Source organism: Marinomonas rhizomae (genome assembly GCF_024397855.1).
Lineage (GTDB): Bacteria > Pseudomonadota > Gammaproteobacteria > Pseudomonadales > Marinomonadaceae > Marinomonas > Marinomonas rhizomae_A.
The window spans coordinates 173,015-230,685 of sequence record NZ_CP073343.1 but is presented as its reverse complement, the minus strand read 5'-3'; the positions used below and the strand labels follow the sequence as shown (position 1 = coordinate 230,685).

At 44.1% G+C, this 57,671-nt stretch carries 49 protein-coding genes and 1 riboswitch (1 of these 50 cut by a window edge); of the genes, 27 read left to right on the top strand and 22 right to left on the bottom strand.

Annotated elements, in window-relative coordinates; all coding sequences use genetic code 11:
* The first annotated feature begins 101 nt into the window (after positions 1 to 101).
* The 3 genes from KDW99_RS00975 (at position 102) to KDW99_RS00965 (ending at position 4,650) form a co-directional block, all read left to right on the top strand.
* A complete protein-coding gene (locus KDW99_RS00975; protein WP_255827476.1) occupies positions 102 to 743 on the top strand; it encodes a TetR/AcrR family transcriptional regulator in 642 nt (213 codons plus the stop codon).
* 14 nt (positions 744 to 757) lie between these two features.
* Positions 758 to 3,163, top strand: a complete 2,406-nt coding sequence (locus KDW99_RS00970) for a glycoside hydrolase family 3 C-terminal domain-containing protein (RefSeq protein ID WP_255827475.1) — start codon at positions 758 to 760, stop codon at positions 3,161 to 3,163.
* 101 nt (positions 3,164 to 3,264) lie between these two features.
* Positions 3,265 to 4,650: an MFS transporter gene (locus KDW99_RS00965; protein WP_255827474.1), complete on the top strand. Its 1,386-nt coding sequence runs from the start codon at positions 3,265 to 3,267 to the stop codon at positions 4,648 to 4,650.
* 235 nt (positions 4,651 to 4,885) lie between these two features.
* On the opposite strand, the gene KDW99_RS00960 is transcribed toward KDW99_RS00965, so the two are convergent.
* Both KDW99_RS00960 and KDW99_RS00955 read right to left on the bottom strand, forming a co-directional pair.
* Complete coding sequence (locus KDW99_RS00960) at positions 4,886 to 5,857, bottom strand: carbohydrate porin (protein WP_255827473.1); 972 nt, start codon at positions 5,855 to 5,857, stop codon at positions 4,886 to 4,888.
* Positions 5,858 to 6,273: 416 nt separating this feature from the next.
* Positions 6,274 to 7,944 carry a GGDEF domain-containing protein gene (locus KDW99_RS00955; RefSeq protein WP_255827472.1) on the bottom strand — a complete coding sequence of 557 codons (1,671 nt, stop codon included), beginning with the start codon at positions 7,942 to 7,944 and terminating at the stop codon, positions 6,274 to 6,276.
* A 301-nt stretch (positions 7,945 to 8,245) separates the two neighbouring features.
* Here KDW99_RS00955 and KDW99_RS00950 point away from each other — a divergent pair, with 301 nt between their 5' ends.
* The 4 genes from KDW99_RS00950 (at position 8,246) to KDW99_RS00935 (ending at position 13,149) form a co-directional block, all read left to right on the top strand.
* Positions 8,246 to 9,499 carry a DEAD/DEAH box helicase gene (locus tag KDW99_RS00950; protein WP_255827471.1) on the top strand — a complete coding sequence of 418 codons (1,254 nt, stop codon included), beginning with the start codon at positions 8,246 to 8,248 and terminating at the stop codon, positions 9,497 to 9,499.
* 90 nt (positions 9,500 to 9,589) lie between these two features.
* Positions 9,590 to 10,663: a GGDEF domain-containing protein gene (locus tag KDW99_RS00945; protein WP_255827470.1), complete on the top strand. Its 1,074-nt coding sequence runs from the start codon at positions 9,590 to 9,592 to the stop codon at positions 10,661 to 10,663.
* 614 nt (positions 10,664 to 11,277) lie between these two features.
* Positions 11,278 to 12,186 carry a hypothetical protein gene (locus tag KDW99_RS00940; protein ID WP_255827469.1) on the top strand — a complete coding sequence of 303 codons (909 nt, stop codon included), beginning with the start codon at positions 11,278 to 11,280 and terminating at the stop codon, positions 12,184 to 12,186.
* 105 nt (positions 12,187 to 12,291) lie between these two features.
* Positions 12,292 to 13,149: a PA4780 family RIO1-like protein kinase gene (locus tag KDW99_RS00935; protein ID WP_255827468.1), complete on the top strand. Its 858-nt coding sequence runs from the start codon at positions 12,292 to 12,294 to the stop codon at positions 13,147 to 13,149.
* A gap of 24 nt (positions 13,150 to 13,173) precedes the next feature.
* Here the strand turns inward: KDW99_RS00935 and KDW99_RS00930 are convergent, their stop codons facing one another.
* Complete coding sequence (locus KDW99_RS00930; RefSeq protein ID WP_255827467.1) at positions 13,174 to 13,728, bottom strand: TetR/AcrR family transcriptional regulator; 555 nt, start codon at positions 13,726 to 13,728, stop codon at positions 13,174 to 13,176.
* Between the two features lie 114 nt (positions 13,729 to 13,842).
* On the opposite strand from KDW99_RS00930, the gene KDW99_RS00925 reads away from it, so the two are divergent.
* Complete coding sequence (locus KDW99_RS00925) at positions 13,843 to 14,340, top strand: HPP family protein (protein ID WP_255827466.1); 498 nt, start codon at positions 13,843 to 13,845, stop codon at positions 14,338 to 14,340.
* A gap of 192 nt (positions 14,341 to 14,532) precedes the next feature.
* Positions 14,533 to 15,198, top strand: a complete 666-nt coding sequence (locus KDW99_RS00920) for a 7-cyano-7-deazaguanine/7-aminomethyl-7-deazaguanine transporter (RefSeq protein WP_255827465.1) — start codon at positions 14,533 to 14,535, stop codon at positions 15,196 to 15,198.
* Positions 15,199 to 15,271: 73 nt separating this feature from the next.
* Here the strand turns inward: KDW99_RS00920 and KDW99_RS00915 are convergent, their stop codons facing one another.
* From KDW99_RS00915 to KDW99_RS00900, 4 genes are all read right to left on the bottom strand, one after another.
* A complete protein-coding gene (locus KDW99_RS00915; RefSeq protein WP_255827464.1) occupies positions 15,272 to 15,787 on the bottom strand; it encodes a YgjP-like metallopeptidase domain-containing protein in 516 nt (171 codons plus the stop codon).
* Between the two features lie 63 nt (positions 15,788 to 15,850).
* Positions 15,851 to 16,621, bottom strand: a complete 771-nt coding sequence (locus tag KDW99_RS00910) for an inositol monophosphatase family protein (protein ID WP_255827463.1) — start codon at positions 16,619 to 16,621, stop codon at positions 15,851 to 15,853.
* Positions 16,611 to 17,672 carry a LacI family DNA-binding transcriptional regulator gene (locus KDW99_RS00905; protein ID WP_255827462.1) on the bottom strand — a complete coding sequence of 354 codons (1,062 nt, stop codon included), beginning with the start codon at positions 17,670 to 17,672 and terminating at the stop codon, positions 16,611 to 16,613. The genes KDW99_RS00910 and KDW99_RS00905 overlap by 11 nt, the downstream gene beginning before the upstream one ends.
* A complete protein-coding gene (locus KDW99_RS00900; RefSeq protein ID WP_255827461.1) occupies positions 17,669 to 18,466 on the bottom strand; it encodes an MBL fold metallo-hydrolase in 798 nt (265 codons plus the stop codon). The genes KDW99_RS00905 and KDW99_RS00900 overlap by 4 nt, the downstream gene beginning before the upstream one ends.
* 185 nt (positions 18,467 to 18,651) lie before the next feature.
* On the opposite strand from KDW99_RS00900, the gene KDW99_RS00895 reads away from it, so the two are divergent.
* The 4 genes from KDW99_RS00895 to KDW99_RS00880 all read left to right on the top strand — a co-directional run bounded on the left by KDW99_RS00895 (position 18,652) and on the right by KDW99_RS00880 (position 22,705).
* A complete protein-coding gene (locus tag KDW99_RS00895; protein WP_255827460.1) occupies positions 18,652 to 19,725 on the top strand; it encodes an ABC transporter ATP-binding protein in 1,074 nt (357 codons plus the stop codon).
* Positions 19,726 to 19,741: 16 nt separating this feature from the next.
* On the top strand, positions 19,742 to 20,890 hold the full coding sequence (locus KDW99_RS00890; protein ID WP_255827459.1) for an ABC transporter substrate-binding protein: 1,149 nt from the start codon (positions 19,742 to 19,744) through the stop codon (positions 20,888 to 20,890).
* A gap of 115 nt (positions 20,891 to 21,005) precedes the next feature.
* Entirely contained in the window at positions 21,006 to 21,854 is an 849-nt protein-coding gene (locus tag KDW99_RS00885; protein WP_255827458.1) for an ABC transporter permease, read from the top strand.
* On the top strand, positions 21,854 to 22,705 hold the full coding sequence (locus tag KDW99_RS00880) for an ABC transporter permease (RefSeq protein ID WP_205113132.1): 852 nt from the start codon (positions 21,854 to 21,856) through the stop codon (positions 22,703 to 22,705). Before KDW99_RS00885 ends, KDW99_RS00880 begins: the two co-directional genes overlap by 1 nt.
* Before the next feature lie 2 nt (positions 22,706 to 22,707).
* Here the strand turns inward: KDW99_RS00880 and KDW99_RS00875 are convergent, their stop codons facing one another.
* Complete coding sequence (locus KDW99_RS00875; RefSeq protein ID WP_255827457.1) at positions 22,708 to 23,433, bottom strand: sulfite exporter TauE/SafE family protein; 726 nt, start codon at positions 23,431 to 23,433, stop codon at positions 22,708 to 22,710.
* A 129-nt stretch (positions 23,434 to 23,562) separates the two neighbouring features.
* On the opposite strand from KDW99_RS00875, the gene KDW99_RS00870 reads away from it, so the two are divergent.
* Entirely contained in the window at positions 23,563 to 24,471 is a 909-nt protein-coding gene (locus KDW99_RS00870; protein WP_255827456.1) for a LysR family transcriptional regulator, read from the top strand.
* On the opposite strand, the gene KDW99_RS00865 is transcribed toward KDW99_RS00870, so the two are convergent.
* The 4 genes from KDW99_RS00865 to KDW99_RS00850 form a co-directional block, all read right to left on the bottom strand.
* Complete coding sequence (locus KDW99_RS00865) at positions 24,466 to 25,284, bottom strand: DUF547 domain-containing protein (protein WP_255827455.1); 819 nt, start codon at positions 25,282 to 25,284, stop codon at positions 24,466 to 24,468. The two genes, KDW99_RS00870 and KDW99_RS00865, sit on opposite strands and share 6 nt — an antisense overlap.
* A 4-nt stretch (positions 25,285 to 25,288) precedes the next feature.
* Entirely contained in the window at positions 25,289 to 27,439 is a 2,151-nt protein-coding gene (locus KDW99_RS00860) for an FAD-dependent oxidoreductase (protein ID WP_255827454.1), read from the bottom strand.
* A 188-nt stretch (positions 27,440 to 27,627) separates the two neighbouring features.
* On the bottom strand, positions 27,628 to 28,839 hold the full coding sequence (locus KDW99_RS00855) for an MFS transporter (protein WP_255827453.1): 1,212 nt from the start codon (positions 28,837 to 28,839) through the stop codon (positions 27,628 to 27,630).
* A gap of 242 nt (positions 28,840 to 29,081) precedes the next feature.
* The gene (locus KDW99_RS00850) at positions 29,082 to 30,428 is read right to left on the bottom strand and encodes a sigma-54 interaction domain-containing protein (RefSeq protein ID WP_255827452.1); all 1,347 of its coding nucleotides are present in this window, start codon (positions 30,426 to 30,428) and stop codon (positions 29,082 to 29,084) included.
* 330 nt (positions 30,429 to 30,758) lie between these two features.
* On the opposite strand from KDW99_RS00850, the gene KDW99_RS00845 reads away from it, so the two are divergent.
* From KDW99_RS00845 to KDW99_RS00835, 3 genes are all read left to right on the top strand, one after another.
* Positions 30,759 to 32,198: an NAD-dependent succinate-semialdehyde dehydrogenase gene (locus KDW99_RS00845; protein WP_304941375.1), complete on the top strand. Its 1,440-nt coding sequence runs from the start codon at positions 30,759 to 30,761 to the stop codon at positions 32,196 to 32,198.
* A 39-nt stretch (positions 32,199 to 32,237) separates the two neighbouring features.
* On the top strand, positions 32,238 to 33,392 hold the full coding sequence (locus KDW99_RS00840) for an iron-containing alcohol dehydrogenase (protein ID WP_370646892.1): 1,155 nt from the start codon (positions 32,238 to 32,240) through the stop codon (positions 33,390 to 33,392).
* A gap of 223 nt (positions 33,393 to 33,615) precedes the next feature.
* Entirely contained in the window at positions 33,616 to 34,425 is an 810-nt protein-coding gene (locus KDW99_RS00835; protein ID WP_255827450.1) for an N-acyl homoserine lactonase family protein, read from the top strand.
* A 249-nt stretch (positions 34,426 to 34,674) separates the two neighbouring features.
* Here the strand turns inward: KDW99_RS00835 and KDW99_RS00830 are convergent, their stop codons facing one another.
* The 3 genes from KDW99_RS00830 to KDW99_RS00820 form a co-directional block, all read right to left on the bottom strand.
* Positions 34,675 to 35,655 (bottom strand): GlxA family transcriptional regulator, encoded by a 981-nt coding sequence (locus tag KDW99_RS00830; RefSeq protein WP_255827449.1) that lies wholly within the window; start codon positions 35,653 to 35,655, stop codon positions 34,675 to 34,677.
* Between the two features lies 1 nt (position 35,656).
* Positions 35,657 to 36,559: an EamA family transporter gene (locus KDW99_RS00825; RefSeq protein ID WP_255827448.1), complete on the bottom strand. Its 903-nt coding sequence runs from the start codon at positions 36,557 to 36,559 to the stop codon at positions 35,657 to 35,659.
* Positions 36,560 to 36,709: 150 nt separating this feature from the next.
* On the bottom strand, positions 36,710 to 37,639 hold the full coding sequence (locus KDW99_RS00820; protein WP_255827447.1) for a DMT family transporter: 930 nt from the start codon (positions 37,637 to 37,639) through the stop codon (positions 36,710 to 36,712).
* A gap of 115 nt (positions 37,640 to 37,754) precedes the next feature.
* A riboswitch (FMN riboswitch) is annotated at positions 37,755 to 37,917 on the bottom strand.
* A gap of 171 nt (positions 37,918 to 38,088) precedes the next feature.
* On the opposite strand from KDW99_RS00820, the gene rarD reads away from it, so the two are divergent.
* From rarD to KDW99_RS00795, 5 genes are all read left to right on the top strand, one after another.
* Positions 38,089 to 39,003: an EamA family transporter RarD gene (rarD, locus tag KDW99_RS00815; protein ID WP_255827446.1), complete on the top strand. Its 915-nt coding sequence runs from the start codon at positions 38,089 to 38,091 to the stop codon at positions 39,001 to 39,003.
* Positions 39,004 to 39,119: 116 nt separating this feature from the next.
* Positions 39,120 to 41,081: a phosphatase PAP2 family protein gene (locus tag KDW99_RS00810; RefSeq protein ID WP_255827445.1), complete on the top strand. Its 1,962-nt coding sequence runs from the start codon at positions 39,120 to 39,122 to the stop codon at positions 41,079 to 41,081.
* 222 nt (positions 41,082 to 41,303) lie between these two features.
* Entirely contained in the window at positions 41,304 to 41,741 is a 438-nt protein-coding gene (locus tag KDW99_RS00805) for a hypothetical protein (RefSeq protein WP_255827444.1), read from the top strand.
* Positions 41,742 to 41,856: 115 nt separating this feature from the next.
* Positions 41,857 to 42,663 carry an ATP-grasp domain-containing protein gene (locus KDW99_RS00800; protein ID WP_255827443.1) on the top strand — a complete coding sequence of 269 codons (807 nt, stop codon included), beginning with the start codon at positions 41,857 to 41,859 and terminating at the stop codon, positions 42,661 to 42,663.
* A gap of 161 nt (positions 42,664 to 42,824) precedes the next feature.
* The gene (locus KDW99_RS00795) at positions 42,825 to 44,207 is read left to right on the top strand and encodes a histidine-type phosphatase (protein ID WP_255827442.1); all 1,383 of its coding nucleotides are present in this window, start codon (positions 42,825 to 42,827) and stop codon (positions 44,205 to 44,207) included.
* A 76-nt stretch (positions 44,208 to 44,283) separates the two neighbouring features.
* Here the strand turns inward: KDW99_RS00795 and KDW99_RS00790 are convergent, their stop codons facing one another.
* From KDW99_RS00790 to KDW99_RS00780, 3 genes are all read right to left on the bottom strand, one after another.
* The gene (locus KDW99_RS00790) at positions 44,284 to 44,754 is read right to left on the bottom strand and encodes a hypothetical protein (RefSeq protein WP_255827441.1); all 471 of its coding nucleotides are present in this window, start codon (positions 44,752 to 44,754) and stop codon (positions 44,284 to 44,286) included.
* Positions 44,755 to 44,899: 145 nt separating this feature from the next.
* Positions 44,900 to 45,142, bottom strand: coding sequence for a DUF1272 domain-containing protein (locus KDW99_RS00785; protein WP_255827440.1), 243 nt, complete (start codon positions 45,140 to 45,142; stop codon positions 44,900 to 44,902).
* 103 nt (positions 45,143 to 45,245) lie between these two features.
* On the bottom strand, positions 45,246 to 47,231 hold the full coding sequence (locus KDW99_RS00780; RefSeq protein WP_255827439.1) for a HAMP domain-containing methyl-accepting chemotaxis protein: 1,986 nt from the start codon (positions 47,229 to 47,231) through the stop codon (positions 45,246 to 45,248).
* A gap of 305 nt (positions 47,232 to 47,536) precedes the next feature.
* On the opposite strand from KDW99_RS00780, the gene KDW99_RS00775 reads away from it, so the two are divergent.
* The 5 genes from KDW99_RS00775 to KDW99_RS00755 all read left to right on the top strand — a co-directional run bounded on the left by KDW99_RS00775 (position 47,537) and on the right by KDW99_RS00755 (position 53,994).
* The gene (locus KDW99_RS00775; RefSeq protein WP_255827438.1) at positions 47,537 to 48,562 is read left to right on the top strand and encodes a LacI family DNA-binding transcriptional regulator; all 1,026 of its coding nucleotides are present in this window, start codon (positions 47,537 to 47,539) and stop codon (positions 48,560 to 48,562) included.
* A gap of 184 nt (positions 48,563 to 48,746) precedes the next feature.
* Complete coding sequence (locus tag KDW99_RS00770; RefSeq protein ID WP_255827437.1) at positions 48,747 to 49,778, top strand: ABC transporter substrate-binding protein; 1,032 nt, start codon at positions 48,747 to 48,749, stop codon at positions 49,776 to 49,778.
* 84 nt (positions 49,779 to 49,862) lie between these two features.
* Positions 49,863 to 52,097 carry an ABC transporter permease gene (locus KDW99_RS00765; RefSeq protein WP_255827436.1) on the top strand — a complete coding sequence of 745 codons (2,235 nt, stop codon included), beginning with the start codon at positions 49,863 to 49,865 and terminating at the stop codon, positions 52,095 to 52,097.
* Entirely contained in the window at positions 52,094 to 53,167 is a 1,074-nt protein-coding gene (locus tag KDW99_RS00760; RefSeq protein ID WP_255827435.1) for an ABC transporter ATP-binding protein, read from the top strand. The genes KDW99_RS00765 and KDW99_RS00760 overlap by 4 nt, the downstream gene beginning before the upstream one ends.
* Positions 53,168 to 53,184: 17 nt before the next feature.
* Positions 53,185 to 53,994, top strand: coding sequence for an inositol monophosphatase family protein (locus tag KDW99_RS00755; protein WP_255827434.1), 810 nt, complete (start codon positions 53,185 to 53,187; stop codon positions 53,992 to 53,994).
* Between the two features lie 84 nt (positions 53,995 to 54,078).
* Here KDW99_RS00755 and KDW99_RS00750 read toward each other — a convergent pair whose 3' ends face one another.
* The 4 genes in view from KDW99_RS00750 to KDW99_RS00735 are tightly spaced (at most 51 nt apart) and all read right to left on the bottom strand, a layout consistent with a single transcriptional unit that may run on beyond the window.
* Complete coding sequence (locus tag KDW99_RS00750) at positions 54,079 to 54,348, bottom strand: amphi-Trp domain-containing protein (RefSeq protein ID WP_255827433.1); 270 nt, start codon at positions 54,346 to 54,348, stop codon at positions 54,079 to 54,081.
* A 5-nt stretch (positions 54,349 to 54,353) separates the two neighbouring features.
* On the bottom strand, positions 54,354 to 55,679 hold the full coding sequence (locus KDW99_RS00745; RefSeq protein WP_255827432.1) for a metallophosphoesterase: 1,326 nt from the start codon (positions 55,677 to 55,679) through the stop codon (positions 54,354 to 54,356).
* Positions 55,680 to 55,730: 51 nt separating this feature from the next.
* Positions 55,731 to 56,816, bottom strand: coding sequence for an HprK-related kinase B (locus KDW99_RS00740; protein WP_255827431.1), 1,086 nt, complete (start codon positions 56,814 to 56,816; stop codon positions 55,731 to 55,733).
* Positions 56,813 to 57,671 carry the 3' portion of a GAK system ATP-grasp enzyme gene (locus tag KDW99_RS00735; protein ID WP_255827430.1) on the bottom strand. Its footprint extends 68 nt past the window's final position, so only the last 859 of its 927 coding nucleotides appear in the window; its start codon lies off the right edge, out of view; the stop codon is at positions 56,813 to 56,815. The genes KDW99_RS00740 and KDW99_RS00735 overlap by 4 nt, the downstream gene beginning before the upstream one ends.

Genomic DNA, 57,671 nt, shown 5'->3' with positions numbered 1-57,671 from the left:
AGCAAAGGCTTTTTTTTGGTAACTAATGATTGACTAAAAACCCACCACCTCTTAGATTAATAAAAAATATAACACGTGTAACATTTATTATGACGACGAGAATGGTTCACCAAACCGAGGCCACTCGGAACAAAATTATCACTATTGCCGAAGCTCTTTTTATCGAAAATGGCTTTGCCGATACTCAAATGAAAGACATTGCGGCGGCCACTGGCATAAGCCGTAATACTTTATACCGCTATTACCAAGACAAATACGATTTGGGCTTTTCTATTCTAGTGGTGGTTCTTACCCGCAAAATCGGTGTATATGAAGGCATCATAGACAAAATTAAAGCGCGTCATTTTTCCAGTGTTCTCGAAGGGCTTGGTGTCCTAATGCAAGCGTATTCTGATGTTCAATATGCAGACGATGACCGCTTCATCGCGGAATTTGATGGTTACTACGCTGGATCACGTATCCCCACCGAGTTTCGCGATAAACTGACCCAACTATTACCCGATACAGTCAGCAAATCTCTCACAGACATTGTCTCCCTAGGACAAGCAGAAGGCAGCATTCGCGCTGACGTCCCCGCGGCCTATTTGGCGGTCACACTATTTAACAGCGTCCCAACTTTTTTCCGCCGTATGCTGCTACGCCGAGACGCCCTGATGGAAATTGAACAAGAGGCCATTCCGAAACTTACCCCTGTGTTAATCCAGCTACTACTCGATGGTCTGAAGCCATCGCCACAAATCTAAAAAAGGATGAAACGATGAGTGATACAAAAATAAAACAACTCTTAGCCGAACTAACCCTAGAAGAAAAAGCCATGCTCTGTACCGGCAAGGATTTTTGGAACCTACATGGAATTGAACGCTTAAACCTGCCCTCCATCATGGTGACAGATGGCCCACATGGCCTGCGTAAACAATCCGGGGAAGGTGATCATGTCGGTCTAAATGCAGCGGTAAAAGCCACCTGTTTCCCAACCGCGTCGGGGCTTGCTGCATCTTGGAATACCAAGCTGATTGAAGAAATGGGCGTCGCGCTAGGCAAAGAATGTCGCGCTGAAGAGGTGTCTGTATTGCTTGGCCCTGGCACCAATATTAAACGTAACCCATTGGGCGGGCGCAACTTCGAATACTTTTCTGAAGACCCATTACTGGCTGGCAACATGTCTGCCGCTTGGATCAAAGGCGTACAAAGCCAAGGCGTAGGTACCAGCCTGAAACATTACGCAGTGAACAATCATGAACATTGTCGCATGACAGTCGATGCCATTGTCGACCAAAGAACCTTACGTGAAATCTATCTGCCTGCTTTTGAGAAAGCCGTTAAGCAAACACAACCTTGGACGGTTATGTGCTCTTACAACAAAATAAACGGCACCTACGCCGCCGAGCACAAACAATTACTCGACGATATTCTAGTCAAAGAATGGGGCTTTGAAGGCATTATTGTTACTGACTGGGGCGCAAATAACGACCGCGTAGAAGGCGTCAAAAATGGCCAGCATTTAGAAATGCCAAGCTCTGGCGATATGAATACCCAAAAGATTATTGCCGCCATTGAAAACGGTCAACTGACGATGGAAGCCTTAGATAAATCTGTTGCTCGTGTAGTGGAACTGATTCTGAAATCACAAGCGTCTTTAGAAAGCGATAAGGTAAAAGCCGACCTAAGTGCTCATCATGAACTCGCTGCGCGAATCGCGGAAGAGACCTGCGTGCTGCTAAAAAATGATGATTTATTGCCGGTTGCCGCAGGAAAAAAAATCGCCGTGATTGGCGCATTAGCCAACAACACTCGCTACCAAGGTGCAGGCAGCTCCAAAATTAATCCATTCAAGTTAGAGCAACCTCTCGACGAAATCAAAAAACAGTTTGGTGCCGACAATGTCAGTTACACCGCTGGCTACCATCTCAATGATAAAGAAGACACGGCGGAAATCGCCAAGGCCATTGAATTAGCAAAACAAGCAGACGTGGTGTTTTTATTTGCAGGACTGACGCCAAAATACGAATCTGAAGGCTTTGATCGTCAGCACTTAAACCTGCCACAGGTGCAACTAGACCTAATCGCCGAGCTTGACGAACAGCTCAGCAAAACCGTTGTTGTGCTGCAAAATGGCGCACCTGTCATTCTACCATTTGTCGACAAGGTACCCGCCATACTGGAAGCTTACCTAGGCGGACAAGCTGGTGCTTCAGCGGTGGCTAAAGTGCTTTCTGGCGAGGTAAACCCCAGTGGTAAATTAGCAGAAACCTTCCCAGCAAACCTGGACGACACGCCGAGCCAAACTTACTTTCCCGGCACCACCAAGCAAGTGCAATACCGCGAGGCAATTTGGGTTGGCTATCGCTATTTTGACACCACCAGCACGAAAGCACTTTTCCCTTTCGGTCACGGTTTGTCTTACACAAGCTTCACTTATTACCATTTAACCTTGCTAAGTGGCGATCACTCACCATTTAAAGAAAATGACGCTATTAAGCTCCAAATCACTGTCACCAATACGGGCGATAAAGCTGGCGCGGAAGTTGTACAGTGTTACGTGGGACAGAAATCCCCTTCTCAACCTCGCCCAGCCAAAGAACTAAAAGCATTCGAGAAGGTTTTCTTAGAGCCAGGTGAAAGTAAAGAAATCGAGTTTGAGCTGGATTATCGAGCCTTTGCCTACTGGCATAAAGAAAAGGCTACTTGGGTTACCGAAAGCGGAGACTACCAGATTCACATTGGCTCCTCTGTTAATGACATCCGAGACACCGCCATAATCACCTTAGAAACCGACATCGCAGCTGAGCAACCTAACCCCGCTTTGGCTACGTATTTTGATCCTGCGAAACGCGACTTCAACGACGCAGCTTTTAGAGCCTTATTAGGTTACGACATCCCAACACCCACACCGATTACGCCTTACACGGTGAATTCAACCTTGGGAGACATTGCCAACGAACCATTAGGTAAACCTCTATTTGAAGGCATGCTTGCTGTATTTACCCAAATGATGGGCGGCGATCAGAATGACTCTGCAGCGGAAGCCGATCGTCTGATGGCGGAATCCATGGTGGCGGATATGCCATTACGTAATTTACCTGTGTTCAATAGTCAGCAATATTCTGAAGGTCAGATTTTGCAGCTTATTGCCTCACTAAATGAAAAGGAAACAAGCGTCTAAAAAGCCATTTTAGACGCTGTTAACCATACCGTCATTACTTCCATCATCGGATCGTAATGGCGGTTGCATGCTTGATAAACAATAAAAATAAAGAGGCAAAGATGTCCAACACAAACTATGAAACCAGTCGTCGTGAACGGCTTAGCTATTACACATTTTTCACCGGTCAAAACATTATTTTTATGTTTGTGACTATATTTATCAGCGTTTATTACACCTCTGTACTGGGTTTATCCGCAGGGACAGTGGGTATCATCTTTCTGTTAGCCCGAGTATGGGATGCGGTTAATGACCCGATACTCTCCATTATGGTAGAAAGAAGCCGTTTTAAAGGCGGTAAATTCAAGCCTTGGGTAAACGCCATCGCTTGGGCGGTTCCGCTTGCTACCGTTTTGATATTTGCTTTTGGCGATTATATTGCAGAACAACCAATGTGGCTTCGTGTTACATACGCCTTCGTAACCTACGTAGGCTGGGGGATGCTGTATACCGTATCGGATGCGCCCGCTTACGCCATCGGTTCAGTGATGACACAAAATAAAGATGAGCGAAATGTCATTTATTCTTTTGTGCGTTTTGGTGGTTTTGTCGGCATGGTCATCGCCATGCTTAGCGCACCTTGGCTGGTCGAAAAACTGGGTGGAAAATGGACTTTAGCGGCGGTCATTATGTGCGTAACAGCCATGATTTTGATGTTAACCATACGCAAAGTGGAAGAACGTCATGTAGTAGAGCAAGAAGTCCCTACCCTTAAACAAATATTAGGTACGGTCACTGGCAATAAGTACTTGCTGATGTTTATCCTTGCCTTTGTTTTTATTGGCGGATCTAACGTTGCTTTCACCTTAATGCCTTACATTGCACGGGATGTCTTTAATGACCCGTCTCTTTCCGGTTTGTTCCTTTTCGCTATGATTGGCCCGGCCATGCTGGCTTCTCCGTTAGTGCCCATTGGCATTCGTAAGGTTGGCAAAATCGCCACATTTGCTTGGGCCTCTGCTGCTCTTGCGATATTGTCAGTGATTACTTGGATGATAGGTTACGAACATATTGAAGCCTTCATTGTCCTAACCATGATTAAAGCCATTGCGCTTGGCGTCACGCTGATTATGCCAAGTATTTTCATTGCCGATTGTATTGAGTATGGCTATATACGCTCAGGCAAACGCCTTGAAGCCGTCTCCTTTGCTACTCAAACCTTCGCTAATAAAGCGACAACGGCTGTTGGTGGCGCTATTGCAATGGGGTATCTCGCTATGGTCGGATTTGTTGAATCCACTGGCGGTGTGGTCGTTCAGCAATCGCCACAAGTCATTCAAGGCATGTGGGATGCACTCAACCTAGGTAATGCAATTGGTGCGACCATTGGTCTAGTTATCTTTTTATACAGCTATAAGTTAACCGATAAAGTGCTCGCTGATTTAAAACATGATGACCTAAACGCAGAAGAGAGCCAGCAAGCAAACCTATTTGAAACGGCTAAGTAACTCATCCTCTTCTCACTCAGGCGCTTTGGCTCATTTTTTTAACCATGGTGTCAGAGTGGGAATGTTTCATAACGTAAAGATGCATGAGACGCCGATTATTCGATGAAAGGCGTCTACATTGGAATTAGGTAAATCGTATTAAAAGAAAAACCAAGCAGAAAAGAAACCACGATGAAGAGCAATATCACCAGAAAAGGGAGTAACCAACAATATTGCCCTTACCTTTAACTAAACGCTAGAAGCCATAGTTAAATCGAACTCGTGCAGCGGTCACTTTGTCATTCGCCGTACCAACATCTTTAGCCGAAGAATAAGAACCCGCCAAGGTCACTGTCGCATTTTCAATATCCAAGACTGGCATTGTGTAGGCAACGTAAGTTGTTAACAATGATGGATCATTCGCGCCATCATCAACAGAAGACGAAATCACACCCAAACCAAAGTTACCATATGTCATGTTTGCCATTATTGAGGTAACTTTTTCATCGGTTTCATGATCTTTACCGAACGTTGCGGCAAGGTTAACATTCGCAGCGGCTACATCAAAGTTAGCAGCGACGGCATAACCGGATTGTTTGACCTCACCACCTGCAGTTAGATCATACTTAAGGCTTTCATAACCCGCGGTAATAGTGGCATCACCTGCGGCAAAGGTTACAGAAGGTCGAACACCGGAGATAGCTGTCGTATTATCAACAGTGCTGGTATCATCGTCGATATTTGGATCGCCATAAATCGTGGCAAGTTCAAATTTAACGCTATCATTGGCATTAAAGTGTAGGGCAAACTGACCAGCCTCATCACCTTCGCGACCTCGAACAAGGTTCGCCTCATAAACATCTACCGCTCCCACGTGTTCAATGAGGGTATCTTTGCCTTTTGGGAACAGGTTCACGGCCTCAAAACGACCCGCCTGGAGATCCCAAGTGCTATTACCAAATTGGATGTAAGCATCATCAACAACGGCGTCGCCCGTTGTTTTAATAAGAAGAGATCCTCTACCTGCGAAGAAGTTATCACCCATTGTGTGTCTGCCTGTCACGTTTAGCTCAAGGCGACCATCTTGCTTGTATGTAGAATCACCTTCCGCTTTAGAAATAGCGTCAGTGTTCAACTCGAAATTTCCGTCAAAGGAAGGAGCGGCATGAGCGGCGCTAACGGATAGAATGCTGCTAACTATAGCAGTAGCTAAGATAGATTTTTTCATAATTTTCAGACCCAAATGTTATTTTTATATTTAAATTAGAGCTTCATAAAAACGTGTGTTTTCGCAATTAATAATACATTTAGGTAACTTTATTACAACAATGCAACAACGATAATAATTCTTATTTTTTACTTAATTTTTTAAAATTTTAAAGCGCAAAATTAACTAGTTGTTTTTTATAGCTTTTAAATACAACCGATATCGACAGCTATTTTTAAACTTAAATCATTAAGAAATAAATGTGTACTGATGGAAGGTTGCGCTTTCTTTATGAATTTAAATTACTTGATTATGTAATTTTGTAAAAATCAAAAAAATAGACATCTGGACAAGACAAAGCTGTGATTAATCACTCTCTAATAAGCAAAAAAAATCCCAGCATATAGCTGGGATTTGTGCTTGAAATACTGCCTCTATTACTGACGATTAAACTTCACCGCATACATAGCATTATCAGCTCGGTGTAATAGGCTTTCTAATGTATCACCCTCTTCAACCAATGCACTGCCGACGCTAAATCGAATCGTAATATTTTGCTCATTAACCTTGATAACAAGCGATTCTCGACCGTTTTGCAGTTGCTCAGATATCGCGGCTAGGTCCTCATAATCATCTTGTTTGGCCAGTATCAAAAACTCATCCCCACCCCAACGGGCCACCTCACCTTTGTCGCCTACAATGTTGGTTAAGTAAATCGCAGTTTTTTGCAGCACCAAATCACCAGCAGCATGCCCATACAGGTCATTCACTGATTTAAACTGGTTAACATCCACATTGATAAGACCAAATGCGTGGTTATCTTGCTGCCAACACTGCATATATTCCGTCAAATGCAACTCAAAGCCTCGGCGATTGTAGAGCTCCGTCAAAGGATCAAGCCTAGCAATACGGCTCAACTCTTTAGTTCGTTCAGCCACTTTTTCTTCTAATTCTTGCTGATACTCCAAAAGAGAGGTCGATATTTTGTGATAGTGAAACACCAATTTCTTAATCTCCAAGCCTGCAAAGCGGCTTAGTTTCGGAGTTTGATAATAGTTTTTCCCTAAAGCTCGAATGGATAGATCTAGCTCGGCTAATGGCTTAATAACGATCAAGTTGAGCAATACATAAAACACAATCAAGGCACAAACTAGACTAATAAACAGCACAATTAGAAGACCTGAAAACTCGGTCATAGGAAGAAAGCCATTGATATCAATAAAGTTTACTTGAAACCAATCAATTTCAGGAATGTAAACAACACTGGCGAGCTGACGGACACCATCCTTATATACAGGAGCCGTATTGACTCGATTGGGAGACTCTTTCGCTAACGCCAAACTGTGTTTTAACTGTGTACGAGATTGCGAATCATCTAACAGCTGAAAAACCAAACTTTTCTTTTGAGCTTGTTTTGTTAAAGAGGAGTAGTCAATTAACTCTTCTTGCTGATAAAGCTGGATAGAGCCTTCTTCATTGGTAAAGACAATGGCCGAATAAATATCCTGTTTTTCAATCATTTGATGCAAAAAAGCGGAAAGATCCAACCCCGTTCCCACCACACCTAAAACATCTTCGCCATCTCGGATTAAAACATCACTCCACAACTTTATCAGCCCTAACTCAACATCTGGATTTACATTCAAATGCAAGTTAAGCTTTTTCTCCATGATTTGATAGAACCATGCATCGTCAGGGTTATATTGGTGAAGCGTGTAACGATATAGTTCAGAATTCGATGTTTGCTTGCCATCACTATAGTAGTAATGCTCATTTCCTTTTAAAGCGATAAAGTAAGATTTATCTGAAAAGCGATGTCGAAATGCTTCCGTATCTTGAAGCGTTTGCTTCTTTAGAACTTCATTAAAAGGCTGTTTAGCCCATGCTTTTAGTGAATCAAGCTCGGCAAATTCTTTGGATAAGGCCACCTCTTGGATGAGAGGCAATAAAGTTCGCACTTTATCATATTGAACCTGTTTCTCTGCATAGCGTCCAACCCAGCTCACAATAATATCTTCTGCCAGTACGCGCATTGAAAGCCAAGAAAAAAAACCTGTAAGCACCAAAATGACAGTTGTCGATATCAAAAAGCGCGACTTAATAGCCATGTCTACAATATTCCATTTAATAAAAGCAAAGACTGACAAAACACTCATTTCATTAGCAAAAAATGAGCCACTGCATACCAGCCTGATAATGGAACACTTATTAGCCATCAAAAATAGACCTATTTTGTAAAAATAAGTCACTATAAAAGCCTCTTCTTTTACAACCCTACACAAGAAACGTTTGCTTTTCTAATTTGGTAATAATTCCACCAACCAGAGAATCAAAAAACCAACTCCGACACGAGCTCAAAGTGCTACAATAACGCCCTTAATTTGCACTTCAAAAATAAGCGAGACCTCCATGAGCTTTGCGTCTTTAAAACTTCATCACGACATCACTCAGCAAGTCACAAAATTGGGTTATACAAATCCAACTCCCATTCAACTTGCTGCGATTCCAGCCGTTCTCGCTGGAAAAGACCTCATGGCTGGCGCTCAAACAGGAACAGGAAAAACAGCGGCTTTTGCTTTACCGCTTCTACACCACATTCTGCAAACGCAAAACTCAAATAATGCCCAAGGTATTCAAGTATTGGTGCTCACACCGACTCGCGAGTTGGCACAACAGGTTCATGCCAGCTTCGTGAAATACAGCGCAAACTTATCAATTCAATCAGTTGTCGCCTATGGTGGTGCCAGCATAAACGTTCAGCTTGACGCACTTAAACAAGGCTGTGATGTATTAGTTGCTACTCCTGGTCGGTTGCTTGAACTGATCATGAAAAACCTCCTTGACTTAAGCTACCTACAAACTTTAGTCCTAGATGAAGCCGATCGAATGCTCGACATGGGATTTATCATTGATATTCAAAGAATATTGAAGAAATTACCAGAGTCACGCCAAACCTTATTTTTCTCAGCCACTTTCAATGACGACATTTTTGCGCTTAGCAAAACATTACTCAAGGACCCAGAATTAATTGAAGTGGACAGCCGAAATACCACTGCCACTAAAGTAGAGCAGACTATTTACGCAGTTGATCAAGACAGAAAAAGCGCTCTACTGTCGTTCCTCATAGGATCCAAAAACTGGCAACAAGTACTAATCTTTACTCGAACCAAGCAAGGCGCAGACGAGTTAGCCAAAGAAATGCAAAAGGACGGTATTACCACTCAATCCATTCATGGAGATAAATCCCAAGGGGCACGTGATCGCGTCTTAGCCGATTTTAAAAATGGCAAAGTTCGTGCTCTTGTAGCCACGGATGTTGCTGCAAGAGGCATTGATATCGAACAGCTGCAATACGTTATCAATCACGAATTGCCATACAATGCCGAAGATTACATTCATCGTATAGGTCGAACGGGGCGCGCAGGTGCAGCAGGTCTTGCTGTAACACTCGTATCAGAAAAAGAGCGCTACTTACTAACCGACGTGGAAAAGCTGGTTGATGAACAATTCATTGTCCAGTGGGTGCCCGGGTTTGAACCTGACCTTAACAAAGCCGCCAACTCACAAAAGAAACGCGAGCCATCTAAAAAAGCGTTACGAGCAAAAGCACTGGGCCTTTCGCCCTCAAGAGATAAAAAGCCAAAGACACGCCGTCGCCGTTAACCCTATATTGATATTCTCTGCTATAGTTCTGCAAAAGCCGTTACCAAGGGAAATGGTACTTCCCATACAACTTATTTTAGAAACCCAATAATGACCATTAAACCCCACACAAATACTGACCAACCGTTGAGCACGGCTCAAATTTCTCCTCCCTTATTTCGTCAGTTGTTGATTGTTGGTATTTTAGGATTTAGCGCAATCTGGGCAATTGATGCTTACAGCGGTATTATCGCAGTATTTGACGCCTTCTCTTATCCAATATGTATAACCGCATTTATTCTGATTTACCTAATTAGCTTTTCACGCCCCAATCAGCAGAGCTTACATTATCTTGCCTATCTCGTTGTTGCAGGTTACTTAATAAGCTGCAGTATTTGGCACCATTTACCCGGTAATGGCCAATTTTCTAACTCGGCGCAGTGGCTCGGACTAAATTACGTCATCGTCTATCTTTTTCTTGACGTCAAAAAGGCCGCTCCAGCAACCGCTATTGTTTTTGTTGCAACCATTACAGGCCATTACTTTGCTCTGATACAAAACCATACTACCGGCGAAGCGCTTGTTGTCACATTAAACATGGCTATAGCTCACGCTATCTACATTTTCTTGTTGTGGACGGTTATCAAGTTAAGAGTTAAAACAGACCAAGTTATCGCTCGCGCAGACATGCTTGAAGACTTTGCATATATAGATGTACTCACCCGAGCACTAAATCGACGCGGAATTGAGAAGGTGTTTAATGAGCTTAACCTTGATTCAGCGGAACAAAAGAAGAATTACGCAATCATCATCATCGACATTGATCATTTTAAACAGGTCAACGACCTTAATGGCCACCTTATTGGCGACAAAGTTCTAACCAGTATCGCTGGCAAACTAAGTCGAACCATTCATCCAAATGACATACTAGGGCGCTGGGGCGGAGAAGAATTTATCATTCTCTCTTTAGATAGAACACCTGAGCAAGTCATGACCCTAGCCGAAAACCTAAGAGTGGCAGTCAGCCAACTTGTCATCGACGATATTACCAATATTACGGTCAGTATTGGCATAGGCCACTCTCATGAAGCCTCCTCAAAAGAAGCCGTCTTCAAAGTCGCGGATGATCATCTTTATGATGCCAAACAATCCGGTCGCAACACCATTCGAGCAACCCAAGTTTAAGCGAACGTCTTTATCTAAACTTTTCCATACGAACAAAACAACAAATAGGTACTAACCTCCCCACCCTAATACACTAAATCCCTGCAACAATGAACCACCCTTGCCCTAAGGGGCGAGGTATCTGTGTTTCATTGGATAACACTAAGTTATGACCATACGTCATTCCCGCGAAGGCGAAATGACCATCTTGGCTATCATTATTAGCACCGCAAGCGGCGAGGAATTACACCCAAAGAGATTAATAGAAAGATATAAAAACCTTATTGATATATAAGGTTATTTATACATTAAGTAACCTCAATATATTCAAAAGCCCTACCCAAAATTAAGTGTGGAACCGCTCAACCCAATATCATTCGCCACACAAAACCAGAACGCTCCCGCCTTTCTCACAACTCACTTCAATACCTAAAACCTGGCTTTCACCTAAGAAAAACCAAACCTCAATTAAGACAGTTTTATTAAAAATAAAACAATTTAAGAGCGATTTAAATCAACAAATTCACTGTAAAATTATTGTAAGGTTACGAAAATACACGTAATATTTACGGTAAATACTACGCAGTAATAAAAGAAAATAAAGAATAATAAAATATCAAAAAGGAATAAGAGGAATGATTGGAGACAACACAGAGTTTCTTGACCCCTCGTCAGAAAGAGAGCTCGCTTTTTATTCTGACTATTTATTAAAAAACATTCGAAGTGCGTCTTTAAAAAATTTAAGCGGACATTCTCAAGCGGAACGAGTAAAAAAACTAAATGGAGAATTAGAAAACTTAATTAACAAAAAGCGCGCGCCACAGAATTTTGCTTCCCAAATGCGTACCGCGTTTAAAGCAAGCCAGCTCCCTTCCACTTACTTTCGTTGGATTGATAAAAAAGACGAAAGATTATGCAATTGGTTGTGGTGTTACTTAAAAACTACCTCCAAACGCCCAGCTTCAGAATCAGAGCAAGACCAAACGAAAGCCCCCCTATTTTCATTACTCTCTGAAAAAGCATTCAATACAGAAAGAAACAATGTTGCAGATAGGCATCTGGATATTTTGGATGCTTTTTATAACGGCGAGGCCGATACACAACAGCAACAAGAGCTACTTGAAGCATTGAAAGCAAAATGGCAGCAAATTCGTTTTGATGAAACGATCGTATCTTGGCTTGAAGAAAATAATTCGGTCCAATGGATATGGGCTTGGTCTTATCTGCAAAACATCACCCAAAGACCTTTAGAACAAGCTTGGATTCCGACCACAGAAGCAGAGAAAAAAGCAGCGGTTATTGCTACTATTGATTTATCTGATAACGTAGACCGTAAAGCGTTAGTTATTGATAAAATGAAAAAAGCTTGGAGCCAGAAAAAGTTTCGTGAGAAATCGAGTGGCAGAAAACCATACAGCATCAGCATGACGCTCAACACCAAGCAAAAGTTAAACGCATTAGCTGAAGAAAAAAACATGAAAATCAACGAGATGGTTGAGCATTTAGTAAGGAATGAATATAAAAAGCGAGATTCCAACCAATAGCTTTTTTAGTTAAAAGGTCGAAATGAATTCGCTATACCAGAGAGAAAGTCTGTTTTGTATTTCTGGTAGTTTCATTTGTCATCTAATCACTGTATAACGAGCCGCATGAAAATCCCTAAAAGAATACAACCACTCATCGAAGATGGCTTAGTAGACGAAGTTCTTCAACAATTAATGAGCGGAAAAGAAGCGACTGTCTACGTGGTGCGCTGCGGATCAGAAATCCGTTGCGCAAAAGTCTATAAAGACGCTGGTAAACGCAGCTTTAAGCAAGCCGTTCAATACCGTGAAGGCCGAAAAGTGCGTAATAGCCGTCGCTCTAGAGCGATGGAAAAAGGCTCTAAGTTTGGTCGCGATGAACAAGAAAACCTTTGGCAGAACGCCGAGGTAGATGCATTGTACCGTTTGGCTGCTGCGGGTGTGCGCGCCCCTACGCCTTATGGTTGTTTCGATGGCGTCTTATTGATGGAACTGGTCACCGATGATACCGGCGACGTTGCCCCACGACTGAATGATGTTGTGCTTAGCGCAGAGCAAGCTAGACGAGATCACGACACCATTATTAAAGACATTGTCCGCATGCTGTCTGCTGGCTTAATTCATGGTGATCTATCGGAATTCAACGTCTTAGTGGACTCTCATGGCCCTGTCATCATTGACCTTCCTCAAGCCGTTGACGCTGTTGCAAACAATAATGCTGAGTGGATGCTCGAACGCGACGTTAACAACATGCGCAACTACTACGGAATGTTTGCGCCAGAACTACTGGAAACCAAATACGCCAAAGAAATGTGGGCACTGTTTGAAGCAGGCAAGCTAACCGCACACACAGAGTTAACCGGCCACTTCGAAGAACCCACCGAAGAAGCGGATGTGGACTCTGTTTTACAAGAAATCCAAGATGCCTTTGAAGAAGAGCAAGATAGACTGGCTCGCATCAACAGCTCAGAGGATGAAGACTGATCAATCAGGTACAGATTTGAATTATTATCCCAAGAGGGTAACAGCCATATTTTTTGCCCTCTTGGCCGCATCTAAGTCACCTGCAACGTAAGCTTGGGCAATCGCTCCTTCCTTCAACACACTGATACTCTGCGCTAAATCAACTGCAGATAATTCCGATGAATGACCGACAAGATTTGCTTGGATAAAAGACGTTATATTTTGCTTATGGCGCTGACAAATGTCGTTCACCATGTGATCAGAAAATTCACCGTTCGCTTTGACAAAAAAACAGCCTTTGAAGGGAAGCAATACATCCACTCTATCGTGAAACCAGTCATCTAGCGCATCAAACAAGCCTAAAACAGCGAATTTACCATCGCCAGCCGACATCATTCGGGCCGTTAACCAATCCATAAATATTTGGTCACGATAGATCAATACCGCCTCTATCAATGCTTCTTTACTCGCAAAATGATGATACAAGGTTTTCTTCGCCACACCTGTTTCAGCCAAAATGGCGTTGATTCCAACCGCATGAATGCCCTGTTGATAAAAAAGCTTAAACGCCGTATGGATTAATAAATCAGGTTTCGTCACTTCTCTCTTCTCCCTCACCGAAAATGAATATTGACACGGGTGAACAGACTTGTCTACTATTTGAGAGACAGATCAGTCTACTTCTTATTAATTAGAACTTAAAGGAATACAGTCATGCTATCGCGATTTTTTCGATCATCTTACCAATCAAAATACTTCACTATCGGCTTGGCAGGAATAGGAGCAACCCTGTGCATATTTATGATTGCTCAAGGTGCTCAATTTGCACCAGAGTATCTTGGAATCATGGCTCCTTTTGGCGCGACCATGGTCATTTTATTTGCTTTACCAAATAGCCCATTGGCTCAACCCAAAAACATTCTAGGTGGCCATCTACTAACGACAACCATAGGGCTGATTAGTCTACAGTTTTGGGACGTGACTCCACTTACAATGGCCGTAAGTGTTGGCGTTGGTGTTTCCTTGATGATGCTAACCAATACACTACACCCGCCAGCAGGCGCTAATCCGCTTCTAGTATTATCAATCAATGCGTCATGGGGATTTTTGCTTTCACCGGTTCTATCTGGCTGCCTGCTTATTATTCTATTTGGTTGGTTTTATCATAACTGGGTCTCTCGCATTGGCTATCCAATCAAGCCCACTAAATAAACGAGATACCCGGTGGTTTACAGGATTTTTTACAGCTGGCTCTTTTTTAACCAAGCGTTTCATGTATAATTCCGCACCGCATTTGACCTTATGGTCAAATGCCTAAAATAGAAAACGCTGAAAGTTCGTCATTCAAAAGCGAGCTTTTTAATTTGGGTTCCCTCACCCCAAGCAAACGAAAAAGGTCACAATATGAGTACGTTCACATCTGAGCAAAAAGGCAAGGCACTCTGCTACCTTGCAATGTTCCATCTACTAATCATTGCTTCAAGCAATTATCTAGTACAAATCCCCTTTACTGTGGCGGGTTTTCACACCACATGGGGGGCATTTACCTTTCCGTTTATCTTTTTGGCAACGGATCTAACCGTTAGAATCTTCGGCGCTGCTTTAGCGCGAAAAATCATTTTTCTAGTGATGATTCCATCGTTAATCGTGTCTTATGTGCTATCGGTAGTCTTTGCGCAGGGACAGTTTCAAGGCCTCGGAGCGCTCTCATCATTCAACGAGTTCGTTGGCCGTATTGCCATAGCAAGCTTAATGGCTTATTTGCTAGGTCAAGTTCTTGATATTCAGGTATTTAATCGACTTCGCCAGTTAAAAGCATGGTGGGTCGCTCCTGCAGCTTCAACCGTATTTGGCAATGGATTAGACACCTTGGCATTCTTTGGGATCGCTTTTTATCAAAGCCCAGATGCCTTTATGGCGGAACATTGGCAAGCTATTGCACTAGCTGATTTCGGCTTTAAGCTGATTATCAGTCTTGGATTGTTTATTCCGATGTATGGCGTGTTATTGAATTACTTAACGAAAAAGCTCACCGCGATTAAGTCAGATTTCAAACTAGCCAACGCATAAAATGGTTTAAAAAAGGCCTATTTGATCAAGAATAGGCCTTTTTTATGTTCGCTCTCCACTTCCTTTCAATGACTTACCATAAGTCGCCGAATCGCTCTCGATGACTCAAATATAAGCGCAAATCAAACTCCAGTTGATGATAGTCCGCTTCCATATAACAACACAGCTTATAGAACGCCTTGTTGTGGTCTTTTTCTTTAAGATGCGCGAGTTCATGTACCAAGATCATTTTTAATAATGGCTCAGGAATACGCCGAAACAAAGATGAGATACGAATTTCATGTTTCGCTTTTAGCTTGTTGCCCTGCATTCTAGAGACAAAAGTATGTAACCCAAGCGCGTTATTAATAATATGGATTTTGTCATCATAAATGACTTTGCTAATCGGCGGCGAACTGCGCATAAAATCGTTCTTCAAAGCCATCGCATAATCATACAAAGCTCGAGGGCCATTTAAGGTGTGAGCTACTGGGTATTTTTTTAATAACCACTCACCAGACTTCTCCGAGTCCAACAAGGTTTGTGCTTGCTGTTGAATCTGTGCGCTGTAAGCGCCAAGATAGTTTGTAAACCCAGTATTCTGACTCATAGACTCTATCGATCACGTATTTTAAGGCCGACAATCTTCGCAGAGTTATTGAAAAAACACCATTCAAGAACTTAACAGTGGTCTCAAGTCTTGCCACAGCTGTGGGCTCGCAGCCCAAACCTGGTTACCGTTTAACAATCCATCTTTCTTAAGGAAGTCTGTCGCTCGCCCGCCAGCTTCTTCGATTAACAGCAAGCCCGCCAAAGCATCCCAACTGTTTAGATGAGACTCAAAATAGCCATGAACCAGCCCAGATGACACATGAGCCAGCATGAGAGCGCCCGCACCAAAGCGTCGGTATTCGATATTCTGTTTATCCAACATCAAGATAAGATCACAATATTCTTGTACTGGTCGGCGATTAGACCGCCCTAATCCCAGAAGTGCTTGACCTTTTTTAGGCTCATGAATAGTTAATTGAACGCCATTCAAATACGCACCTTGACCTTTCTTGGCAATAAAAAACTCCTCTCTATCCGGCGCATAAACAAAGCCCATCTGGATTTCTTTGTGTTTTACATAAGCGACGGAAACACACCAATAGTCCATACCTTGAACGTAATTAGTGGTGCCATCAATAGGGTCAATCACCCAGACTCCATTGTTTTCTGGGTTTGAAGCCTGAACCAGACCACTTTCTTCCCCCAAAAAACCATCGTCTGGGAATAGGCCTCGAATCACTTCTTTTAACTCTGCTTCAACCGCAACATCTGCCTGAGAGACAAAATCTTGCCGACTTTTTGTGGTTACTGACAATCCAGACTGACGAAGGCTTTGAGCACGTTTGCCAGCCGCTCTAATTGCGGTTTCTAAAATCTGATAGCTATCTTGCATGTTCTTTTGTCCTTATGCTGGTCAATTCAAAGTCTGGCGAGGTATTTCTAATCACCAATTTGACCGGTATTTCTTCTATAGTTTGATCAATATAGGGATCTTGCCCCCTGGCTTCCAAGCAAGATAAGACACGCTTCGCGGTTTCCTCGACATCTTGATGAATCGTCGTCAAGCGATAACTGTATTGCGCGGTTTGCGGCGTATTATCAAAGCCAATGATGTGAAAATCTTGGGGGGCATCAAAGCCATTTTCTCGCATCCCATCCAAAAAGCCGCAGGCCAGCTGAGCATTAGCACAAAACACACCATCGACTTTCCCACCTTCAGCACAAAAAACGTGAGCTGCTTGCCTTCCTCCTTCGTATCCATCCATGTCGGCGACAATATGAAGTAAATCGCTCTCATCACATAGACCTATCTCAGCCGTGGCCTGACAAAACATCTCACCACGGTTGATACCAGACCAAGTAGAGTCTTTATAATTCAGCCAAGCAATAGACGAGCAGCCACAACGCACAAACTGCTCCGCAACAAGAACGGCTGCCATTTTATTGTCGGAACAGACAAAATCCACATCTGGGATATCCATATGACGATTAATGCCGACGACAGGAATATTATGTTGTACGCACTCTTTAACCAATTCCACTGGTGGCTGGCCGGATGTGACGACCACTCCCGACACACGAAATTGCGTAAAGCGCCGAATGGTCATTTCCAATTCGTCCGCATCACGTACTTCTGTAACGAGGGCTTGATAGCCCTTACGCTGAATTTCACTCAACAAGCCCTCAAGCAAACTGCTACGAAAAGGATCACTTAAGCGCGCCACCACCACACCCACTAACTGGCTGCGTTTACGGTTTAAACCCTGAGCCAAAAAATTAACTTGATAACCCAACTCATTCGCCGCCTGTAATATTTTTTCGCGGGTTTCGCGAGCCACATTGCCTTGATCGCTAAACACGCGAGACACAGACGCACGAGACACGCCAGCAAGTTTCGCAACATCTTCGGCAGACACAGATCGGCCACCTCGAGAATCGGTCACATCTTGCCTCCTTGTCCTATTGAAAGAGAATCAAAGGCATGTCGACTAAAATCAATATCGTCTAAATCCAATTGCAGACCATCTCGACTCAAAAACATGTCAGGAATATCCCTCACGGCTTGCAATAAACTCGGTATCGCCTCATCAAAACAATGATAAATCCCCAACGCCTTAGCACCAGTGTCCACAAGCAAGCGCTCACAACCGGGCAAATCCCCATGGGAGGAGTCATTAGATAAAGCCTCAAAAGACGCACATTCCTGAAAGGCCATGTCCACATCTTTCATCAACGACTGGCTAGCAGCAGTAGGACGACCATCACCACTGTAAAATAAGGTTTTGTCATCGGCCGTAATTCGAATCGCTTTGTTCGCCATTTCATGCTGAGTGTTCGCTGTGCGGATGTGCCAGTGCTTCCATTCGAATTGGTCCGCAATATCCTGCCAATGAATCTCAAAGCACACGTGAGTTTCCGGCCACACCGCCAATTCCACCAGCGCTTTTAGAGGCTGCTGCTGCTCAGCTTGGCAAAAAATAGTCAAAGGCTCCGTTCGTTTGAAGCTTTTCCATTGATTAATCAACGCGGCCAAACCTGAGCTATGGTCTGGATGTATGTGCGTAAAATAAATTACCTGAATATCATTCACACCAATATTTCTCTGCCAAATCGCACGTGGCACCGTTGGCCCACAATCGATAAGCCATTGGTTTTGCTGACAATCTATAATTCTAATCGAGGAGGTATTGTTGCGTTTAGAGAACGCACTACCACTGCCAATCACGTCAATTTTCATACTGCCTCACCAAGATGTCTTTTTAGCTTAATTAAATTGTCATAAAGATCCGACAAAGTAGGCCACCATAATGTCGGTTAGAGATTGCATTTTTTTTACAAAACACTGAACACGTGTTCATTTGTTGAAAAAACTTCAAAAATCCTACCGATACTCGTTTTATCGGTTTGGAGAAAAGAGAAGGCATGGCGCACTTACACATAAAAAACTTACAGGCAGGCTACGGCAAAAAATTGATTTTAGACAATATCAATTTAACCGTTGAGCAAGGCGAGATGATTGCCTTACTCGGTCCATCTGGCTGTGGAAAAACCACGCTACTCAATGCCTTATGTGGCTTCGTCCCTGTCAGTAATGGCGAAATTTTTGCCGGTGACCGAGCCGTTTCTCAACTTCCCGCCGAAAAGCGCAACATTACCATGGTCTTTCAAAGTTACGCTCTTTGGCCCCACATGACCGTTGCGCAGAACATCGGTTATGGACTAAAAGTTCAAAAAGCCAAACGAGTAGAAATAGAAAACCGAGTGACCGAGCTACTAAGCATCGTTAAGTTAGAAGGTTTAGAAAATGAAAAAGTCACCGCCCTTTCAGGAGGGCAGCGTCAACGAGTGGCTCTGGCTCGTGCGTTGGCGATCAGACCCGATGTGCTGGTTCTCGATGAGCCACTTTCGAATCTTGATGCAAAGGTAAGGCTAAGCGTTCGCCATGAAATCAAAGCCCTGCAGAAACAACTTGGCTTTACCTCACTCATAGTCACCCATGATCAGGAAGAAGCCTTGGTCATGGCGGACCGAATCGCCGTGTTAAACCAAGGCAAAATCGAACAAATCGGTACACCAGAAGAAATTTATCATCACCCAAGTACGCCCTTCGTTGCCGACTTTATGGGAGCAGAAAACCATATCGAGTGGCCCACTAACGACGACGCTTTCCGTCTAAACCTGAGTAACCATGCCACTCCATTAGACATTTATTTTCGTAGTGAGAATACAGAGCTGCTGCCCACTCAACCGACGACAAACGAAGATGACTTCCATACGGGCTTGGTGATCAACGGCCACGTCGAACAAAGTGTGTTCTTTGGCAACAACTACCAAATTAGTGTGCGCTGCGGGAAGCACACCATACAGGCAGATCACGACCAGAATCTACCTGAGAATACTCCCGTTACTTTATGCGTTCCCACCGATGCTCTGCATGCTTTCACTAAAAACGTAGAACATGCCGAACATCAAAAAAACCATGCCGTTACTGTTTAATCAATGAGGATGAATCATGTTTACTAAAACGAATATCGCCGTAATTGCCGCTGTCGGCCTTACTCAATTTTCAACTTTTGCTTACGCAGACACCACACTGAACGTGGCTTCTGCCGGCAGTCAAAACATGGTGGATTACGTAAAAACCTACCTTGCTCCTAAATTTGAAGCAACGCACCCGGGTGTAAAAGTGAACGTAGTTGGCACAGGGCCAGGTGATGCGGGTTCTCACAAAATCATGGAAAAGCTGTCGGCGCAAAATGACAGCGGTTTGGATAAATGGGACATTGATGTGGCCGTTGTACACCAAAAAATTGGTGGCGAATTGGTTGAAGATGGACTGCTTGCAAAGTATCGCAGTGATATTAACACTGGCAAAATGGTGTCCCGAGACAGTGCGAAAAATGCCCTCGGCATTAATGTTGATGGTTACGTTATGCCTATGTTTCATAGCCAAACCGCCATCGCTTATAACAGTGATTTCGTTACAAACCCACCAACATCTTATGACGAATTGGTTAAGTGGACGCAAAAACACCCTAAATCTTTCGGCTACAACGGCATTAAAAACGGCATGTCTGGCGTTAGCTTCGTAACCGGTTGGATTTATGCTTATGGCACAGATGCAGAAAAATTGTCTTCTACGCCATATGATAAAAACGTCGAATCGTCTTGGGATAAGGCCTTTGCCGAACTAAAAGAATTCAACAAGAACATCACTTTCACACCAGGCAACGCAGGCACGTTAGACATGCTAAACCGTGGTGAGATTTTTATGGGGCCAGTTTGGGTCGACATGTTCTATAGCTGGAAAGAGCAAGGCAAGATTCCACCATCGCTTAAACTCTCTTTGATTGCACCAGGTATGCCGGGACAACCAATGTACTACGTGACGCCAACCAAAGCTGCGCACCCTCAACTGGCTCGCGAGTTCATTGAATTAGCCACCAGCCCAGAAATTCAAGCCAACGGTATTGTGAAGCAGTTCAACTGGTATCCAGGCATTGATGCGAATTATGTAGAAGCCAAGCTTGATAAAGCCACATGGGAAAAATTGTTCGCAGAAATCACACCGAACGATTTATCTAAATATGGAAAAAGCTTCCCGATTGGGCCGTACTTTGATGACATCAAAGAAGGCTACGAGCGAAACGTTTCTAACTAGTTTTGTGAGCTAAACCACTGAGCGAAGTACTCGCTCAACATAAGCCCTGAGCACAAATTTTCTGAATTACTCTGCTCGGGGCCATTTTCTCTTGTGTTGGTCATTGGAAATAAACATGCGTCAAACGACATCACACAACCTACTAAAGAACCCTCTTTGGTTAATCGCCCCAGCCGCGCTCATGGTCGGTATTTTCTTTCTATACCCATTGGGATTTTCGCTTTATTCAGCTATTACATTAGATGATGGCAGTATCACTCTCAGCCATTTAAACAAAGCCTTTGAGCTTTACTCAAATGACATCCTTTTTACCATCATCATTGTGTTGATTTCGGTCGTCATTTTAGCGGTATTATCCATCACCATCGCCGCTTTGATTACTTTATCGCCTTTTCGTTCTTTAACGAAAACACTGGCCTTTCTTTATCGTTTGCCTTTATTCATTCCCTTTATTGTCACCGCGCAAATGATGCGCACCTTTTTGGCGAAAAATGGCTTAATGAATAATGCCTTTGTCGCTTCTGGCTTACTAACGCCCATGGACACCGTGTCTTTCCTTGGCTGGAGCGGCATCATTATTACCTTTGTCTGGAAGCAATTAGCCTTTTCGACCTTGTTAATCTCTGGCGCCATGGCCGCCTTGGACGACTCTCAAATCCGTGCTGCTCGCAATTTAGGCGCGTCACGTTTGCGTATTCTATTTCAGATTATCTTGCCACAAATTATTCCGACTTTAGGCGTTGCCATGGTGTTATCCATTGTCACCATGATGTCCGTATTATCCGTTCCACTGATGATAGGCACAGGCTCACCTACCATGATGACGGCAGACATGGCGTTCCGCATCAATTCTTATGGCGACTATCACGTAGCGAACGCACTAGGCTTGGTGTCTTACTGTATTTGCGCTGGCTTAGCTTGGTTTTATCTGCGCCAAAATCTCAAAGAAAAAGGGGCTAACTAATGAGCTATCCACAACATAAAGCCTTGCTAGACAAGTTCAACATTCGCTCTTTGCGGTTCAGCTTTTGGCTGCAATGTGTCTTTATCTTATTGCTCGCACTGGCATTATTTGGCCCTATCATGAACTTACTGATTTGGACCGTAACGGAGAGTTGGTACTTTCCTCATGCGCTCCCAAGCCAATGGGGATTCAAATATTGGCAGCAAGTATTTAACCCTTATAGCGATGTGTCTGGTTCATTATTTACCAGCTTACTGATTGCGGTATTAACCGTGGTGGTTTGTATGATCGTCTCAATTCCGGCGGGCTATGCTCTCTCCAAACGCAGTATGCCATTACGTATTTTTTGGATGTTACTGTTTTTAATTCCTCAAGCATTTCCAAATCTAACCGTGTACATGAACATCGCTCGGCTGTTTTATGAATTTGGCTTAAACGGTACCTTACCAGGTGTGATCATAGTCCATAGTGTTCATGGTTTGATGTTTTCTATATGGATCAGTGTCGCAGCATTTTCATCAACTGACCCAATGCTAGAGCGTGCTTCTCGGAATTTGGGGGCAGGGCCTTTCTACACCTTCTTTCATATCGTATTACCACAAGCAGCACCGGGGTTAATCGCCAGCTGTATTTTTGTCTTCTTAGAGTCATTAGACGAATTTACCGGGACTTTCTTTGTTGGTTCGCCGAATATCAGCACATTGCCACTCTTGCTATACACCGCCAGTATGGAAGGGAACTATCAGATAGCCTCAATCACCGCATTGATCCTGCTTGTGCCGTCCATCCTATTTATGGTCATCATTCACAAATTTATGAAACCTGAGATGCTCTCTAAACTAGGCAAGTAACACTATGAAAACAGAAACAGCTTCAAGGCTGCGACCGTCGACATAATGCGAATTAACCATTTGAATTGGATTGGGTTCACTTTTTTTAATACGTAGTAGCCGATGAAAGAACCTATAACCAATCCAGGCACTGCGTATAAGCTGGTTTTTGTGCTCTCAACTGAAAGCAAGCCGAGGCTGATATAAAATGGCAGTTTTACCACGTTAATAATGAAAAATGCCCACGCGCGGGTACTAACATAGGTTTTCTTATCCAGCTTTTGCTCCAATAGGAACAAGCTAAATATCGGTCCCGCTGCGTTGGCCATCATGGTCACAATCCCGCCAATAAACCCCATGGAATAAGCCGCGATCGGCTTCTGCATAAAAGAGGTTGGGCGGTAATCCAGATATAATCCAAGCGCAATCATGGCAAGTATCATCACACCAAGAAAACTCACAAACTGTTCCGCGTTAATGTTTGCGAGGAAATGACTGGCGACAAACACCCCGAGAAAAGCCAAAGGCAAAAAGCGCGCTAACACAGACCAAGCGATTTTAGATCGGTAGCTAAACACCGCCATAATATCGGTAATAATATACAGAGGTAATAAAATGGCTAACGCCTCAGGCCCTGGGACAGCAATCATCACAATGGGCAACACCAGCAACCCCATGCCGCCAACAGAAAACTTAGAAAAGCCGGTAATCAATCCAGCCAGAAACAACACAATAATCGTAGTATCCACGTTTCACTCCTTCAAATATCTCACGACATGACTCGTTTTATGCGTGCAATAATACGGCAAATAATGAACAATAAATAATCTCGTTTTATTATCAAAACTATTCGAATTAATAATCATCTTGAGGCCATTATGAAACTGGATCAATTAAGAGCCTTTATTGCCGTGGTCGAAACGGGCAGTTTTCGTTCTGCCGCAGACGCTATTCACAAAACACAACCAGGCATTAGCGCGGCCGTAAAAGCACTAGAAGAGCAATTTGGTTTTCTATTGTTCGACCGCAACAGCTATCGGCCGACGCTGACACCTGAAGGCCATGCCTTTTTCCTGCAAAGCCAAAAACTCATGTCTCAGGCTCTGCAACTGGAAAACTTAGGCAATGACCTCGCCCAAGGCACAGAAGCGCCACTGCAACTCTGTTTAAGCCAAATGGCGTTAGACGATAACTGCATGTCACGAATCAAAGCCTTTCAGCGCCAGCACGCGGATATTGCCTTAGACATCACCACAGATCACCTTTACGGTGTGCAAGAAAAGCTCGCCAAGAACCAATGCGAAATCGCCATTGGCCCAAGATACGGGCTTGATGACAGACACGCCTTTATCGAACTGAATAAAATCACTATGATTGCTGTGATCAGCCCAGAATTACTCGCCACGCTTAACACCAGCGACACCAAGATCAAGCAACAATCCTTGTACGCCATTCCCCAAATTCTGGTCAACGACACCACGGCCAACGCCTCAGAAAATGGCCACAGGTACGTTTTACCAACAGGTAAGCGCTGGTATGTGAACGACTTTCAAGCGAAGAAAACCTTGTTGGTACACGGGCTTGGTTGGGCACGCATGCCGAAGCATTGCATTCAGACAGAATTGAATAACGGGCAGCTGGTGCCAATTGAAGTGGAAAATTTCACCTCACAGAATCAGCTGCCCATTTTTATGATTCGCTTACGCCATCAAACCCAGAGTTCGCAAGCGAATGTTTTCTGGGAAATGATGAAAAGCTTTTCTAACAGTACACAAAACGAGCTATGAGGTTTTATTTAATTCCCAATCGTAATCTAGAAAACGGATGGTCATATCCTTGTCTTTAAGCTTCTGAATCTCTTCAGGGTTTAAAGACAAATCCGCTGCGTGATCGATTAAAAACTGCTCCAACGATGAATAGCCCTTCCAGCCTTTTTCAAAGTCTTCTCGATACCATTTAAAAATAGAAGACAGCGCTAACTTGCCATTATCTATTCGATTTCGACTGCGATCTTGCAAGAAAAGTCGCGTTTGTTCGTCTAGCTGAGTATCTAAATGCTTGCCCGTATAAGCTTCATTGCGAAGTGCAGGACAACCAATACTTGCGCAATTCACCGCGAAATGAATGCGCGGGTCTTGATAACGATCTGAACCACGAATCAAGGTATGTTCGATGTCATCCAAAGATCGCGTTTCACCTAATAGCGGAATAAAAGACTTACTCCACGGCGAACTAAAAAAGCTGCCGAGATCTTTAATCGAATCCAAATCCGGCCACTGGGTAAGAATCAAATCCACCGTCCAAGCATTGTACGCATTAATCAAAAACGCCAATTGTTCGTCTTTAGGCCAATCATCAAACTCAGGGGGCGTTACTTGAGACAAATCCGCTAAGTAGCGATCCAGTTGCGCCTTATCATCGGCAAAGCCTTGATAATCCACTTGGCTTGCCTGACCGCCATTGAGCGGCAACACATGCTGTTTTAGCAATGCATCCCATTGACTGTGATCGAAGGTATTTGCCGCGATCACCTGAGCGCTGAACAGGCCAGCGAAGGAGACACTCAATAACGTTAAAACCAATAAACGAAGCTTTATCATCAACTTAACCTCGACGCCAAGCATGGTATTTTTCCAGCCAGTTCAAAATACGTTGCGGCGCGTGAGCACGCTTCCATTCACCTGCGGCGTATTTGTTGGCTTCCGCCCATGTTGGATAAGTATGAATGGTGCCGAGGACCTTATTCAGGCCAAGGCCATGTTTCATTGCTAATACAAACTCGGCCAACAAATCCCCAGCGTGTTCGCCAACAATAGTCACACCCAAGATCTTGTCTTTGCCGGGTACCGTCAACACTTTCACAAAGCCTTTTGCGGCGCTGTCTGCAATGGCACGATCAAGGTCATCCAGTTCATAACGCACCATCTCATAAGCAATGCCTTTGTCTTTCGCGTCTTGCTCGCTCAAACCCACTCGCGCCACTTCAGGATCAACAAAGGTGGTCCAAGGAATCACTCGATAATCAACACGGAATTTTTTCAGTGATCCGAACAAGGCATTTACCGCGGCATACCAAGCTTGGTGAGCGGCAACGTGAGTAAACTGATAAGGGCCCGCCACATCGCCTGCGGCAAAAATATTCGGGTAAAGAGTTTCAAGGTAATCATTCGTGACAATCGTGCCCTTGGTTTCAATCCCCAAGTTTTCCAAACCGTACCCTTCAAGGCGCGCTTCGCGGCCAACCGCACAAATCAGCGCATCAAACTCCACGGTAGACTCTTGACCATCGTGTTCGACAATCAGACGCTTCACCTCGCCTTCCTTCTCACAGCGCACGGCGCTATGGGAGGTCAGCATAATCACCCCATCTTGGATTAGACTTTCTTGTGCCAGAGCAGAAACTTCTTCGTCTTCTCGCCCCATAATGCGAGACGAACGTTCGACTTGAGTTACCGTCGATCCCAAACGGGCAAAACTCTGCGCCAATTCACAACCAATCGGGCCGCCGCCTAACACAACAAGACGCTTCGGTGGCTCATCGAATTTAGCAAAGGCTTCCCACATGGTATCGCTGGTGTAATAACCCACCTCTTCTAAGCCGGGCAAATCTGGCACAAAAGGACGTGCACCGGTTGCTAACACAATACTGCGTGCCGTCAAACGTTGCGTGTCGCCGTCATTTCGTTGAATTTCTACCGTCCAAGGGTCAATCAATTTAGCGTAACCTTGCACCACATCGACACCCATTTTGCTGTAACGCTCAACGCTGTCGTGAGGTTCGATTTTTGCGATCACATCATGAATACGTTGCATGACTTTTTTGAACGAAAACGTCGGCTCGCTGCTGTTCAAACCATAGTTTTCAGCATGGCGCATTTGATGGGCAACTTTCGCGCTTTTGATTAATGCTTTACTCGGAATACAGCCGTAATTTAAGCAATCACCGCCCATTTTGTTAGCTTCAATCAAGGTCACTTTGGCTTTCACTGTGGCTGCAATGTAAGCACTCACTAAGCCACCAGCCCCAGCACCAATAACGATCAAATTACGATCAAAAGAGTTTGGTTTACTAAATCCAGCATAGACACGGCGTGCTTTCACCAGATCGACGATCTTCTTCGCGATCAAAGGAAACACACCCAGCAAGACAAAAGACAATAAAAGCGAAGGCGATAAAATGCCCGACAAACTCTCTAACTGCCCCAATTGTGTTCCGGCATTCACGTACACCAAGGTGCCTGCGAACATACCGATTTGGCTCACCCAATAAAAAGTCAAAGCACGAATAGTGGTTAGACCCATCAGCAAATTAATGAGGAAAAACGGGAAGATAGGAACCAAACGCAATGTAAATAAGTAAAATGCGCCCTCCCTTTCTATTCCTTCGTTAATCGCTTTTAAGCGCTCACCAAAGCGTTTTTGCACTGTGTCTTGAAGCAGATAGCGGGAAACCAGAAACGCCAAGGTCGCGCCAATGGAGCTGGCAAAAGAAACAATCAGCGTCCCCCAAGCCAAGCCAAACAAGGCCCCTGCCGCCAATGTCATGATCGCCGCACCAGGCAAGGACAGAGCCGTGACAATGACATACAAAAGTAAAAACACACCGCCGACCAAGAAAGGTCTTTTGGCTTGCCATTCTTCAAATTGCACAAGGCCCGATTTCAAACCTTCCAGCGTTAATAGCTGGTGTAAATCAAAATAGAAAAAGCCCGTGGCCAATGCGGCAATCAATACCAGCAATCCAATTTTTTTCATTCGTCAAACTCCGAAAGAGCCTTGCGACTCGGGGAAAACACAATTAAACAATTCGTTAATGGTAGTTAGACAGAATACAGACTGGAATTATTACAGCAAGAAGGATTATTTTTTTAATAATCAACTGAGAGCAGAAAATGGAGCCGCGTCTGACAGATTCAAACGCGGCAAAAGAAAAGCATCGTTACTTATAATACGGCTTTAATACGGCCAGCTAACAGGCTGAACAACACCCCAAAAGCACAGACGCACAGCACCAAAAAAATCAAACCAGATAGGCCATACACAGCAATTGCTGTGGCAAAGCTTGGCGGTCCAACGGTCGCACCAATGTTACCGAACTGAGCCAGCAAGCCATAACCTTGCGCTTGCTCACTTGGGTTGCGCGCCAGCGTTGGAATCATAGCCAGAGCAGAGCCTGGCACCATTCCTAGAAACAACACCATCACACCCACCACAAGGCAAAACAACTCTGGCGAACCATTTATGAGAGACAACAAACAAGCACAAGTCGCCACACCACAATACGCCATCAAAGCAACACGCTGTGGTCGCATGAGATATTGCGCAATAGCACCCGCTAAAAAAGTACCGCCTGTACTAATGAGTGGCAACACAACCATCATTAGCTTCTGCAATGTGGAATCGCCAATCAAACCAGGCACGTAGGTCAATACAGACACCAAAGTGCAGGTATAAAACAAGAACACACAGCTTGGCAGCAAAGCACGAGGATTCTGATAAATCTTGATCATTTGCCTAATAAAACCGTCTTGCATCTCTGTCACAGGGACCAAATCCAATACAGGGTTCTTTCTTAGCTTAAAGAAAAGCACCACGCCAATCGTGGTAATAAACACACCATGACTTAAAAACAGCGTTTGCAGGCCGTAGTGATCTAAAATATTTTTCCCCGCCCAGCCACATAACGCAAAAGCAACACCAAAGAAGGTGCCCCAGATGCCCATGGTCAAAGACTTATGTTGCGGTGCGCTTAACTTAGCAATCAAAGTCGGCGCAGCCACCACCACACCTAACTGAGAAAAGCCTTCCAACATGCGTGTCACAAATAACAAATTAAAAGATGGCAGAGTAGATTGGATCAAAGATAAACCACCGCCCAACAACAACGCACCAACCAACACCTTCAAATAGCCAACTCGACTGGCGATCATGCCTGCCGACACACCGAACACCAACCCCGCAATACCAACTGCAGAAAGCGCCGCGCCCGTTGACGTCGCGCCCATCTGGTAATGCTCCAGCAAACCATCAAACGACACAGAAAACTTGGCAAACTGCATGGCCGCCGAAATACCTGCAACCCAGAGCAAAATCACATTTAGCCATTGGGTTTTTGCTTCAGTGATTGGTGATTGAAAAGAGGAGTTTGTTGGCATCTCGCTTCCTTATTAGAATGAAAATTAAGCCATCGACCAAAAAGATGCACTTAAAAGCTGACCTGACGGACAAATTATGGCCGCTATTCTAAAGCATAAAAGACTTGTATAGACAGCAATGAAGTAACTTTCTTACTCGAGAGTACATAGGAGTAGAAATAATTGCTCACGCCCTTAATGGTAGGCCAGTAACTAGAAGGGATAAAGTGCTTGAAAAACGACAGCTTGACCTTACTCCACCGTTAATCCTGACGCCAACGCTTTTGTTTTTTTACTAACGTTGACTGGTCAATACCAAGTACATTAGCGGCTGACCTAGTTGTGCCACACTCTTTTATCGCCTCATCAATCAAGTGCCGCTCTAACGCCTCAACCTGTGACTTTAGGAGTCGCTTCTCACTACTAGGAGCTTTTAATTTAAATTCCGCAGGCAGTTGCTCAACCGTAATCAATGACTGATCAGCGGTAACGACTAATCTCTCAGTTAGGTTGATTAATTCTCGAATATTACCTGGCCAGTTATAATGACTTAATTGTTCAATGACATCTTGATTCCAATGACAATCTAATTCATACGCACTATTAAAGTGTTGAATATAATGCTCAAGTAGCGGAGCAATTTCATCCTTCCTATCGCGTAATGGAGGGAGCGTTATTGGCACGACATTTAACCGATAAAGTAGATCTTCTCTAAATAATTTAATATCAACCAATTTTTTTAAGTCATGATGTGTTGCAGAAATTAAACGAAAGTTCACGCTTTTAAAATCAGTTCCTCCAACAGGGATAAAGCGATTTTCAGCAATTACCTTAAGTAACTTTACCTGCAGGCTAAGCGGTAAATCACCAATTTCATCCAAAAATAAAGTGCCATTATTAGCCGCTTCCAATAGCCCAATGCGCCCTTTTGCTGAAGCCCCAGTAAAAGCTCCCGGCATATATCCAAAAAGCTCAGCCTCCAGTAAGGATTCTGGCATCGCCGCACAATTAAGCTCAATAAATGGCCCATTGCTAACTTTGCTATATTTGTGAATAGTATTCGCTAATAGCGTTTTACCTGTACCCGTTTCTCCTTGAATAAGTATCTTGGCATTGGAGGTAGCAACTTTTTTGGCTAAATCATAACAGGCCTTAGTATTAGAGCTAATGATAAAGGCCTCTTGATTATCCCCAGATACGGCAGATGTTCCGTAGAGCTCTTTTAGCTTTAGTAGTTGGTCTAGCTGCTCTTCTTTATGTTTTGCTTTAAGTAGCTCAGTAATATCCCTTGCTGTAGTAACAACGTACTCAATGCGACCTTGCTCATCAAACATCGGGGTTCCAGACACAAATATTTTATGGTCATCCCCAATGGTTTGAATAATGGTAACAGCACTTAATTCTTTCAGTACTTCAAGCGAAACCGAGCGTGAAATATAACCAGCCTTAACAACTTCAGACATATGCAGACCAATTAAGTGACGCTTTGATAATCCAGTCATTCTTTCATAAGCTTTATTCATGGTAACGGTTATACCATTCCCATCGGTTATATAAACACCATCACTCAATGCATCGATAACTCGCTGTAAATTTTTGTCAAAAACCACTTATTTCATTACTCCCGAATTTTCACTATTAAGCATAACGCGCGCCCCCCGCTAAAGAGCAATCGTTTCATGCTACTTGGCGTATTAGAAAGTATTTCAGCCCAATCATCTATTTTTATTTGAGAGCCACATGTCGTTTGATGAAATCAATCATCAAATATACATTCTTGATGATTAATTTCATCAACCCAATTAATAGATAAAAATAAAAAATCTTTTAAATCAATCACTTAATAAAAACTTAATATTTGGTATGCCGATTGCAAAAATACAATTCAAGTCATGCACTTCTTACATGAATCCACGATAACTAATATAAAGGAGATTCTAATGTTACAGGATATGTCACTTCTAAAAACCCGCTGCTTAGTCAATGGCGAGTGGGTCGAAGCCAAAGAAAAAACCACACACCCTGTCACTAACCCTGCGACCGGTGAAGTCATCGCAGAAATCCCTCACCTTTCCCCAGAGGAAATCCCTGCCGTCATCGAAGCCTCTCGCATTGCACAAAAAAAATGGGCAGCACTAACGGCCAAAGAACGCTCAGTGATTTTAAAACGCTGGTTTGAGCTAATGATCGAGAATACAGACGACCTAGCCCTCTTGATGACCTCAGAGCAAGGCAAACCACTAGCCGAAGCGAAAGGCGAAATTGGCTACGCGGCCTCTTTCATTGAATGGTTTGCTGAAGAAGCAAAACGCATTTATGGCGACACGATTCCAGCACCTCGTACAGACCAAAGACTGACCGTTATCCGTCAACCGATCGGTGTTACGGCAGCGATTACGCCATGGAATTTTCCAGCCGCGATGATTACACGCAAAGCCGCGCCAGCACTGGCTGCAGGATGCTCAATGATCGTTCGTCCTGCGGACTTAACGCCGCTTACTGCGTTAGCCATTGGCGAACTCGCACAACGTGCCGGTATTCCTGCTGGCGTTTTTCAAGTCATAACGGGCTCTGCTAGCAAACTAGGCAAGGTTCTTACCGACAGCCAAGTCGTTAGCAAGTTGTCTTTCACAGGATCAACGGAAGTCGGTCGTTTATTGATGGCGCAATGCGCACAAACTATCAAAAAAGTCTCTTTGGAACTTGGCGGCAACGCGCCCTTTATCGTCTTTAATGATGCGGATCTTGATAAAGCCGTCGAAGGCGCAATGGCTTCTAAATACCGTAACGCGGGACAAACCTGTGTTTGCGCAAACCGTATTTTGGTTCAGCGCGGTGTTTACGAAGAATTTACCGCGAAACTGACCGAAAAAGTCAAAGCCTTAAAAGTAGGTAACGGTGTTGAAGCTGGCACCGACATTGGCCCAATGATCGAAGAAAAAGCCATCTCTAAAGTAGAAGATCATATCCAAGACGCTGTCAGCAAAGGCGCCAAACTTGTCTATGGTGGCGAACGTTTGGGTGGACTTTTCTTACAGCCAGCCATTTTAACTGGTGTCACTGCTGACATGAAAGTCGCACAAGAAGAAACCTTTGGACCTATGGCGCCATTGTTTGCTTTCGATACCGAAGAAGAAGCCATCGCCATGGCAAACGATACGATTTTTGGCCTTGCTGCCTACTTCTACACTCGTGATCACGGCCGCATGATTCGCGTATCAGAAGCGCTGGAATACGGCATGGTCGGTCACAACACTGGATTGATTTCAAACGAAGTCGCCCCTTTTGGTGGCGTTAAACAGTCTGGTCTTGGACGCGAAGGCTCTAAGTATGGCATCGAAGAATATCTCGAAATGAAATACGTATGCAGTGCCCTATAAGCCAACAACAGTAAATTGGAGATCATTATGACTGACGGCATCAAACCTTTTTCTTTTAATACGCCCGGCTCCATGCACCTTGAATGGGGTGGCGCAAAGCGCCTTGGCGAATTACTTAGTGGGTGGTTCAAAGAACGTAACTTATTAATCGTAACAGACAAATTTTTGAACGAAAGTGGCCTATTGGAACAAACCAAAGACTCACTAAAAAAACACGGATTCACGGTAACGGTATTTGACAATGTAGTCGCTGATCCACCAGAACACGTGCTAATGGAATGTGTCGAACAAGGTAAACAAAGCCATACCGATATCGTTTTAGGTTTGGGTGGCGGGTCTTCTATGGACATCGCCAAATTGGTTGCTGTCATGCTGACATCTGAACAGCCACTTTCTGAACTGTACGGCATTGGTAAAATCACTGGCACAAGAGCGCCATTGGTACAGGTTCCTACTACGGCAGGCACAGGTTCGGAAGTGACCAACATCACCATTCTTACCACAGGCGAAACGACTAAGATGGGTGTGGTATCTCAGCAATTGTACGCAGATCGAGTCCTGTTAGATGCAGAATTAACTGTCGGCCTTCCGGCGCTACCAACTGCTGCAACGGGTATTGATGCCATGGTTCATGCCATTGAAGCCTACACTTCGGTTCATCTTAAAAATCCTTTATCTGATGCATTGGCAAAAGAAGCCTTGCGCCTCTTGAGCAAAAACCTAGTCACCGCTTGCCAAGATGGGAAAAACCGCACGGCCCGTGAAGCTATGTTGTTGGGTGCAAATTTAGCAGGCCAAGCCTTCTCTAATAGCCCAGTGGCAGCGGTACATGCCCTCGCTTATCCATTAGGTGGTCATTATCACCTACCTCATGGCTTAACGAACGCTCTCATGCTTGGTCCAGTCTTACGCTACAACATGGCAGTTGCTGCGCCATTGTATGCGGAACTCGCCGATGTCGTTCTGGGTTATTCAGATGAAGAGATGGAAATACGCTCAGCGAAATTCGTCGATTTCATGCAAAAATTGATGAACGAATCTGGTGCACCGCAGCGTCTTCAAGATGTTGGTGTCACCGAAGAAAGCCTACCAACACTTGCCAAAGACGCCATGTTACAAACTCGCCTGTTAGGCAACAACCCTGTTCCCGTAACTGAAGAAGATGCATTGGCTTTGTATCAAGCAGCTTTCTGATTCTAAAAATGATTAAACCAAGGGGTAATAGCAATACTTCTTAAAAATTTCAACAAAACGAGATTAGAAACCTCTGAAAAGGAGAAATATTATGAGCTAAACTACTCATTTATATAAATGAAAATTTGTTTATACATAAAAGATATCTGACTTAAAGCTTATTAGTCACTTTTATTTATAATCTTCAGTATTAAAAAAATATAATTACAAAAGGTTTTTTAAAATGGAAGAATTAAAGTTATACGCTATGACATGTGGTTGGATTACAATGCCTTATGGTTTCTTTATGGCAGGAGAAACAGGCAACTTAGCGATTCCAATACCTTGTTATTTAATTGAGCATCCTAAAGGAACGGTATTATTTGATACAGGTCTAGAACTCCCCCTTCAGTCTGAAGATGAGCATGTCGTCAAAAATGCATTAGGTGGATTTGCAGAATTAACAACGGTAGATTTTGTTCCTGGCGAAGACGTAGCGAAGCGTTTAGAAGCCTTCGGCGTAGATCCATTAAAAATCAATTATGTAATTAACTCCCATCTACATTTCGATCATTGTGGCGGTAATGCTTGTGTCCCAAATGCACGTATCGTTATACAAAAACGAGAATGGGAAGCAGCCAAGGATGAAGAAAACATAGAAAAAGGTATCTATGTGCCACGACATTATGATTTAGGCCATGACCGTCTAGAAATAGACGGTGAACATGATTTATTTGGTGATGGCTCTGTCGTTTTAATCCCAAGCTACGGACACACACCAGGGCACCAATCCCTTAAAGTAAAAGTGGATGGAAAAGAAGTAGTTATCGCAGCGGACGCTTGTTATTTAAAAGCTTCTCTTGAAAAAATGACCTTACCCGATGCGATGGTTGTGAATGACGCCCAAGCTATGCTGAATAACTTCGACTTGTTCAAAAAGTTAAAAGCAAAAGGGGCATTTCTTTTATATGGACACGATCCGAAGCAATCAAAATCACTAACTGATGGCAGTATTCGTCAAATAACAGCCGAGACGTTGGCAAGCTTATCATAAAAATCGTCCAATAAGTTATTATTGGACCAATAATATGCATTAGTATGAACTTGTTGTGATTTAAAAATAGAGAGTTATCCATTTTAATAATGATAACTCTCTATTTCATATTCGCATATATTTAATCCTACAATGAAACACGTAGAGACGTTCAATTTTACTAAATAACTATGTACCACTTAAAAGTTCTCTGTAAATGCCTACATCAAACATCTTTTTCCAGTTTTCCGGTCCAATGATATTTTTAGTTTATTTCGCTCGATAATAAGAAGGAGGGAACGAATGTTGTCTCGCCCAAAGTCGACGAAACTGTCTCGGATCATCAAAACCACAACGCTCAGCCACGTCTTCTATTGGCAAAGACGTACTTTGCAAAAATTGCATCGCTAAAGTCAGACGAAGTTTATGAATATATTCACGTGTTGTCAGGCCAGCACTTTCTTTAAACAAGCGCACGAGATGACGCGGACTGCATTGAGCAATGTCGGCCAAGCTTTCCAGTGACCAATTCCGAGCAGGATCAACCTGAATGGCATCTTGTACCCGATGCACACTTTGGTGAAAATGATTGCGGTTTTCTAACCACGGAGATTGGCTAGGATCATTCGGACCACGACGCGAGAACAGCACCATGTGGCGCGCCACCTGACTCGCACAATTCGCTCCAAACTCCTTTTGTATAAGATACAAAGCCAAATCAATACCAGCCGTCACACCAGCACTGCTATAAAAATCACCATCTACGGTAAACAATCGATTAGCAAGCACTTTAGCGCTAGGCGCTGCCTCTTGGAGTTCGTCTATATGCATATGGTGAGTCGTACAGGCTCGACCCGCTAAAAGCCCAGCTTTTGCAAATAATAAAGTCCCCGCACAAATACTAATATAGCGACCAATATAATTTGCCTGTTGAGCCAGCCAACCTATCGTTGCTTCCATAGCAGGCGTATCTAAATCAATTAGATCACCCGCCAGTCCAGTACTAACAACCCAACTATTCACCGCTATAACATCAGGTAGTGGTTCAACTTGAATATTTAACCCCAAGGTATTTTCGACCTTTACTTCAGGACCAACAAAATGCAATTCAAATTGTCTCTGGTTCAAAGATTCAGCTCCAGCAGCAAAGCGATTTGCATATTGAAAGGCCTCCGCAGGGCCAATCGTATCCAGCAAAACACTATTCGGCATCATAATAAAATAAACTTGAATCTTAGTTATCACCGACACCTTATACCCCTTTGAAGGTTGTTTTGAATTGATCGAAAAGCCGAACACCAAAAGTATTAACCAACAGACCGATCAATACAAAACACACGCCGATCCATTGAAGTGGTAACAGGCTTTCATCCAGAATTATCGCTGCAAAGGTCAAACCCACGATAGGAACACCCAAGGTCAAGGGTGCAACTTGACTCGCAGGATAGCGGCCCATCAAATATCCCCACAAAGAATAACCCAAAATAGTCGCCACCAAGGCAAGATAAACCAGAGCACCAATAGACACCCAACCAATATTCATCAAAGCTGAATACATCAATTCAGGCCCTTCCATATACCAAGAACACACAAAGAAAGGCAATGGCGGCACCCAAGCACTCCAAATAACCATGTTCACATTCACTGCATAGCCTTTCTGACTCATAGTGCGAGCACTAATATTCCCTAGCGCCCAGCTCGCTGCGGCGAACAAGGTTAGAATAAAACCAAACAACGTCATATCGCTGACGCCAGACACCACAGCAATCATCAGCAAACCACTGCCCGCTAAAGCAATCGCCAACACTTGATGCAAACGCACACCTTCTTTCAAAAACACCAACGCAAATACCATGGTAAACAACGCCTGAGACTGTAATACCAAAGAAGCCAAGCCAGCGGGCATACCATTCGCCATCGCCATAAACAAAAAGGCGAACTGCATAAAACCCATTGGTAGTGCATATACACACCACCACTTCAGCGGAATGTTAGGCCGTTTCACCAACAAACACCCGATCGCCGCCACCGCTAGAAATCGCAGTCCACCCAATAGCAAAGGCGGCACTTCGCCAAGGCCAAAAGAAATCACCACAAAGTTTAATCCCCAAGCGAGGATAATCACCAGAGCCAAAATACTGTCTTTGAACGTCATAATGCCTACCACCAATAAATTTGATAGAAGCATTATAAAAAGGCAATTAACGAGAAACGAGGACAGACCCTAGGGTCAAAAAGGACAATGCGTAAAACAAAATGGCCTGAAAGAACACCTTCCAGACCATTTAAGGCAAAACAATTAAAACTACTGAGCCACGGCCGTTAACTCAGCCTTTCTCAGTTCTTTCATGCGCAAGCCGATGTTGCCGAGGATCAGCATCAAGCCACCGATGATTTGGTAACCAGTTAAACCCATATCAAGGAATAGCCAGTTGATGGCGGCGGCGAATACTGGGAAAGACAGCTCTGCCAAGGTGGCAAGTTGCGCAGGGACCGTTTTCAAACCTTGGTAATAGAACCACATACCGATAAAACCACTCAGTAAGGCCATTGCAACGGCAAGGCTGAGGTCGACAGGCTTCATGGCAATCAAGGTATCAGACTGCGCTAATGCCATGGGTAATAACACCAATAAACCGGCAACAAAACGGCCGGACATAATCGCGTTCGCAGGCATATGTTGGTAAGACAAGTATTTTCCACAGACCGTCGCCGCGCCCCAAGCAATAACCGCAATCAAGGTGTATCCATAGCCTTTCATAATACTGCTTACGTCACTGGAATAGTGCCATTGGGCATCGCCTAATTGACGCAAATCCGGCCACATCATTACGAAACTGCCCAGTAAAATAACGGCCGCCCAGCGGACAAATTGCCCTTCAATACGTTCTTTCAACAACCAGTAGGCCAATAAAATCGCCACGATTGGTTGCAGTTTTTGCAGCAAAATAACGACCGTTGGATTCAAGTAATGAAAGGCTTCTGTAAACGCCAAGGTGCCCATGGCAGAGCCTATGCCGCCAATAAAAAACAAACACGAAAAGCCACTTATCGACATATGGCGATAAACATGGCGATAGCGCCACAGCATAGGTGCGACAAACAACACCAAGGTAAGGTGTTCGATTAGAACTATTTGCAGTGTGGAATAACCCGCTCCCAATAAAGGGTAACGAATCAAGGTATCAAGTGCCCACGTAAAACACGCGATCATGATAAAGAATGTGCCTGCCATCTTTGGTTTCTCCAAATATCAAGATGTACAGGGGTGATGAGGAATATACCAAGGTCTGCACACAAAAATGCACAGCTCAGAAACACCTGAAAAGCATCAGGCGCAACAAAGACTTGGTCGACTTCTATCATCCGGACTGTAACCGTCGGCTCTGGAGTCTCACCAGATCTGCTGACCTTTGTTCATAATAAACAAAGCGCTCGCGGGCTGTTGATAGATTCTTCAATCTTGTCAAATCACCGCCGGTGGGGAATTTCGCCCCGCCCCGAAGTTCGATTAAGTAAAATTAATACATTAACTTTAAACCCATCTTCTTACTTAGGCAATAAGTACGGTCATCACCATAATGAAATTCTCCATTTTATATTCAACAAACTCCTGACCATATACTCAGTATTGCTATACACTCTTTACTCAAAAATAAATATTCATTGAATAGGAAAACGTCAATGCAAACCTCCTCCAGAAGCGGCATATTTTACGCATTAACGGCTTTTACGCTTTGGGCCATTGCACCAATTTATTTTAAGGAAATGTCGTTTGTTCCCGCGCAGGAAATTCTAGCCCACCGTATCATTTGGTCTTGTGTGATTGTTCTCTTCTTAATCGTGCTGCTGCGTTATACCGATGCTTTAAAAACGGTTTTACGCTCTCGTAAAGCGCTCACAGCGATGCTTGCCTCTACTCTTTTAATTGGTGTCAATTGGGGAACCTTTATTTGGGCGGTACAAAACAACCAAATGCTAAGCGCCAGTTTAGGTTATTACATCAACCCGCTTATCAGTATTTTGCTGGGCGTAATTTTCTTTAAAGAAAAGCTCGATAGAGTACGTAAAGCGGCGGTCGTGTTGTGCTTTTGCGCGGTGGCTTTTGAAGTCATTCAATTTGGCTCCTTGCCTTGGATCGCTCTGGCCCTTGCTTTGACATTTGGCTTTTATGGCTTGGTACGTAAAAAAATTGCCGTCGATAGTTTCACTGGGATGGCCATTGAAACAGCTATTATGCTGCCCTTCGCACTCTTGTATTTAGCACTCAGTCCATCGCCTACTGCCAATATTTTTAACAATAGCGCCCAAGTAAACTGGCTTCTGTTTGCAGCAGGTCCAGTCACTATGGTGCCATTAATGTGTTTTGCCGCGGCGGCAAATCGCGTGAGCATGGTAACGCTTGGCTTCTTCCAGTATATCGGCCCAACTGGCATGTTTTTCCTAGCGGTTTTTTTGTACGACGAACCGCTTAGCCCAGAGAAACTTACCACCTTTGTTCTTATCTGGTCAGCGCTTGCTATGTTGATTTTCGACTCTGTTCGCCGTCTACGTAAAACCAAAGTCGCGAGACCAATTACCTCAAAAGAGACACTCTAAGCCTTTCAATAGAGATGACTCATGATGAGTTATCTCTTCTCATAAAACGTTAACACCCCTAATGTAACCTGTAAGTGAGATTGTATTAATAAATAGAAAAATGGAGATTCTAACTTATGAAAACAAGGCACTTAAATATCAATACCACACTAAAACCCATGGCGCTGGCCATCAGTGTCATTACACTACTTAGCGCCTGTGCAAGCCAGCAATACAACTCGTCAAACAGTACTCCAACAGGACTGGGCTACGAGCAAACCGTTCCAGTGCCAAACGTTTCCTTTCCTCTGCCTGCAGTAGATAACATTGAAAACAATGGCGGCAAGAATAAATACGACCCTGCCTATAACCCTATTCTCCAATTGCTCTCTGGATTTAACCAAGTATGGACGCTAGGAGACGAACAATGGGCCAGCGGTAACGCTAACAGCAAGGGGCCAGCCGACTTTAGTCGTGCCAAAATCCTCGACCCAATCGCTTGGCAAGAAAATATCGCCTATGTTGTAAAAGTCACCAATAACCGCACCTATCAACAAACCCTTGATGCCTATTTGGATGATAGGCGTGATAAAAATTTCAGCGTCATTGATGGCTTTGGACCATTAACGAATGCTTATATAGAAGGAGCGGAAGTGCATTCAAACGTGCCTCTTCATGTAGCAAGCGATGTGTCCAGAGGCCTATCCGACCCGGCCTATTTTGATGCCAATGCGACCATGGATTATTCTGAAGGCGGTGATGATGAGTCTGCAAAAGGGCTGTCTTCGTCTAAGTTAGGTAAGGTGGTTGATTTCGTGCATTTACTACGTGAAAGTTCGGCATCAACCTCGCCATCTAAATACCTTTTCGCCTCACCTCGACCATGGCGCATGAACAACAAAGGGCAGGTTATTCCACTAGATGCCAATAACGACGGCGTGCCAGATACAGAAACACTAGGCGATAAAACGTTCGAGCTTTACGATACCAAGGTCGCAATCGTTCCTTCGCTTAAATATCAGCGTCGCAAAGCCCAAGACGGCCGCCGTAAAGATGGTGCTTTTCCAAGTGGTCACACTAATGCTGGCTATTTAGCCTCGTGGGCCTATGCATACGCCTTCCCAGAACGATTTGCCGAAATGGTAACTCGTGGCTCAGAACTCGGTGAAAGCCGGATTGTGGCAGGTATGCATTCGCCATTTGATGTCATTGGAGGTCGAATTCAATCTCAAGCCGTCGCGGCGGCAGCTCTGACCAATAGCCAAAATACCGAACTCAAACAAGCGGCTTACGCAAACTCCGCAAGCTATTTTTCTACGCTCTCTAACAGTCAATCGCTGTACGAACTGGCTCACCAAGCAGATAACAACGACCGTTGGGCTGATCACGATCGAAACAAAGCCCTGTACCGTTTCCGCATGACATATGGCTTTAGCCAAGATAAGAGTAAAGCAGGTCAAGATCCCATTGTCCCGAAAGGCGCCGAAGCGATATTAGAAACACGACAACCTTACCTAAGTGCAGAACAGCGACGCGCCGTGCTGTACACAACATCCATTGATTCTGGTTACCCAGTTCTAGATGAATCAAATGGTTGGGGGCGTTTAGACTACGTAACCGCTTCAGATGGTTACGGTGCGTTTCTAGGTGATGTAACAGTTAATATGGATGCAGCAAAAGGCCGCTTTAATGCCCATGACTGGTGGCGTAATGATATCAGTGGCAAAGGCTTACTAACCAAGCAAGGTACAGGCTGGCTAACCTTAACGGGGAATAATACCTATGAAGGCGGAACGGTTCTGCAAGAAGGTACGTTAGAAGCACAATCACGCAACGCCTTCGGTTCAGGCAATTTGTTAGTGAAAGGCGGAACGCTTGCTCTTTCTGTTGAACAACCACTAACGATACAGGGAACAGTGGTTATCACTGGCGGGGATCTTGTGGTCAAACGACAAAACAAATCTCCATCGGTTGGTGATCGCATCAAACTAATATCAGCAGATCAATTTAAAGGGACGTTTAACAACGTCATCACCGAAGGGTTTAAAGCCTCTGTTCTTTACGAGGACACAGGGCTGACCTTGCTGGTTAAAGAATAATTTTTGGTCTATTAAAAGAGAAGGCGAATTCAGACATTCGCCTTCTCTTTTACTTCCCTATACGCCCTATCCATCCTATTTCTGCAAACAAGAACAATCTGTAAAGACTGACGATTCCACGTCATCAACAAGGAAGCATCGCGGTAACCTATTGATTGATCTAGTTATTAAGTTATGAATCCCTATTGTTAGCAGCATCTACAACAAGGTGATTTATGACTTATGAATATTAATATCCAAAAAACCTTTGCCAAAACATTTTCAACTATCTTTTTTACCCTGGCAGGCTTTGTTGTCATTGCCAGCTTCGCCGGCGCCATCAGTGAATACAATCACGGCGAAAGCCTCACCCAAGTCATTATTAAGATTATCAATTCCAACATCATCGCTATTGCTGTATTTGAGCTGGCGATGGTGATCAATAAGGAATACGGCAGCGATAATGAACATGACGTTATTGTTTTATTAAGACGAACTTTGCCTAGGTTTATTGGCACTGTTTGTGTTGCCATGGCATTAGAAGGCTTGATTATGGTGATCAAATATAGCCAACTCGATATGGCGGGGAACTTGTATTACCCCGTGGCAATTGTTGCCAGTGCAGGCTTCTTGCTGATTTCTTTGGGAGTATTCCTTAAATACGCACCTCGTGAACATTAGTAGAAATTAAGCCACATTTATTAAGACAATTTTGTGTCTGACCATGGTGTTTTTTGTTTCTTTTTTAGTCATCAAGCCTCACAATCGCGGCATGTTTAGCTACTGATTATATGAAATGAAAATTATCTCTTTTGATGCCTTAAGAACCTTGCACTTACCCCATGTTCGCTACATAAAACCTGAGTCTATGTACGACCATTTGGAAGAAATCAAAGAAGCCGATTGGTTATTATTTCCCCAGTATTGGCAACTGACTGCTTTGGTTCACGGGCTGAAAAAGCGTATTTTTCCTAGTCTTGCGTCATACATGATTGGTCACGACAAAATCGAAATGACTCGCACATTTCGCACCGTTGCGCCGCAACAACACCCTTATACAATTATTGCCGCTAACACACCTTATGAAGCGGAAAAAATTTGGGATGACATGCCATCGCCTTTTGTGGCAAAAATTCCGAAAAGCAGCATGGGCAATGGCGTTTTTTTGATAGAAACCATTGGCCAATGGCGTGATTACGTTGCTCAAACCGATGTATTATATGCGCAAGAGTATCTGCCCATAGACAGAGACATGCGCGTTATTTGGGTCGGCAATAAAATTGTTAGCGGTTATTGGCGTCTACAATCTGACAATGGTTTCCATAACAACATCAGCCAAGGCGGACAAGTGAAAGTCGCGCTGATTCCAAAAGAAGCTCAAGATTTAGTGACTTATTTGGCCGAATCATTGGACATCAACCACGCGGGGTTCGATATCGCCATGGTCGGATCTGTACCTTATGTGATTGAAATTAATCGTATTTTTGGTAATCAAGGACTGCAAAATATTCAACAGGATGTGAATACGGAACTGCTTAATTACCTTAATGAACAGCATTTACTATCGACCGCCACATTCACAGATCAGCCAATCGGATTTTAATTAACCGATCAATCTTGCAAAGGTTAATCATACTTTGCAAGATTCACGCGCAATATAGCAAAAATACAAATAACCCTAGAGTGTGTCACGTCATCATTACGTCACATAACATGACTAATATTCACCGATAAAAAATCATCCCCACTCATAAGGACTTTGTTTTGGATACTAGGACATTTCTTCCTATACTCGGCATGCTAGCATTAACTGGCTGCAGCTCAGTTGGCACAACACCAAACGCTTCTACTGACTCTTATATTTATGGGACAAAATCCGTTTATGTTCCGCAAGAAAGTGCAGAAAACTACAGCTCGGTGCCTGATAACTACACACTGATTTACACCGAATTAGTCGCTCGCCACGGTTCGCGCGCGCTTTCGAGCCCAAAATACGACGACATCAGCTTGAAAATCTGGCAAGCAGCGCAAGAACAAAATGCACTAACACCTTTGGGTGAACGCTTGGGAGTTGAAATTGCACGTTTAATGGCTGCCAATAAAAAAATGGGCTACGGCAACTTATCCGAGTTGGGCAAACAGGAACACATTCATATCGGTGAACGCATGGCACAGCGCAACGCCAGTTTACTCAATCGTGCGGTGAAAAATCAGCAACAGATCGCCTTTGAATACTCCGGGAAAGATCGTGCTAGAGACAGTGGTTTAGCTTTTGTCCAAGGCTTAGAAAACATCAATCCGGCCCTAGCACCACTCATCAGCAAGCCAGTTAAAAACAAGGCTCAGCTCTATTTCCACAAACAAGACAACAACAAAGATTATCAAAACTACAAGGATGAAAACCCGCAGTTACGGGAAGCTATTGAACACTTATTTGATCAACCTAAAACCCATCAAGTCGCACGAGAAATGCTAGAGCGTGTTTACAAGCCGGCTTTTGTTGATCAGCTTGAAGCAGGTCAATTGTCTTTTCTGAAAGTTGGTAAGAAGAAAGCCAGCGTTTACAACGATGTGGAAGCGGCGATCCAACTGTTTAATCTTTATCTAATTGCCCCTGGTTTAGCCGGCGAGGCTGGCACACAACCATGGAACTTCACTCAATTCATCACACCAAAAGAATCTCAATGGTTGTCTTATGTGCTGGATGGGGAAGATTTCTATGAGAAAGGCCCAAGCTTCTCCGACACCAACATCACCTACAAAATGGCGTCGGTATTAGAAGATGACTTCTTCAATGAAATCAAAGGCGTGCAAGACGGCACAAACACCAAAGCCGCTAAAATACGTTTTGCCCATGCAGAAACCATCATTCCGTTTGCTGCGCAAATGCAGTTAAAAGGCAGCGAGGCCGGCGTGTCACGTGACCTTGGTTATACCTTGCAAACTAGCCCTTGGCGCGGCGGTTGGGTCGCTCCGTACAGTGCAAATATCCAATGGGATGTTTATCGCAATCAAACGGGTAGTTTGTTGGTAAAAATGCTTTATAACGAGCAAGAAATCGCGTTCAAAGACAGCTGTAAACCCATTAGCGCTGGCAGTTATTTTTATCAATTTTCTGAGTTAACACGTTGCTACAATAAACGATAAAAAACGTTCATAAAAAAACAGCCAAGATGCTTCACCGCACACATGGCTGTTTTTTTATATTGAAACACTCAAACTATTACTTCACTTGTCTGGCCATCACGATCATCTTATCAAGCGCAACATTCAAAGGCTTGGCAACTTCCGCTCTGATTCGAGTGTAAGCCGTACAGTCATTTATGGCCGCAGCGTATTCTGTAAAGAGCTTTTTCTCTGAATACCTTTCATTAAGGTGCTTAAAAAAGGTGTTTTTTTGTCTATCAAAAAGCTTCTGCATCAGCTTGGCTTGCGCTTCGTTACCGCCATACATGCTTAATAACTTTGGCGTGATCACGTCATCCTGCAAAAAATTTCTATAGCCGGATAAACCGCGGTGAACGATAACCATATCTTCCGAGGAATGATGATCGGAAAAGTTATCCAGTTTGGTATCTACAAACTCCACCAGAGCAAGACACGAGTTCAGTTCGTTAATGGAAGGGGACGCTGCAAACATCGCAGGCGAGCAAAGTAAACCGATGACAAACATTAGGGTGATTTTCGTTTTCACAGCCCTTCTCCTTGTTATTATTTTTATAGCGGTTCAAACGATAACAGTAAGCCGCATACTTAAAATAACACTAAGGATAATTTAAACAAAACTTATCGCAAATAATTATCAACAATACTTCGGTACTCTAAACAATAAACAAGCCCTATTTAGCTTTGCATTCAGAAAGCACGCGTTTATTAGAAGGAGGATTGTTTGCCAGTTTATTGGCGGGGCGAATAGGCCTTGAGACTAAGTTGCCACCACAGTTTGGGCAGCGGCCATTAGGAAGCTTAGTCTGAACGCAATCGAGGCAGAAAGTACATTCAAAACTGCAAATCATGACATCTGCAGCCGACGGTGGTAAATCCTTATCACAACACTCGCAATTTGGTCTTAGCGCTAGCATACGTCACCCTTCAGCATTCTCGAAAAATAACTATCTAAAGTATTGAAACGCCACCCAAACCTTATAGGTGGCGAACAATAAACCGAAAATAGCTAGTTAACGATCAACTCGCTAGGGTAAAACGCGCCATCGTTTGTTTCATCGCCGTACTTTGACCATTGAGTTCTTCCGCTGCGGCAGCCCCCTCAACAGAACCCGCTGCATTTAACTCAACAACGTCACCAACAGAAGACATGGCTTGGGTGACTTCATTCACCGCCAAAGCTTGCTCACCGCTGGCAGAGGCAATCTTTGCAACAATGGCCGATGTTTCACTAATGCCGTCAAACACTGCCTGAAGCGATTTATTTGTGCTTTCAGCAATAGCCACACCATTTGCGGTCTTAGACGATGATAGCTGTATCAACTTCGCCGTTTCAGCCGCGGCCCCTGTGCTTCTAGAAGCCAAGCCACGCACTTCATCGGCCACAACAGCAAAGCCTCGTCCTTGCTCGCCCGCCCTTGCCGCTTCAATCGCCGCATTAAGCGCCAGTAAATTGGTCTGCTCGGCGATTTCATCAATCGTCTTAATAAAGCCAGCAATACTTTCTCCAGCGCCTTTAATTTCATTCATCGCTGTAATCATTTCTCGCATCTGTGCTTGGCCTTCAACGACCGCTTTTTGAGCTTTATCAGCTAGCAGATTCGCCTCTTTAGCGCTTTCGGCGTTTTCACTGGTTTGCACTGACAACTGTTCCAATGCCGCCGAAATCGTCTGTAAGTTGTCTTTTTGTTGAGTCGCACCTTCAGCAAGAGAATGGCTGAAGATTGATACTTGTGAACTGCCAGCAGCAATTTGATCGCCTGCATTCTGAATATCCATGAGAATCGTATTTAAATTCTTCACCATGTCTTGCAAGGCTTGCCCAAGGCTGTCTTTGTCTGATGCCAAAACCACTTTTGCCGTCAAATCCCCATCGGCGATTTTTTGAGCTAGAACCGCTTTGGCCTTTAAGCTCTTCACCATGTTCTGAATCGCGGCATATAAGCTGGCTTCTTGTTCGTTATTATTCGGCAAATAAACTTCTAAATCCCCATCAGCGACACGTCGAACAACATTCGTTACCAACGCAGGATCACCACCTAATTGCGACGTGGTAGAACGAGTAATCAACCAAGCAATTACACCACCCAATATAATCGCAATAACGACAATCGCCTCAATCACATACATGGCGGTTTCATTGCTATCTATCAGTTGTGGGCCAAGTATGTCTTGGTTTTTCTTAATATCTAACTTCAGGCCTTCTGTCAGCTGAGTAACCTCAGTCCCAACTGGATTTAATGTCTCGTTGATAATTTTATTACGCGCGACGATAACAGAAACTATTTCGGAAAATGACTGTTTATAGGTCGCTACATCTTGAATAACGGTCGCTATTAAGGCTTTGCGGGCAGGATTTTTCAATTCACTTTCTAGGGTTTTTAATTGTCCATCTAGGTCCGTAAATTCCTGATCGACTCGATCAACAGCTGCTTGCTCGTTGGAATCCAGAAACTTCATTACATACAAACGCGCAAGCAGCAAACTTCTTGTTGCCAATGACGCATTGTAAGCCGCCGCCATATCACCATCGTCTTTTGCAGAAACTAATATTTGGGTCAGGTTACTTTCGATCGCAGGACCTACAGTACTCAAACTATTATTAAACAAGACGTTTCTTCGCTCTTTGAACGTGACAACTTGTTCAAAACCAGCAACATAGTTTTTCAATGAATTTTCCAACTCACCTATAATTTTTTTACCTTCCGGTTTATGAAGGTCTTTTGATGCGTCATCAATTAAGTCCTGAGTTTTCCCCCAATAAAAATCAAATGCCTCTTTGTCTTTCACATGTCCTGTCGCTATGTAACTCTTCTCTTCCATACGAACCATCAGCATATTGGCTTGTACACGGCCAACAGCATTAGTCGCTCTCGCCAGAGAGCGGTATTCTTCAAAACCCGTTGATGTATTAGTTAAAGCAAAATACGACGTGGAGCCGACAATAGCTAACAGAAGAATGACAACCGAAAAACCTAAGAATAACTTTCTTGAAAAAGTGAGCATTTCCTTTACCTCAAATTGAATAACGAGACATCCCAATCTAAAAATAGAAGGTCAAATCTAATATGAAGCGAAAAGAAATGTAATTATTTGTAACCGTCATTAATAGAGCGCTAACAAGACCCCTTAAAATCAATGGAAACTTCAAACAAATTTATATAATGAATTTAAAAATAGCCTTTTTTATACTAAATGTTTTAACCTGATAGCTGATAAATAATTGCTCAACTAATCGTTTTATCAAAGATGTAACGAGCGGCCTCAAAACTACCCAAGCTTTCTTGTGCGAAATGGATTAAAGCAAAAAAATGAACAAGCGCAATGCCACTTCTGCCGATGTCGCCATTTTGGCAGGCGTCTCCCAATCTACGGTATCGCGTAGTTTTGACTCCAATAGTAGAATTTCGGAGGCGACTCGCCAGCGTGTTTTTGCTGCCGCCGAGCAGCTTGGCTATCAAATCAATAAAGCTGCGCAGACCATGATAAAACAACGTAGTGATCTCGTTGGCCTTGTCACAGCAGGCTTGGAAGACCCTTTTCGCTCTGAGTTTCTCCATAAACTGATCGCTGAAGTGCAAAACTCCGGACTTCGCCCCATGGTTATGGATGTGTCAAATCGACAAACCATAGATGAGGAATTACATGGACTGATTCAGTATCAGCTGAGTGGTGTAATTATTACCTCGGGAACACCTAGTGAAAGCATCGGAAAAGCCTTTATAAAATACGGTATTCCAGTGGTATTGATAAACCGAACAGAGCACTCTGATGAAGCTGACATCGTTAATTTAGATAATGAAAGTGCCGGTGCTATGGCGGCAGAAGCGTTTATGAAATCAGGCAAAACCAACCTTATCGTTGTACGAGCCAAAACGCCAAGTTTCAGCAGTGTAATGCGTGCTAAAGGTTTCCTGAATTATTTAGCCTCTCATGTGAGCAATGACGAAATCCAGGCCAAAGAAGTTTTGTGTGAATCGGGCAACTACGATGGTGGCTATCAGGTGGCCAAGGAAATCTTAGCCTCAGCATATAAACCCGACGGCGTATTTTTCTGTATGGATCATATTGCGTGTGGCTTTCTAGATGCAGCCAAGCAACTCATAACCACCAAGGATATGGAAGACATCGGAGTCATTGGCTGTGATGACATCGCCCTAGCCAGATTTAAAGCCTATGATTTAACCACCGTAAGACAGCCTTCAGACGAGATAGCAAAAGCAGCGCTACAAACTTTGCTAAATAGATTGAAGCACCCAACATCAGTACCTACTAAACAGGCTATTTCAGCAGAACTAGTTTATCGCTCTACTTTAGCCAAGCCCATAACGAACTAGCTTAGAAACCAAAGCGACTATTTTTACCGACCGAAATACGTTACCTATTGACCACAATAGAATTTTTATTTCACCTTAAACTATTTTTGAAATTTACCTTTCGCTATCGGGATTTGCCTAGTATGCTTATTTAGTTGTTCATACGTATGCACAACTATTTAAAACATCAGGAGGCAATATAAAAATGAAAAACTCTCCATATATCCTTAGCCTTGCTTTCGCGACAGCGGCGGCATTCTGCGCTGCACCCGCTATGGCCAAAGGTAAGCTAAATGTTCTTTGCTCCACAGATACCGATTGGTGTAGCTTGATGGAAACAAGCTTTGAAGCAGAAACTGGTATTGATGTCTCTCTTATTCGTAAGAGTTCTGGCGAAGCTTATGCACAGCTACGTGCTGAAGCTCGAAATCCAAAAATTGATATTTGGTGGGGCGGTACTGGCGATCCTCATCTTCAAGCCGCAGCGGAAAAACTCACTCAAGTTTACAAGCCTAAAGCCCTTCCCAACCTACGTGATTGGGCACAAAATCAAGCGAAAGTATCGGGTTACCGCACAGTCGGGGTTTACGCTGGTGCACTGGGTTTTGGCTACAATGAAGATATCCTAAAATCCAAAGGGCTACCTGCCCCACAATGCTGGAAAGATCTAGCCAAGCCGATTTACAAAGGGGAGGTGCAGATAGCCAACCCGAACTCATCTGGCACTTCGTACACGGCTCTAGCAACCTTTGTACAAATGATGGGGGAAAACCAGGCTTTCGACTTCCTTGCTCAACTGCATAAAAACATTAACCAATATACAAAATCTGGCTCGGCACCGATTAAAGCCGCGTCCAATGGCGAAACCGCCATCGGCATTACTTTTATTCACGACATAGTAAAACAAGTGAAAAAAGGCTACCCAGTTAAAGCCGTCGCACCTTGTGAAGGTACAGGCTATGAAGTGGGCTCAATGAGTATCGTCAAAGGTGCTCGCCATCTGAAAGAAGCGAAAATTTGGGCTGAGTTTGCCTTGCGCCCAGATATTCAAACCATGGCTGAAAAAGCCAATGCTTACCAAGTACCATCCAATAAGTCAGCGACAACGCCACCGGGCGCGCTTGACTTCGATACGCTAAAACTGATCGATTACGACTTTGCCAAATACGGCTCTGCGGACACGCGCCAACATTTGCTGCAACGGTGGGACAATGAGATCAAATCTCTACCTCGTTAATCATTCAGACGCACCTTGGTTTTCCTGAGCTCTGCTGGGCCTTAGTCCCAGCAGAGATTCAAGTTACTGTTTGGAGTATCGATCGTGAAACACTCTTTTATTCCGTGGCTGTTACTCGGCTGGATCGGTTTTTTGCTGATGCCGTGGTATCTGCTCGAAGATGGCTTTTGGTCATTTGTCTGGTTAACCGACGGTTATCCTACTGACCTCTACTACGCCCCTGCAATTCTGCAAGGCTTGCTTGGTGATAAACTTTGGTTACTGCCATTAGCCTTACCTTTAATTGCACCTTTGCGCCTAATTTCATTAACGAAAAGCGACCCTAGATACAGCCGCTATCTAATCTATTCTGGCGCTTTTGGCCTTATCTATATGATGGGCCAAGGTTTCGCCATTGGCGTCAGTGGTTGGCAATTTGCAGGACTGGAATCCTTATTTGGCGAACTAGAATACCAACAGTATGGTTTTGGCTATGGAGCCATGCTATGTGGTTTGTCCTTCCTGATACTTTTAACCACTGGACTTGCTGCTACAGGCTTTTTGAAAGGTGATGTCTTTGTCACCGGAAGCATTGGTTTGATCGTCGCGTTGGTTGGCTTATTTGTATTTTTCCCTGTCAGCCAAGTATTAATTAGCGCCTTTATGAACAATGACGGCATGTTTGCTCCAACAGCGTTTTTCGGTAAGTTCTTTAGCGATAATATTTGGTCCTTGTCCTGCCTCAGCGGTGGCTACGCTTGCGGTACTGCGTGGAATTCCCTAACGCTGGCAATTCTGACAGCAACATTGACAACCCTGCTTGGCTTATCTTTTGCGCTGGTCGTCACCCGCACTGGGTTTCGCTGGAAAAGATCCTTACGCCTGCTCACTGTTTTACCTATTATCACGCCACCCTTTGTTATTGGCTTGGCGCTGATTCTATTATTCGGACGTTCTGGCGTAGTGACACAATTCTTCGCCGATGTCTTTAATATCGAACCTGGCCGATGGCTCTATGGCATGCCAGGTGTATTACTTGCTCAAGTATTATCTTTTACACCGATTTCCTTTTTGGTATTGATTGGCGTGGTGGAAGGCGTTAGCCCTTCTATGGAAGAAGCCTCTCAGACCTTACGTGCCGATCGTTGGCGAACCTTTATCAATGTATCTCTGCCATTAATGCGCCCTGGTTTAGCTAATGCATTTTTACTCGCCTTCATTGAAAGTTTGGCGGACTTTGGTAACCCAATGGTACTTGGTGGCGACTTTGATGTGCTGTCTACAGAGATATTTTTCGCCATTGTAGGCGCACAAAACGATCAAGGTTACGCTGCGGTCTTAGCCATACTCTTACTATTCTTTACTTTGAGTGCTTTTTTCCTTCAACGTCATTGGATCGGCAAAAAATCCTACACCACGGTCACAGGCAAGGCGGATTCTGGCGCTTACATGGGCCTAAACCATGGTATGAAGCTCGCCTGTTATATGACGGCTTTACCTTGGGCTGCGTTAACCGTCGTCATTTACGGCATGATCATGTTCGGTGGTTTTGTACAAAACTGGGGTTACGATAACAGCTTTACCTTGCAGCATTATCAAGACGCTTTTTCTGTCGGATGGGGCGAATTTGGTGTGATCTGGGAAGGCGCAGCATGGGATTCCTTATGGACGACGCTAAGCATTTCCGCCATCGCTGCACCGTTTACTGCCCTCGTTGGTTTGCTGACCGCCTACTTGTTAGTACGTCAACAATTCAAATGGAAAAATGCCTTTGAGTTTGGCACCATGTTGAGCTTCGCCATTCCCGGTACAGTGATTGGTATCAGTTACATCCTTGCCTTTAACGTACCACCGCTAGAGCTTACTGGCACAGGCGTGATCCTGATTATCTGTTTTGTTTTCCGTAATATGCCTGTTGGTGTACGTGGTGGTATCGCCGCTATGAGCCAGTTAGACAAAAGCCTAGACGAAGCCTCTTTAACCTTAGGCGCAAACAGCTTAATGACCTTCCGACGCGTCATACTTCCTCTACTACGACCAGCCATTATTGCCGCTTTGGTCTACAGCTTTGTACGAGCTATTACTTCCGTCAGTGCTGTCATCTTTCTCGTTAGTGCGGATCACAATATGGCGACGTCTTACATTATCGGCTTGGTCGAAAACGGTGAGTATGGCATTGCCATCGCCTACTGTAGTGTGCTGATTTTAGTGATGCTAACAGCCATTGTCGCAATCAATCTATTTGTGGGAGAGCGTCGTTTAAGACGTACCAACGCTATCTCTCACTTAAATCAATCATCGGCTACTTCCGGCCCTTCTCTTAAGGAGAAACACGCATGAGTCTCCATTACAAATCAGGCTCAGTGAGCTTTGAAAACGTCATTAAAACCTTTGGCAATGTTACTGCCATTGATAACGTGTCTTTCACCATAGAGCCAGGCAATCTTGTCACGTTATTAGGACCAAGCGGCTGTGGGAAAACCACCACTTTGCGCATGTTGGCAGGGTTAGAGCATCCAACCTCCGGCCGCATAATGATTGGGAATAAAGACGTCACGCATCTACCTGCCACAGATAGAGACGTCAGTATGGTGTTTCAATCCTATGCTTTATTTCCGCATATGACGGTGGCCGAAAATGTCGCCTATGGCCTAAATGCCAGCGGTGTAAATAAAATCGAAGCCAAGGAAAAGAGCGAAGAAGGATTGGAGCTGGTTGGCTTGGCAGGCTACGGACAGCGTTACCCGAGTGAACTATCCGGCGGACAGCAACAACGTGTTGCTGTGGCTCGAGCATTAGTTCTAGAACCTGAAGTGCTTCTGCTAGACGAACCGCTATCAAACCTAGACGCCAAATTACGTCGCCATGTTCGGGAAGAAATTCGCGAACTTCAGCAAAAAATAGGGTTAACTGCAGTTTATGTGACTCACGATCAAGAAGAAGCGCTGGCTGTATCGGATCGCATTATCGTAATGAATCGCTCAGTCATTGCCCAAGAAGGTAGCCCACGTGAACTCTACGAAGCACCTGCTTCAAGCTTTATTGCTGATTTTATTGGTGACGCCAATCTTATCGAGGCAGACATCATTACCACCGACGGACAGACCGCAGAAGTTGCCGTTGGCTCGTTGAGCTGCTCTTTACCGCAACGAGGATTTGACAAAGGCCGTGTGCAATTAGCAGTACATCCAAGTTCTGTGCGTTTATCCATGCGAGACCAGCAGTCCACTGGACTCAAAGGTAGCGTTAGACGAGCCACTTATTTAGGCAACCAAATGCAATACGATGTTGATTCCGAAGTGGGTAGCTTATTCATCATCGACTATCGTGTTGAGCAAGCAATTCCCGTCGGTTCCGATGTGTCTATTGCGTTTTCAAATCGCGGTCTTGCGTTAGTTAAGACAGCTTAGAGTGGAGAGTCAACCTCATGTTTTTAGCTCATAACCTAATAGATCAAACGGTTCTCGACCGATTTAACCATGCTGAGAAAGTGATCAAAATCGCTGGGGCTCAAGCTCTGGAATATTTTCGTAATCGAGAAAAGTTAATCGTCGAAACCAAAATGGAACCACAAGACGTAGTCAGCATCGCAGACCGTAATGTGGAAATCACCATTATTAAAGGCTTACAAGAGCACTTCCCGCAAGATGGCTTTCTTGGAGAAGAGCAAGGTATTACCAAAGGTGACAACCAGTATTTATGGGTCATTGACCCAATCGATGGTACCGCGTGTTTTCTCAATGGTATGCACTCTTGGTGTATTTCTGTTGCACTCATGGTGAACGATAAAATTGCCTGTGGCCTGATCTTTGACCCAAACAGTGACGAACTATTTAGCGCGGTGGCTGGAAAAGGCTGCTTTGTAAATGACAAAAAAGTCGCAACATTAGCAGTAAATTCAGTACAAGAAGGCGTGATGGGGTTAGGAACGTCTCACCGAGTTTCAGCATCCTTGTGTGTAAACTTCATCGATAAGCTGTTAAACCAAGGTGGGATGTTTATTCGCAACGGTTCTGGCGCGCTCATGCTGGCCTATGTAGCTGCTGGTCGTTTGATTGGCTACTACGAACCTCACATCAACTCATGGGATTGCCTAGCTGGACTCATTATGGTGGATGAAGCTGGCGGCTCAACCAATAATTTTTTATCAGATGAAGGCCTGCTTAAAGGCAACCCTATCTTAGTATCTGCAAAGGGGATTAAAGGCTCACTTCACAATATGACAGGTATTAACTGATCTAAACAACTACCTCCTAACTTCGCCGCCTGGCTATTTTAATCAACAAAAGGCGGCTTTTTATCATTTCCATCAGCAATAGCATCAAGACAAAATATTAGGAGCAGTTTTATTAAGTCGCTTTGGGCGTTTTTCCCAGCGAACTTTGACTTCAAATTGCTGACTGTCTTCGTCTTCCGAGGCGCTGACTTTTAGACGCATTAGACCTTTTGGATCAAGCGTTAACGTGCCTTCTTTTTCTTCGCTGAATTCCAGTTTGCCTTTTGACAAACCTTTTGACAGGGCTTTTAGGACATCTTGAATATCGTCGGCATCCAATAAGGCTTCGTATTTAAATTCTGTTTTCGATTTCATAATGCTTATCCATAGATTCCTTGCAGTTCTTCGGCCGAAATGACTTTTGCGGTCGGGTAATCGCAGCTTAGCCCAACAACGCCAGTGTCTTTACCAATCAAGGTCGCACCAATACCGTGGCCTTTTAACCCCTCGGCAGTACGAGAATGACAGTCTAAGGTGATATCCGCTTCCACATGCACCAAGCCTTTTTTAATAGTAATACGCTGGCCTTGCTGGCGGTTGATATGACCTTGTACCACAACATGAATACCGGCTTTGTGAATGGCTTTAACGCCTCGATGGGTCAATGGTAGGTCGGCGTCGCGGTATTTGGTTCTAAACGTGTTGGCGATAGAGCTGTAGTAAAAGCTAAACAAATCACGACGCTTCAAATTCTGGTGGAAGGCTTTATTCGCATACTTGGTGCCGCTTTTCAGTAGCATTTGCCCCATGCTGTCATCTAAACCTGCATGCAAAAACAAGAATGAACCGCGTTTTGCAACCAATTCCATCTTACGGAAAAACCAATTGAATTCGCCCTTCTTGTGCAAAAATAACTGCTGGCATTTCAACGAGGTTGCGTACACTTGTCGTAGACTCAAGCCTGCAGACAAGCAGTGCTTCTCGAAACTGTGGTTTTTCGATTCCATCTTACGCACTTCACGATCAATGCCTTCTGCAGTCAAAAAGCCTGCCGCGTGAAATGGAAACGCTTTAAACCAGTCGTCTCCGGGGAATAACAACTCTCGACACTCGTCTTCGTCAGGAATTTTCTTATCCCACTTCGTATCCGCTAAATATTCATCGAAGACTTCACGAAATAAAGGCACGACTTTTTTTCCCATACGCACGAAAAAGTGCTGGTTGCCCACGTCTTTTTTACGCGCCAACGCCAATAACCCCATCAGTAAACGCAAATCATGATTACCGGCCAACAAGGTGACACGCGCTTTCAGTTTATAAAGCTGCTTTACACTGCGCAGTAACTCAAGATTACTCGGCCCTTTATCCAAACAATCACCACCGACGATAATCTCAGACTGCTTGCCCTTTTTCGTTAGGGAAAGATGCCCCAAGCCCACTTTCTTCTTACGCTCTGCAACGCCAGCGGCAATCAAAGAGTCCTCAAAAGCTACTGCATCTGCATGAGGATCAGAAATAAACACCACGGAACGCTTTGGCCAGCGCAGCTTATTTTTCTTGAATAAAGACGGCGTTTTGTTTGCTTCTAAAACATGACTATTTACCGAGCTTTCATCCCGAGGCCAAGCGGTCCACTCGCTCGGTAAGCGAGCGATAATGTCAGCATGATGAGGGCGGTCTGTGACGGTTGGGATGGGGCTTTGCATTGTATTGGTTACCTTTTCTATTAAAAGAGCCATTAATCAGACGCGAGGCATTTAATCCAACGCAGCGATTAATTCATAAGCACGATCAAAGTCGATCTTGCCAGTGAGTCGATAAACGTCGGCATTCGCCAGTTCACTACAATAGTGCGCCACAGAGTCAATGGCGTTTAGGTCGGCAAACTCACCGCTCTGATCTTGATAAAACGGCCCCGGACGTTTACGCAACCCTTCGATAACTTCGGCCTGAGACGACAAATCAACCGACTCTAATTGTGTCGCCTCAGAGCTATCTAATGACCAGTCCAACATAATGAGACGAGACAAGTTCCCTGCCAGGCAAACACGGTTTGGGCCGTATTCATCTTCGATTTGAACATCGTATTTTTCTTCCAAAGACCACAGCTCACTTTGCGGCATTTGGCGCAAGGCTTGCTGGCGCGCTTCTGGCAAAATGTGACGTAAACGCTCGGCATGTAACAAGGTACCTGGGTTTACTCGCGGCAGTTTAGCCAAGCCGATGGTTTGCGTACCTTGCTCAGTCTTTTTAAACAGAATGCGATCGTTGGTGAGAAAATCACGCTCAGGATTTTCCAGACAACGCAGCATCAAGGTGGACTTGCCACCGCCCGATCCAGCGGCGATGGCTGTCGCTTCACCATTTACACAAAACGCTGAAGCGTGGCCCAAGGTGAAGCCTTCGCGTAAGTAATGATTCAAAAACTGATTATTAATGAAGTTGATGATTTGTGCCAAGTTAGAGGCGCAGGGCCCCACAGCAACCGCATGATCTGGGCGCTGTAAAAACGCCATACCGGTTTTGAACTTTTTAATCCAACGTCCACCAGCCACATCAAGATAACCTTCTTTACGGCCTTGTTTACCTTCTTCACGTGGCACATTTAACCAATCAAGCTCATCGCCAACGACGTTTTGCTCCATCACATACAAGTTCAAAGACGTTGTGGTGTGAGCCTCGGCCTTCAAATAACTACGATAATAATCAGCAATACCAGCTAACAACATGCCTTCATTGGAATGCACGATAACCGATAAGTCGGCAAAGTGAAGTCGAATCGTTTCGTCACAATGACTTAGCGCTTCGTTTACATGGGGCAAGTTCAATAGGGTTTTAATCATGATGCCATCTCCTTCTTTTGCAATACGCCTTCTTGTACAACACATTCTCGCAAAATATAGTCCGCATACACACTGGCGGCGTCGATATCGCAACCTTCTAAAGCGCCTTTAAAGCCACCAAATGCAGACACTTCAAACACCACTGGACCTTGATCGGTCAGGGCGATATCTACAGTCGTAAAACTCAAGTCATAACAAGATTGCGCACGGCGGCCCAATTCAATCAGCTCGGCATCGGGCTCAAATTTCTCATACTTGCCACCGCTATTAATCGTGGTGTTCCAAGAATCTTTATTGCCGACCCTCGCGTAAGTACAAAGGTATTCACCGCCAACAAACACCATGCCTAAATCTCGGCCATCTAATTTCACCGTTTGCTGAATATAATAAATGGACTGACTCTGACGATACTCTTCCAACGCGTTGCGAACAAATTCGTCACTGTCGTCTTCGGTCAACATAATCATGCCGCGGGCTTTGGTGGAATACAGCGGCTTTAAAATCGCGGAGCCAAACTCTCTCACGGTAGCAAAAGCCTGTTCTGGATTTTCTGTGATGCGCGTTCTCGGCATGGGGATATTGCCCTGCTGCAACGCCAAGGTGCCGCTTAAACGGTTCACCAAGTTACCAACACTGGCCGTTGGGCTAAACAGTTTAACACCCGCTCGCTCGGCATAAGACAACAAATGAATGCGGTCTTCCGTCGCAGGTGAATAGACTTCGCTGATCTTCTTGATGATCAAACCATCTAAGGCCATCAAATCTAAGTCTTGGTATATCAGTTGATTAGTATCTAAACGCAATTCCACTTGATTCATATCGATCACAGCGCGAAAGCCTGTACGCTCTTCAAGG

Bases quoted from the DNA above. Each gene is read 5' to 3' on its own strand.
- rarD (WP_255827446.1), top strand. From the start codon at position 38,089: ATGCAAACCTCCTCCAGAAGCGGCATATTTTACGCATTAACGGCTTTT.
- KDW99_RS00825 (WP_255827448.1), bottom strand. From the start codon at position 36,559: ATGACGTTCAAAGACAGTATTTTGGCTCTGGTGATTATCCTCGCTTGG.
- KDW99_RS00915 (WP_255827464.1), bottom strand. From the start codon at position 15,787: ATGAGTCAGAATACTGGGTTTACAAACTATCTTGGCGCTTACAGCGCA.
- KDW99_RS00895 (WP_255827460.1), top strand. From the start codon at position 18,652: ATGGCGCACTTACACATAAAAAACTTACAGGCAGGCTACGGCAAAAAA.
- KDW99_RS00950 (WP_255827471.1), top strand. From the start codon at position 8,246: ATGAGCTTTGCGTCTTTAAAACTTCATCACGACATCACTCAGCAAGTC.
- KDW99_RS00745 (WP_255827432.1), bottom strand. From the start codon at position 55,679: ATGCAAAGCCCCATCCCAACCGTCACAGACCGCCCTCATCATGCTGAC.
- KDW99_RS00935 (WP_255827468.1), top strand. From the start codon at position 12,292: ATGAAAATCCCTAAAAGAATACAACCACTCATCGAAGATGGCTTAGTA.
- KDW99_RS00900 (WP_255827461.1), bottom strand. From the start codon at position 18,466: ATGAAAATTGACGTGATTGGCAGTGGTAGTGCGTTCTCTAAACGCAAC.
- KDW99_RS00910 (WP_255827463.1), bottom strand. From the start codon at position 16,621: ATGCAAGATAGCTATCAGATTTTAGAAACCGCAATTAGAGCGGCTGGC.
- KDW99_RS00740 (WP_255827431.1), bottom strand. From the start codon at position 56,816: ATGATTAAAACCCTATTGAACTTGCCCCATGTAAACGAAGCGCTAAGT.
- KDW99_RS00805 (WP_255827444.1), top strand. From the start codon at position 41,304: ATGAATATTAATATCCAAAAAACCTTTGCCAAAACATTTTCAACTATC.
- KDW99_RS00885 (WP_255827458.1), top strand. From the start codon at position 21,006: ATGCGTCAAACGACATCACACAACCTACTAAAGAACCCTCTTTGGTTA.
- KDW99_RS00880 (WP_205113132.1), top strand. From the start codon at position 21,854: ATGAGCTATCCACAACATAAAGCCTTGCTAGACAAGTTCAACATTCGC.
- KDW99_RS00785 (WP_255827440.1), bottom strand. From the start codon at position 45,142: ATGCTAGCGCTAAGACCAAATTGCGAGTGTTGTGATAAGGATTTACCA.
- KDW99_RS00760 (WP_255827435.1), top strand. From the start codon at position 52,094: ATGAGTCTCCATTACAAATCAGGCTCAGTGAGCTTTGAAAACGTCATT.
- KDW99_RS00870 (WP_255827456.1), top strand. From the start codon at position 23,563: ATGAAACTGGATCAATTAAGAGCCTTTATTGCCGTGGTCGAAACGGGC.
- KDW99_RS00775 (WP_255827438.1), top strand. From the start codon at position 47,537: ATGAACAAGCGCAATGCCACTTCTGCCGATGTCGCCATTTTGGCAGGC.
- KDW99_RS00965 (WP_255827474.1), top strand. From the start codon at position 3,265: ATGTCCAACACAAACTATGAAACCAGTCGTCGTGAACGGCTTAGCTAT.
- KDW99_RS00890 (WP_255827459.1), top strand. From the start codon at position 19,742: ATGTTTACTAAAACGAATATCGCCGTAATTGCCGCTGTCGGCCTTACT.
- KDW99_RS00845 (WP_304941375.1), top strand. From the start codon at position 30,759: ATGTTACAGGATATGTCACTTCTAAAAACCCGCTGCTTAGTCAATGGC.
- KDW99_RS00945 (WP_255827470.1), top strand. From the start codon at position 9,590: ATGACCATTAAACCCCACACAAATACTGACCAACCGTTGAGCACGGCT.
- KDW99_RS00970 (WP_255827475.1), top strand. From the start codon at position 758: ATGAGTGATACAAAAATAAAACAACTCTTAGCCGAACTAACCCTAGAA.
- KDW99_RS00925 (WP_255827466.1), top strand. From the start codon at position 13,843: ATGCTATCGCGATTTTTTCGATCATCTTACCAATCAAAATACTTCACT.
- KDW99_RS00955 (WP_255827472.1), bottom strand. From the start codon at position 7,944: ATGGCTATTAAGTCGCGCTTTTTGATATCGACAACTGTCATTTTGGTG.
- KDW99_RS00770 (WP_255827437.1), top strand. From the start codon at position 48,747: ATGAAAAACTCTCCATATATCCTTAGCCTTGCTTTCGCGACAGCGGCG.
- KDW99_RS00810 (WP_255827445.1), top strand. From the start codon at position 39,120: ATGAAAACAAGGCACTTAAATATCAATACCACACTAAAACCCATGGCG.
- KDW99_RS00940 (WP_255827469.1), top strand. From the start codon at position 11,278: ATGATTGGAGACAACACAGAGTTTCTTGACCCCTCGTCAGAAAGAGAG.
- KDW99_RS00860 (WP_255827454.1), bottom strand. From the start codon at position 27,439: ATGAAAAAAATTGGATTGCTGGTATTGATTGCCGCATTGGCCACGGGC.
- KDW99_RS00975 (WP_255827476.1), top strand. From the start codon at position 102: ATGGTTCACCAAACCGAGGCCACTCGGAACAAAATTATCACTATTGCC.
- KDW99_RS00960 (WP_255827473.1), bottom strand. From the start codon at position 5,857: ATGAAAAAATCTATCTTAGCTACTGCTATAGTTAGCAGCATTCTATCC.
- KDW99_RS00800 (WP_255827443.1), top strand. From the start codon at position 41,857: ATGAAAATTATCTCTTTTGATGCCTTAAGAACCTTGCACTTACCCCAT.
- KDW99_RS00750 (WP_255827433.1), bottom strand. From the start codon at position 54,348: ATGAAATCGAAAACAGAATTTAAATACGAAGCCTTATTGGATGCCGAC.
- KDW99_RS00865 (WP_255827455.1), bottom strand. From the start codon at position 25,284: ATGATAAAGCTTCGTTTATTGGTTTTAACGTTATTGAGTGTCTCCTTC.
- KDW99_RS00920 (WP_255827465.1), top strand. From the start codon at position 14,533: ATGAGTACGTTCACATCTGAGCAAAAAGGCAAGGCACTCTGCTACCTT.
- KDW99_RS00820 (WP_255827447.1), bottom strand. From the start codon at position 37,639: ATGGCAGGCACATTCTTTATCATGATCGCGTGTTTTACGTGGGCACTT.
- KDW99_RS00855 (WP_255827453.1), bottom strand. From the start codon at position 28,839: ATGCCAACAAACTCCTCTTTTCAATCACCAATCACTGAAGCAAAAACC.
- KDW99_RS00780 (WP_255827439.1), bottom strand. From the start codon at position 47,231: ATGCTCACTTTTTCAAGAAAGTTATTCTTAGGTTTTTCGGTTGTCATT.
- KDW99_RS00755 (WP_255827434.1), top strand. From the start codon at position 53,185: ATGTTTTTAGCTCATAACCTAATAGATCAAACGGTTCTCGACCGATTT.
- KDW99_RS00835 (WP_255827450.1), top strand. From the start codon at position 33,616: ATGGAAGAATTAAAGTTATACGCTATGACATGTGGTTGGATTACAATG.